The organism is Falsiroseomonas oryziterrae (assembly GCF_021864505.1).
GTDB lineage: Bacteria > Pseudomonadota > Alphaproteobacteria > Acetobacterales > Acetobacteraceae > Falsiroseomonas > Falsiroseomonas oryziterrae.
Genome location: NZ_JAKJIB010000004.1, coordinates 1 through 46,876 on the forward strand (window position 1 = coordinate 1; position 46,876 = coordinate 46,876).

General features: G+C 67.7%; 40 protein-coding genes, 1 tRNA gene and 1 pseudogene. 21 read left to right on the top strand and 21 right to left on the bottom strand.

Annotated elements, in window-relative coordinates; genetic code table 11:
• The 5 genes from L2I40_RS00970 to L2I40_RS00995 all read left to right on the top strand — a co-directional run.
• The coding region (locus tag L2I40_RS00970; protein WP_237212982.1) for a flagellin at positions 1 to 527 on the top strand (527 nt) is incomplete at its 5' end.
• 191 nt (positions 528 to 718) lie between these two features.
• A complete protein-coding gene (locus tag L2I40_RS00975; RefSeq protein ID WP_237212983.1) occupies positions 719 to 1,189 on the top strand; it encodes a flagellar biosynthesis repressor FlbT in 471 nt (156 codons plus the stop codon).
• A 153-nt stretch (positions 1,190 to 1,342) separates the two neighbouring features.
• Entirely contained in the window at positions 1,343 to 2,680 is a 1,338-nt protein-coding gene (locus L2I40_RS24430; RefSeq protein WP_272910917.1) for a flagellin, read from the top strand.
• 59 nt (positions 2,681 to 2,739) lie between these two features.
• Positions 2,740 to 3,126: a flagellar biosynthesis regulator FlaF gene (locus L2I40_RS00990; protein WP_237212984.1), complete on the top strand. Its 387-nt coding sequence runs from the start codon at positions 2,740 to 2,742 to the stop codon at positions 3,124 to 3,126.
• Position 3,127: 1 nt separating this feature from the next.
• Positions 3,128 to 3,889 carry a DUF1217 domain-containing protein gene (locus L2I40_RS00995; protein ID WP_237212985.1) on the top strand — a complete coding sequence of 254 codons (762 nt, stop codon included), beginning with the start codon at positions 3,128 to 3,130 and terminating at the stop codon, positions 3,887 to 3,889.
• Here the strand turns inward: L2I40_RS00995 and L2I40_RS01000 are convergent.
• The gene (locus tag L2I40_RS01000; protein WP_237212986.1) at positions 3,879 to 4,151 is read right to left on the bottom strand and encodes a hypothetical protein; all 273 of its coding nucleotides are present in this window, start codon (positions 4,149 to 4,151) and stop codon (positions 3,879 to 3,881) included. The genes L2I40_RS00995 and L2I40_RS01000 overlap by 11 nt on opposite strands.
• Before the next feature lie 331 nt (positions 4,152 to 4,482).
• On the opposite strand from L2I40_RS01000, the gene ppsA reads away from it, so the two are divergent.
• On the top strand, positions 4,483 to 6,879 hold the full coding sequence (ppsA, locus tag L2I40_RS01005; RefSeq protein ID WP_237212987.1) for a phosphoenolpyruvate synthase: 2,397 nt from the start codon (positions 4,483 to 4,485) through the stop codon (positions 6,877 to 6,879).
• Positions 6,880 to 6,892: 13 nt separating this feature from the next.
• A complete protein-coding gene (locus L2I40_RS01010) occupies positions 6,893 to 7,183 on the top strand; it encodes a hypothetical protein (protein ID WP_237212988.1) in 291 nt (96 codons plus the stop codon).
• 71 nt (positions 7,184 to 7,254) lie between these two features.
• Here the strand turns inward: L2I40_RS01010 and L2I40_RS01015 are convergent, their stop codons facing one another.
• Positions 7,255 to 7,581, bottom strand: a complete 327-nt coding sequence (locus L2I40_RS01015; RefSeq protein WP_237212989.1) for a hypothetical protein — start codon at positions 7,579 to 7,581, stop codon at positions 7,255 to 7,257.
• A 342-nt stretch (positions 7,582 to 7,923) separates the two neighbouring features.
• Between L2I40_RS01015 and L2I40_RS01020 the strand changes: the two genes are divergently transcribed.
• From L2I40_RS01020 to L2I40_RS01045, 6 genes are all read left to right on the top strand, one after another.
• Entirely contained in the window at positions 7,924 to 9,312 is a 1,389-nt protein-coding gene (locus L2I40_RS01020) for a tyrosine-type recombinase/integrase (RefSeq protein ID WP_237212990.1), read from the top strand.
• A gap of 570 nt (positions 9,313 to 9,882) precedes the next feature.
• Positions 9,883 to 10,818, top strand: a complete 936-nt coding sequence (locus L2I40_RS01025) for a hypothetical protein (RefSeq protein ID WP_237212991.1) — start codon at positions 9,883 to 9,885, stop codon at positions 10,816 to 10,818.
• Positions 10,819 to 10,893: 75 nt separating this feature from the next.
• The gene (locus L2I40_RS01030; RefSeq protein WP_237212992.1) at positions 10,894 to 11,259 is read left to right on the top strand and encodes a hypothetical protein; all 366 of its coding nucleotides are present in this window, start codon (positions 10,894 to 10,896) and stop codon (positions 11,257 to 11,259) included.
• 429 nt (positions 11,260 to 11,688) lie between these two features.
• Positions 11,689 to 12,117, top strand: a complete 429-nt coding sequence (locus L2I40_RS01035; protein WP_237212993.1) for a hypothetical protein — start codon at positions 11,689 to 11,691, stop codon at positions 12,115 to 12,117.
• A 231-nt stretch (positions 12,118 to 12,348) separates the two neighbouring features.
• Positions 12,349 to 13,785, top strand: coding sequence for a YcjX family protein (locus L2I40_RS01040; RefSeq protein ID WP_237212994.1), 1,437 nt, complete (start codon positions 12,349 to 12,351; stop codon positions 13,783 to 13,785).
• Positions 13,782 to 14,969 carry a DUF697 domain-containing protein gene (locus L2I40_RS01045; protein WP_237212995.1) on the top strand — a complete coding sequence of 396 codons (1,188 nt, stop codon included), beginning with the start codon at positions 13,782 to 13,784 and terminating at the stop codon, positions 14,967 to 14,969. The genes L2I40_RS01040 and L2I40_RS01045 overlap by 4 nt, the downstream gene beginning before the upstream one ends.
• A 58-nt stretch (positions 14,970 to 15,027) precedes the next feature.
• Here L2I40_RS01045 and L2I40_RS01050 read toward each other — a convergent pair whose 3' ends face one another.
• Both L2I40_RS01050 and maoP read right to left on the bottom strand, forming a co-directional pair.
• Positions 15,028 to 15,570 (bottom strand): hypothetical protein, encoded by a 543-nt coding sequence (locus L2I40_RS01050; protein WP_237212996.1) that lies wholly within the window; start codon positions 15,568 to 15,570, stop codon positions 15,028 to 15,030.
• An 80-nt stretch (positions 15,571 to 15,650) separates the two neighbouring features.
• Entirely contained in the window at positions 15,651 to 16,001 is a 351-nt protein-coding gene (gene maoP / locus L2I40_RS01055; RefSeq protein ID WP_237212997.1) for a DUF413 domain-containing protein, read from the bottom strand.
• A gap of 291 nt (positions 16,002 to 16,292) precedes the next feature.
• Here maoP and L2I40_RS01060 point away from each other — a divergent pair, with 291 nt between their 5' ends.
• The 3 genes from L2I40_RS01060 (at position 16,293) to L2I40_RS01070 (ending at position 18,350) form a co-directional block, all read left to right on the top strand.
• The gene (locus tag L2I40_RS01060; protein WP_237212998.1) at positions 16,293 to 16,469 is read left to right on the top strand and encodes a hypothetical protein; all 177 of its coding nucleotides are present in this window, start codon (positions 16,293 to 16,295) and stop codon (positions 16,467 to 16,469) included.
• A 252-nt stretch (positions 16,470 to 16,721) separates the two neighbouring features.
• A complete protein-coding gene (locus L2I40_RS01065; protein WP_237212999.1) occupies positions 16,722 to 17,528 on the top strand; it encodes a hypothetical protein in 807 nt (268 codons plus the stop codon).
• 219 nt (positions 17,529 to 17,747) lie between these two features.
• Positions 17,748 to 18,350: a recombinase family protein gene (locus L2I40_RS01070; RefSeq protein ID WP_237213000.1), complete on the top strand. Its 603-nt coding sequence runs from the start codon at positions 17,748 to 17,750 to the stop codon at positions 18,348 to 18,350.
• A gap of 293 nt (positions 18,351 to 18,643) precedes the next feature.
• On the opposite strand, the gene L2I40_RS01075 is transcribed toward L2I40_RS01070, so the two are convergent.
• The 9 genes from L2I40_RS01075 to L2I40_RS01115 form a co-directional block, all read right to left on the bottom strand.
• Positions 18,644 to 19,084: a hypothetical protein gene (locus L2I40_RS01075; RefSeq protein WP_237213001.1), complete on the bottom strand. Its 441-nt coding sequence runs from the start codon at positions 19,082 to 19,084 to the stop codon at positions 18,644 to 18,646.
• Between the two features lie 586 nt (positions 19,085 to 19,670).
• On the bottom strand, positions 19,671 to 20,132 hold the full coding sequence (locus L2I40_RS01080; RefSeq protein ID WP_237213002.1) for a hypothetical protein: 462 nt from the start codon (positions 20,130 to 20,132) through the stop codon (positions 19,671 to 19,673).
• A 151-nt stretch (positions 20,133 to 20,283) separates the two neighbouring features.
• Positions 20,284 to 20,724: a hypothetical protein gene (locus L2I40_RS01085; protein ID WP_237213003.1), complete on the bottom strand. Its 441-nt coding sequence runs from the start codon at positions 20,722 to 20,724 to the stop codon at positions 20,284 to 20,286.
• A gap of 1,175 nt (positions 20,725 to 21,899) precedes the next feature.
• Positions 21,900 to 24,935, bottom strand: coding sequence for a type I restriction endonuclease subunit R (locus tag L2I40_RS01090; RefSeq protein ID WP_237213004.1), 3,036 nt, complete (start codon positions 24,933 to 24,935; stop codon positions 21,900 to 21,902).
• Between the two features lie 148 nt (positions 24,936 to 25,083).
• Complete coding sequence (locus tag L2I40_RS01095; RefSeq protein ID WP_237213005.1) at positions 25,084 to 26,547, bottom strand: ATP-binding protein; 1,464 nt, start codon at positions 26,545 to 26,547, stop codon at positions 25,084 to 25,086.
• Positions 26,547 to 27,860 carry a restriction endonuclease subunit S gene (locus tag L2I40_RS01100; RefSeq protein WP_237213006.1) on the bottom strand — a complete coding sequence of 438 codons (1,314 nt, stop codon included), beginning with the start codon at positions 27,858 to 27,860 and terminating at the stop codon, positions 26,547 to 26,549. Before L2I40_RS01100 ends, L2I40_RS01095 begins: the two co-directional genes overlap by 1 nt.
• Positions 27,857 to 29,767 carry a GmrSD restriction endonuclease domain-containing protein gene (locus L2I40_RS01105; protein WP_237213007.1) on the bottom strand — a complete coding sequence of 637 codons (1,911 nt, stop codon included), beginning with the start codon at positions 29,765 to 29,767 and terminating at the stop codon, positions 27,857 to 27,859. The genes L2I40_RS01100 and L2I40_RS01105 overlap by 4 nt, the downstream gene beginning before the upstream one ends.
• A complete protein-coding gene (locus tag L2I40_RS01110) occupies positions 29,764 to 30,132 on the bottom strand; it encodes a hypothetical protein (protein WP_237213008.1) in 369 nt (122 codons plus the stop codon). Before L2I40_RS01110 ends, L2I40_RS01105 begins: the two co-directional genes overlap by 4 nt.
• Positions 30,129 to 32,147 (bottom strand): type I restriction-modification system subunit M, encoded by a 2,019-nt coding sequence (locus L2I40_RS01115; protein WP_237213009.1) that lies wholly within the window; start codon positions 32,145 to 32,147, stop codon positions 30,129 to 30,131. The genes L2I40_RS01110 and L2I40_RS01115 overlap by 4 nt, the downstream gene beginning before the upstream one ends.
• Positions 32,148 to 32,419: 272 nt before the next feature.
• On the opposite strand from L2I40_RS01115, the gene L2I40_RS01120 reads away from it, so the two are divergent.
• Positions 32,420 to 32,974, top strand: coding sequence for a recombinase family protein (locus L2I40_RS01120; protein WP_237213010.1), 555 nt, complete (start codon positions 32,420 to 32,422; stop codon positions 32,972 to 32,974).
• A 77-nt stretch (positions 32,975 to 33,051) separates the two neighbouring features.
• Positions 33,052 to 34,089: a hypothetical protein gene (locus tag L2I40_RS01125; RefSeq protein WP_237213011.1), complete on the top strand. Its 1,038-nt coding sequence runs from the start codon at positions 33,052 to 33,054 to the stop codon at positions 34,087 to 34,089.
• Between the two features lie 22 nt (positions 34,090 to 34,111).
• Here the strand turns inward: L2I40_RS01125 and L2I40_RS01130 are convergent, their stop codons facing one another.
• The 6 genes from L2I40_RS01130 to L2I40_RS01155 form a co-directional block, all read right to left on the bottom strand.
• Positions 34,112 to 34,852, bottom strand: a complete 741-nt coding sequence (locus L2I40_RS01130; RefSeq protein WP_237213012.1) for a DNA methyltransferase — start codon at positions 34,850 to 34,852, stop codon at positions 34,112 to 34,114.
• Positions 34,849 to 35,988, bottom strand: a complete 1,140-nt coding sequence (locus L2I40_RS01135; RefSeq protein ID WP_237213013.1) for a hypothetical protein — start codon at positions 35,986 to 35,988, stop codon at positions 34,849 to 34,851. The genes L2I40_RS01130 and L2I40_RS01135 overlap by 4 nt, the downstream gene beginning before the upstream one ends.
• Positions 35,985 to 37,277 (bottom strand): DUF5131 family protein, encoded by a 1,293-nt coding sequence (locus tag L2I40_RS01140; protein WP_237213014.1) that lies wholly within the window; start codon positions 37,275 to 37,277, stop codon positions 35,985 to 35,987. The genes L2I40_RS01135 and L2I40_RS01140 overlap by 4 nt, the downstream gene beginning before the upstream one ends.
• A 107-nt stretch (positions 37,278 to 37,384) precedes the next feature.
• Positions 37,385 to 37,630, bottom strand: a complete 246-nt coding sequence (locus tag L2I40_RS01145; RefSeq protein ID WP_237213015.1) for a hypothetical protein — start codon at positions 37,628 to 37,630, stop codon at positions 37,385 to 37,387.
• 366 nt (positions 37,631 to 37,996) lie between these two features.
• Entirely contained in the window at positions 37,997 to 38,593 is a 597-nt protein-coding gene (locus tag L2I40_RS01150) for a helix-turn-helix domain-containing protein (RefSeq protein WP_237213016.1), read from the bottom strand.
• A 1,324-nt stretch (positions 38,594 to 39,917) separates the two neighbouring features.
• A tRNA-Gly gene (locus L2I40_RS01155) sits at positions 39,918 to 39,992 on the bottom strand.
• Positions 39,993 to 40,242: 250 nt separating this feature from the next.
• On the opposite strand from L2I40_RS01155, the pseudogene metZ reads away from it, so the two are divergent.
• From metZ to L2I40_RS01170, 3 genes and pseudogenes are all read left to right on the top strand, one after another.
• A pseudogene (gene metZ / locus L2I40_RS01160) lies at positions 40,243 to 41,433 on the top strand (O-succinylhomoserine sulfhydrylase); the annotation flags it as partial.
• Between the two features lie 241 nt (positions 41,434 to 41,674).
• The gene (locus L2I40_RS01165) at positions 41,675 to 42,724 is read left to right on the top strand and encodes a LacI family DNA-binding transcriptional regulator (protein ID WP_237213017.1); all 1,050 of its coding nucleotides are present in this window, start codon (positions 41,675 to 41,677) and stop codon (positions 42,722 to 42,724) included.
• A 59-nt stretch (positions 42,725 to 42,783) separates the two neighbouring features.
• Positions 42,784 to 43,839 (top strand): AbrB family transcriptional regulator, encoded by a 1,056-nt coding sequence (locus L2I40_RS01170; RefSeq protein WP_237213018.1) that lies wholly within the window; start codon positions 42,784 to 42,786, stop codon positions 43,837 to 43,839.
• 13 nt (positions 43,840 to 43,852) lie between these two features.
• Here L2I40_RS01170 and L2I40_RS01175 read toward each other — a convergent pair whose 3' ends face one another.
• A complete protein-coding gene (locus tag L2I40_RS01175; RefSeq protein WP_237213019.1) occupies positions 43,853 to 44,845 on the bottom strand; it encodes a hypothetical protein in 993 nt (330 codons plus the stop codon).
• A gap of 87 nt (positions 44,846 to 44,932) precedes the next feature.
• Positions 44,933 to 46,876, bottom strand: a 1,944-nt coding sequence (locus L2I40_RS01180) for an ATP-binding protein (protein WP_237213020.1), incomplete at its 5' end; no start/stop codon positions are given.

Here is a 46,876-nt window from a genome sequence, read left to right on the forward strand (position 1 = left end):
GGGCCGCGACGGCGACTGCGGCCACCGATCCGGCCACGGCGCCCTTCAGCGCCCACCTCGCCGGGCCTGCCCTGACCGAGCCGCGGCGTGCCGTGCAGGTGGCGGATGGCGAGCGCGTCGGCTGGGGGGTGCTGGCGAGCCAGGACGCCGATGGCGAGGTGGCGCTCGCCTGGGGGCGGGAAGTGCTGCGCGGGCTCGCGACGCTCGCGGCACTGACCCCGGCCGCGGCAGCGCAGGACCCGGGATATGGCGAGCTGCTCGGTGCGGTGGCGGGCGACCTGTCGGCGGCGGGGCGGAGCCTCGCGCGGGAGCGCGGCGTGCTCGGCGCGGCGGAGAAGCGGGTCGAGGCGGCGCGCGATCGGCACCGGGACGTGCTGGTGACGCTGCGTGCGCAGGTGGTGTCGCTCGAAGGCGTGGACCTCGCCGGGGTCTCGGCGACGCTCCGCGCGACCCAGATCCGGCTCGAAGCGTCCTATGCCACCACGGCGCGGATCGCCGGGCTTTCCTTGGCGAGCCTGCTGCGATGACGCGTCGCCTTCAGCGCCGGTTAAGCACCCTCGGGCAGTATCGGGCGGCGCAATCCCGCTGCCTGGTCCCGCAGCGGGGCGCATCCCCGAGGATCGGGCGCGCGGCGGGCCGCGTGGCAGCGAAGATCGCGCGATCGCCGGCAAAGGCTGGCTGCCGGTGCAGTGTCCTGCATCGACAAGGGGGGTGTGGCATGTCCACGTTGGTGCTCGAGATGCGTGCCGGCGATCTCATGGTGGTGAACGGCGCGTCGCTGCGCTTCCGCAGCCGCACGCGTGTCGAGTTGGTGGCGCGGGCGCGGTTCCTGTTCGGCAAGCAGGTGATGACGCCGGAGGGTGCGAGCACGCCGGCGCGGCGGATCTACTTCGCGCTGCAATGCGCCTATGTGGGGCCGGAGGAGGAGCGCGAGGCGGCTATGGCCGATGCGCACCGGCTTGTCGCGGAGTTCCAGGAAGCGACCACGTCGAACATGGCGCGCCAGCTGCTGGAACGCGCGCTGGCGCTGGCCGAGCAGGATGAGTGGTACCAGTCGCTGCGGCTGGTGCGGCACGTGATGCGGCACGAGGCGGCCGTGCTGGGACTGGATCCTGCGAGCGGCGCGAAGCTGCCGCCGGGCGCGGTTGCGGCGCTGCGCGAGGCAGCGCGTCCTTCGGCGCTCGACTGAGGATGCTTCACGCGATCTTCACCCTCTCATGAGAGGGTGACGGAGGCCTGGGCCCAGAAATGGGTCGGGTCCCCTGCGTGCCAGCACGCAGGTCACGTCGCAGGCGGCAAGAAGCCGAGCCCGTGACGGAGCTATGGATGAGGAGCGGGGACGATGTCCTCCATCAACACCAATGTCTCGGCGATGGCTGCGGTGCGGTCGCTCTCGAGCATCTCGAATGCGATGACCAACACGCAGGCGCGGATCGAGAGTGGGCTCAGGATCAGCCAGGCCAACCACGATCCGGCGGTCTTCGCGATTTCCCAGACCATGCGTGGCGACATCAAGGGCCTGGAGGCGGTGCGCGACGGTCTGGCGTTCGGCAAGGCGACGCTGACGGTGGCGCGCGACGCGGCGACGAAGATCAGCAACGAGCTGAACGAGCTGAAGCGGACCGTGACTCAGGGCCAGCAGCAGGGGCTGGACATCGCGACGATGAACGCGCAGGTCGCGAGCCTGACGAGCAACATGCGGAGCTTCGCCCAGACGGCGACCTTCAACGGCGTGAACCTGCTGGACGACAGCTCCACGGGCGACCGGGCGCTGAACGTTCTGCGCGACATCAGCGGCAACACGATCGGCGTCGCGAACCAGGCGCTGATCAGCCAGACGGGCCAGCTGCTGAACCTCGAGGGGCTGAACGTGGCCCAGGGCGCCGTGCGGATCTCGCCGCCCGCGAACATCGAGATCGCGGACGGCAACTTCATCGCCGTGCAGCTGAACGCCGGCACCCCGCAGGCGCGGGAGATCGTCTTCGAGTTCAACGCCGATTCCGATACGGGTGCGAACACCCTCGCGCAGGTCTCGAACGCCTCGCGACGCGTCGTCGAGGTCAAGATCGGCGACGGGACCAACCTGACGCCGCAAGCCGAGCTCGGGCGCCTGGTGGATGCGATGAAGTCGGCCGGGATCGGCGCGCGCATCAACCAGGATGGCACGCTGGACATCATGGCGGCGAACGTGACGGGTGTGGCCTATCAGCTCACCGCGGGCGGCGCGGCGATCGACGGCAGCGTGAGCCGGGCCGATGTCTCCGCCACGAACTGGACCACGAGCGCCGCCGCCTACACCGCACCGACCGGCGCGACGGGCGTGGGCACTTTCGGTGCAACCGGCGCGAACACTGCGATCACGGTGGTGGGCGGTACGGCGGATGGTGCAGGGAACATCACCAACGCCTCCTCGGCCATCGCGGTCGTGGATGCGGCGATCAGCACCGTGAACACCGCGCTGTCGACCATCGGCTCGCGGCTGTCGCAGGTCGAGGGACAGCAGGAGTTCACCAAGCAGCTGACGGACTCGATCCGCGAGGGGCTCGGTGCGCTGGTGGATGCCGACCTCGCCGAGGAATCGGCCCGGCTGACCAGCCTGCAGACCCGCCAGCAGCTGGCGACCCAGTCGCTGTCGATCGCGAACCAGCAGAGCCAGTCGCTGCTGAGCCTGTTCCGCTGACCCGTGCGGCCGGGGCGCCATGAGCGTCCCGGCCGGCTTCCCAGGATGCACACCGCGCCATGCTCGCCCGCTATTCCATCCAGCAGAACGCTGCCGCCTCGCCGCGCGAGGTGGAGGTGCGGGCCTTCCGCTACGTCAACGGCCTGCTCGGCGCCGCGGTCGACGTCCCGGCGCGCGTGAAGGCGCTGCACAAGACGCATCTGCTCTGGTCGCTTCTCATGGCCGATCTGGCGATGCCGGGAAACGCGCTGCCGGCCGATCTCAAGGGCCGCCTCGTCTCCCTCGGCCTCTGGGCGCAGCGGGAGGCGATGGCGCGCATGGAAGACACCGCAAGCCTCTCGCCCTTGATCGAGTTGCATCGTGACATGATCGCCGGGCTGGAAGCCCAGCTGCCGATGCCGCCGCCGCCAGCGCAACAGCTTGCCTTCTCCGCCGGCTCGGCCTGACATGCTCGCCGGCCTCGGTGCATCGGCCGCCTTGGCCGTTGTCGAGCGCCAGGGAGCGGCGCTGCGGGAGCGCTTCGCCGGGCGTCGCGACGTTGCGGCCGACATGGATCGGTTCCGCGAGCGCGCTCCTCAGCTGGCGGACGTTGATGCGCTGCTGCGTGACCGCCGGGCACTCACCGTCGTGCTGGAGGCGTTCCAGCTCGAGAGTGAGATCGACAAGCGGGCGCTGCTGCGGCGGGTCATGACGGAAGACCCGAGCGCGAGCGGGAGTCTCGCCCAGCGCCTGAGCGATCCCCGTTGGCGGCAGATGGCGCAAGCTTTCAGCGGACGCAGCGGTCCACCGCTGGCCGATCCTGCGCTCATCGAGCGACTGGTTGCGCGTGCGGTCACCAACCGCTTCGAGAAGACGATGGGCGACGCGAACCCCGGCCTGCGCGAGGCTCTCTATTTCCGCCGGGTGGCGCCCGAGTTGCGCAGCGTGCCGCAGCTCATGGCGGACCGGGCGCTGACGGAAGTCGCGCGCGGCGCGCTGGGCCTGCCGCGGGAGTTTGCGCTGCTGTCCTTCGAGCAGCAGCGCGACACGCTCACTCGCCGTCTCGACATCGGGCAGCTGCAGGATCCCCGTTTCGCGGCGCGTCTCGTCCAGCGCTACCTCGCTGGACTGGAGCGAGCGGCTCCTGCCACGCCCGCGCTGCAGCTTCTGGGCGGCAATGGACCGGCCATCGCGGAGATCGCTGCGCTCCGGCTGTCGGTCAGCGCCTGACATCGAGGTCTCGCTGCGTCGGCGTCAGCGTCAGGTCGCGGCGATAGGCTGCGAGCTCGCGTGCAGAGGGAATGCTGGCGCGCACCTCGCCGCTGACCGTCCGGAATTCGAGCACCACCAGGTCGAGCTCCGGATCGTGCCGGAGCCTCGGGTTGAAGATCGGCGCGACGACGGGCATCCGTGCGGAGCCGTCGGGCGCCGGGCCTTCATGGACCGATCCGGGGCGCGGCGTCGGGTGCAGGCTGGTGATGTCGCGGATCATGACGCAGGACTCCAGCAGGGCCGTCCTGGCCGAGCGCGCGGCCCCTGAGGCGGCGGCCGATCAAGGTACCCGAACAGGTTAACAAAAGGCTGAAGGGCGGCGCGCGCACCGGGCCGCGGCCCCGAGGCCGGCCGCGAACGTGCCTGGGCGATGACCCGCGCGAGTTGGAGCCGCCGGCCCTGCCCGCTTCGGAAGCCTCTCGCTCCTGTGAGCGGAATCGCGGGCGTGGCGCGTCGCCGGATCGGGGGCGGCGGCCCTATGCTGAACGCGCACCGGTTGCGGCGGCGCGGGAGGATCTCCGCGTACGCCGCGAGCCCCGTGGGAGGAACCAATGCGGGAGGGTCTCGTCGCCTGGTTCGAACGTCTGGGCGTGACCGACGTGGCGACGGTGGGCGGCAAGAACGCCTCTCTCGGGGAGATGACACGGACGCTCGGCGCCGCCGGCATCCGGGTGCCGCCCGGTTTCGCCACCACCGCCGCAGCGTATCGCGCCTATCTGGCGGCCAATGGGATCGAGGCGCCGCTGCGCGAGCGGCTGGCCGCGCTGAGCGCGGGTCGCGCGGGATTGCAGGCGACCGGCGAGGCGATCCGCCGGCTGTTCCTGGAGGCCGAGATCCCGCCGGAACTCGAAGCCGCGGTCCGGGCCGCCTACCGCGAACTGGGCCGTCGCACGGGAACGGACGCGCCCGCGGTGGCGGTGCGCAGCAGCGCGACCGCCGAGGACCTGCCGACCGCCAGCTTCGCCGGGCAACAGGAGACATTCCTGAACGTGCGCGGCGAGGCCGCCCTGCTCGAGGCGTGCAGGCGCTGCTACGCCTCCCTCTTCACGGACCGGGCGATCAGTTATCGCGACGCACAAGGCTTCGATCATCTCGCCGTTGCCCTTTCGATCGGCATCCAGGCGATGGTGCGGTCCGACCTTGCCGGGTCGGGCGTGATCTTCACGCTCGACACCGAAACCGGCTTCCCGGGCGTCGTGACCGTCAGCGCCGCATGGGGGCTGGGCGAGACGGTCGTTCAGGGCCTGGTGGACACGGACAAGTTCCTTGTCTTTAAGCCGCTGCTCGAAGCGCCGGGCCGCTTCCCGGTCATCGAGCGGACGCTCGGCGCGAAGGAGCGCAAGCTGGTCTACGCGAGCGGCGGCAGCGCCCGCACGGCGCTGGTGGAGACGACGCGACGCGAGCGCGAGAGCTTCGTGCTCACCGATGCCGAGGTGCTGCTCCTTGCCCGCTGGGCGGTCGCGGTGGAGCGGCACTACGGGCGTCCCATGGACCTCGAATGGGCAAAGGACGGCGAGAGCGGCGAGCTCTTCATCGTCCAGGCCCGGCCGGAAACCGTGCAGGCCAGGCGCGCGGGGGCCGGTGCGCTTCGGAGCTGGCGCCTGAAGGACCGCCGCGCGCGGCCGATCCTCTCGGGCGCCGCGGTCGGCGACGCAATTGCGGCCGGCGAGGCCTGCGTGATCCGCGGCGTGGAGGACATCGAGCGGTTCCGCGACGGCGCCATCCTGGTGACGGAGGCGACCGATCCGGACTGGGTGCCGGTGATGCGGCGCGCGGCGGGCATCGTCACCGACCATGGCGGGCCCACCAGCCACGCCGCCATCGTCAGCCGCGAGCTTGGCGTGCCGGCCGTGATCGGCACCGGTCGCGCCACCGCGGCGCTGCGCGACGGACAGGCCATCACCCTCTCCTGCGCCGAGGGGGAGGAAGGGCGCGTCTATGACGGACGGCTCGACTTCGCCGTCACGGAACTCGACCTGACGGCGCTGCCGAAGACCCGGACGGCGATGATGCTGAACCTGGCGAACCCTGCCGCCGCCTTCCGCTGGTGGCGCCTCCCTGCGGGCGGTGTCGGGCTGGCGCGCATGGAGTTCATCGTCAACGACCACATCCGCATCCACCCGATGGCGCTGCTGCGCCCCGATGCGGTGACCGACGCGGAGGCGAAGCGACGGATCGAGGCGCTCACTCGCGGCTGGCCGGACAAGGCCGAGTATTTCGTGGACCGGCTGGCGCGCGGCATCGCGAAGCTCGCCGCGCCATTCCATCCCAGGCCTGTCATCCTGAGGCTCTCGGACTTCAAGAGCAACGAATACGCGCACCTCATCGGCGGCGCCGAATTCGAGCCCGTGGAGGAGAACCCGATGCTCGGGCTGCGCGGCGCTTCGCGCTACTACTCTGACCGGTACCGGGAGGGCTTCGCGTTGGAATGCCGTGCGATCCGGCGCGTGCGCGACGAGATCGGGCTGCGCAACGTCATCGTCATGGTCCCGTTCTGCCGCAGCCCGGCCGAGGCCGATCGCGTGCTGGAGGAGATGGCGCGGCATGGCCTGGTGCGAGGCCAGGACGGGCTGCAGGTCTATGTGATGTGCGAGATCCCCTCGAACGTCATCCTGGCCGAGGACTTCGCCGCACGCTTCGACGGCTTCTCCATCGGCTCGAACGACCTGACCCAGCTGGTGCTCGGCGTTGACCGCGACTCCGCCGAGCTCGCGACGCTGTTCGACGAGCGGGACGAGGCGGTGAAGCGGATGATCGCCGACGTCATCCGCCGGGCGCATGCCTGCGGCGCCAAGGTCGGCATCTGCGGCGAGGCGCCGAGCAATCATCCTGATTTCGCCGAGTTCCTGGTCGAGCAAGGGATCGACTCGATCTCGCTCAACCCGGACAGTTTCGCGACCACGCTGCGCCGCGTGGCCGCCGCGGAAGCGCGGCTCGGACGGGCCTGAGGAGAGAGAGGTCATGACGACGCAGAGCGTGCTGGCGGAGGTCGCGGCAGAGCGCACGCGACAGGACGCGCAATGGGGCGGTCCGCCCCGCGACGATGCGCTGCCGGTCCAGGCCTTTGTGCAGCTGATCGGGGACTATGCGGGCTGGGCGCGGGTGAAGGCGCGTGAAGGCTCGATGGTGGAGGCGCGGCAGCGTCTGGTTCAGGCCGCCGCCCTTGCGGTCGCTGCTGTCGAGAGCCTGGACCGGCGCGCGTCAGGTGCGACGGAGGCCGTGCCGTCCAGCCCCGGACTGAACTGGGAATAGCCGCGACCCTGGCGGGCGGTCGGCGGAGCGCGTGCGGACGCGCCGTGCGTCGCCGAGGCTGCAGCGAACGGCTAGGTCAGGCTCAGCAGCGTCATCCACACCACGGTCACGACGCGCGCCGCCTGCGCCCAGTGCGGTGGCCCGGCATAGCGCCCCGCCGCGCGCCAGACACCGACGGCGGCGACGATGTTGTAGGGCACGGAGAGCACGTAGCCGGCGATCAGGGCGGCGAGCGGCTGGTCACGGGCGATCAGGGCCAGGAACGCCAGGGTTGTCGTGACATTGACGACCAACCCGCCGGCGACGGCCACGCTCCAGAACGCGGTCGGCAACGGCATTTCGCCGCGCCACAGGCTGAGCAGGGCCGATATCGGGCCGCTGCGTGACGGATTTGCCATGGGACGCTCCGGGGTTGCGCCGATCCCCACGCGCCCGGCGACGACATGGCGGCAAGACACGTCCGCGGGGAACTGGGTGTCGGCTGAAGGTTGGAGCGGGCGATGGGAATCGAACCCACGACATTCAGCTTGGGAAATCAAGACAAACTCTTGATTTCATTCAGTTTTTAGCCGATTTCTCGGCCTGCGTCAATCATGTAGTAGTTGCACACGGTCGCATTGAGTCGCGGTCGGCCGCAAGGCGCCGCACGTCCTTTTGGCCCTATGCCGACCCTGCGCAGAAAGATTTCGACTCGCCGGGGACAGAAGAGCGACGACAGGGTCACCACGCGAGGAGACCCGATGAAGGCCACGCTCACCGACACCATGATCCGGTGCATCACGCCGAACGGCAAGGATCAAGATTTCTGGGACGAACGGCAACCCGGCCTCGTCCTGCGCTGCACGCCGTCAGGCAAGCTCTGCTGGTATGTCCGCGCTACCACCCTCGAAGGCAAGCGAACCCGCCCGAAGTTGGGCGAATGGCCAACCATCGGCCTGTCCCGCGCTCGCAAGGAGGCCATGCAGATGCTGGCCGACATCCAGCGCGGCGCTGATCCCGTGGCCACGAAGCGGAAAGCGCGTGCGGCGCGCGTCGAGGCGTTCACGGCGCGCACGGTCGAGCAGGCGCTCGCGGAATGGCAACGGGCGCGCGCGAATGATCCCGTGAAGCCGTGGTCGGACAGCTACCAGATCCGAATTCGAAGCGCGCTGAAGGTCCACTTTCCTCGCAAGCTGGCCCAGCGGCCGCTGCGCGATACCAAGCGCGAGGATTGGACCGATGTCGTCCTGCGGGCCAAGCGGACCGCCCCCGGCTCGGCCCCGTTCCTCTACACCATCATCTCCAGCTTCCTGTCGCACGCCGATGCGCACGGTTGGATCGTGGGCCACCCACTTCCGCGCAAGGGGAAGGCGCTGATCGCACCTTCTCACCCTCCCCGTGAGCGCTTCCTGAGCGATCAGGAGTGGCTGGCGGTTTGGCACGCAGCCGACTCGGAGAACCCGAAGCTGAGGGCATTCGTTCGACTCGTCATCCTGTCGGGAGGGCGCGTTGCGGAAATCGGGAAGCTGTCGATGGGCGAGATCAAGGGGGACGTCGCCTTCATCGCCCTTCCGGGTGAAAGGACGAAGAACCGCGAACCGCATGCGATCCCGTTGGGCCACTTGGCGCGGCGCGAGGTCGAGGCTGTATGGCCGCTTGATCCGGTGGACAAACGGCCCGACTACAAGCTGCTGGGCCGCACTGGACAGTCCGGCTTCTCGGGCATCGGGAATCTGCTAGATCGACTCAAGAAGCGCTCCGGCGTCACCGACTGGTCTTTCCACGACTTGCGCCGCACGGTGCGCACGACGCTTGCGCATCTCGGTGTTCGCGAGGCCGAAGCTGAGTCGGCACTCAACCATGTCACAGACGGACCGGGGTCGCGACGGAAGCTCGTGCGTATTTACGACAAGTCGAGCAAGATCCCGCTCGGGGTCCGCGCTCTCAGGGTCTGGCAGGACTACGTCGCGGACGTCGTGGAAGGCAGGCGCGCGCCGGGCGATGCTGAGCGCATCTTCCGGGATGGCATCCCTGATCTGGCTACGCTTTTCGACACGCCCACGGTGCTTGCCCGCCTCAGGATGAAGCCCGGCCCAAAACCGAAGGGATGGGTCCGCCCCTGCGACGAGGAGGATGAGGCTGCCGCATAAGCGGCCTCAGCCGCGCTGCCTGAGCATGAAGTCACGGCACGGCGTGCTTGCGGCAGGCCAGCGCGGGATGAAGAAGGAGGCGAGAACCGGCCGCCATGAAGTGGACGTCGCAATGACAAGAAGCCCCGGTGCGAGGCAACGCACCGGGGCCGTAGTATCGAGAGCAACGCGGCAAAGCCGCGATCCTGTTTAGCCAATCCGCCCTCGCATCCTGAGGCGGGCGAAGATACGAATGAATTCGGAGGAAGGCGCGAGGCCAAGCGTAAATACGCTCAGCGCCGGGCGGGCAAGCCGGGCGTGGTATTCGAGAGCAACATCATCATGACCTACGGACCGCCCATCGTGGGCGCACCATCAGACCGCGAGCCTTCCTATTCATCGTTCATTGAGCGCCTGCAAGCAGCGCGACGAAGCCGCGCACCATTCCCTGCAGACCGACCTTGGGGTGCTGCGCATCACCGACCCGTCCAGCCAGCGCTAGGGGACGACCGGCTCGGCACATCAATCAAAATCGAGTCGCGCGAGCCGGAGGAGCGAAGCCCCGGTTCCTTCCCAGAGCACGCCCCCGAGGTGAGTCCGCTCACGGACAAGGACCGCATGAAGGCACTTATTCGCGAGCACATCCGTCGCAGGGACGCGGCTTCCATGCCGGTCGCCTCTCCTATCGGCCCAGCGGAAATGCCCGTAACTTCCCAAACGAAGGTCCTAGACCACGTAGATACGTATAATACGGGCATTGCATGCTCCGAGGACGAGTCACGGGCGCGGCTGGCGCCGCGCCATCTCGTGGCCGGTCCCGAGGGATCGGCATCTCAAGCGGCTCGTCGCGACAACAAGGTGCTAAGCGCCGACCCGAACCTCGCATGCACCGCGCGCACCGATGAATCCGAACGGGTGAGTCGGCCCGTCATCACGGGCATTGACGCCGAAAGCACGGTCTCGGTCGGGATCGTGCTGCCCGGCCCGATCAGGTGGTGGCGGTTTCATATGTGGGATAATGGCTTGGCCCGTCCCCGCAACTCGCCTCGCTTCCGGGTGAAGCTCTGGGCGGACTCTCGCCGCGAGCCAAATACGCGCTCGCCCCAGAGCGAGTCGGCGGCTCATCCGCTGGACGTCTGGGGATTCCTGCGGTCGGTTTTGCGAGCCGAAGAACGCGGTGCCCTCTCGGCAGAACAGGCAACGTTTGCACGCGATTGTGCGGAAGCAGTGCGCGATCTACCGCGCGAGGAGGACTGGCCACAACCTCACCTTGGCTTCCTCTACCGCCGCGAACCGGGTGACGGGGTGATCTACAACTACGACCAGATCTGCATGGTGGTCTGGGAGGCACATGACGAGGGCGAGGTTGGCTATCGGCCCAAGATCCATCTCGTGGTTGATGGTGTCTCGACGAGCGCGGGGATAGTGCGAGAGCTTCACAACGCCCCGAAGAGCCCGCGTTGGGATGGCTACTACGATCCGAGGTTCGAGGAGCGCCGCGCAGCGAGGAAGAACGCGCGTCGGTGACCTTGCTCACCCGATCAGGAACGGCAGCGGCTCCTGATCAGGCACATCGAATAGCGGTTTAGCTTGGCGGGGCCGTTGCGGCATCACGACGATCCGCAATGGCTCTACACCACGCCGACGCTGCGCGAGGTGGACAGCCAGCATCTCGGGGAGGCTGAAGAGCGGCTGCACATTACCTGCGTCCATCAACGTCGACGCAGGCCATCGCCGCTTGAGGCGTGCGCCAACCACGGCGCGCGGCAGGGATGGGTGACGAACAATCACGAGGGCTCGCCCGTTCGCGTCTACCAGTCCAGCGAACGACACTGTCCGCCAGCGGATGTCCTCGCGTGCTGCACGGTCGCGGACGTCGCGCAGACCTCGACGAACGAGCGGCGCGGTTCGGACCGCAGCCTCAGAAGACGTGGCATCAGTCGTGAACAGCGAAACCGCATCACCTGAAGCAAGAGACCATTGCTCCATGCCGCGCCACCAGCGCGCGGCTATACGTGGACCGCACCATTGGCAGCCGGGTGAGCGGCAGGTCCATGGCCAACGGCTACGGCTTCGTTCGCGACGCATCGCCGCACATTGTTCGAGCCGCAAAGCGGTCGCTGGCGCAGACATCCGCAAAGCGGCGATGACATGCCCTTGCCGCTCTTCGCGTTCGTGCTGGTCGCTTCGCGCCATGATCATGCGTCCCCTAAAGTCCACTTATCGGGGGGACCGATCTGGCAGCCGTATGCGTGTCGCCCAAGAACTGTCCTGCAGGACAGTCGCCGAGCCAGAGCACGCCTCCGGCCGAGGCGCTGATGTCCGGACGTGTTGCGCAGATTCCTGAGCCTGTCGCTCTTCTGACGACTAAGTCGTCGGACAGGGAGCAGACCAGCAATGACGACCGATTGGTTCAGAGTGACGATTCATACCTTGGCCGAGAACGCGGAGACACTCGATGAGGTGCTGGAGGGCGTGGGGTATCTCCGGCTCATCTACGGCGGAGAGGCTGCCTACGTCCTCTGCGGCACGCGTAATGAGCTCTTTGCCGCGCGACTTGCACTGGAGGGATTCGTCGAGGAGGTCTGCGAAGAGGATCTCGCCCTGTTGCTTCGAGAGCCAGCCGATGCAGACCGCGTGGGAGAGGTCCTGCGCGATACGCCCACCTTGAACGGGGCGCCGCAGGTCACGCGTCAGCTATGGATCGACGTCCGTGACGACGCGACGCTGGTCGCCATCCGGGCAGCCATTGCGGGCCGCCTCATCGCCGACAGCACGTCCATCGAGGTGCTTCAGGGCGACGAACCGGGCATGATCGCTCGGTGATGGCGCGGTGATCTCGCGTCCTATTGTCATCCCTGCACTGTTGCTGGCGGCCTGCACCCCAGACCGACCTAACCCAATGGCTTCGGCACCATCAGCCACGGTCCCAGAGTGGGTCCGCTGGCACGGCCAGCGCATCGCGGGTGGGGCGGGCTCTGTCATCCTCAAAAGACCGTTACTTTCTCAGTCCGGCTTCGATACTCTGAAGACCTAGCAAGCCGGGGAGAACACCGCGTGGGCGCCATCAGAAGGCTGGGGAGCGAGATCACCGCGTGGCGGCGGAGCACCACAATAACCGTCGCCGTGGCAGGCCTGTCGCGCTCAGGCAAGACCGCCTTCATCACTAGCGTCGTCGCCAACCTGCAGGCCGCCGCGCGCAACTCCCGTGCGGCCGAGTGGCTAAAGGGGCTCGACGCGGTCGCCACGGGGCGCCTTCGCTCGGCCGACCGACCACAAAACTACCGCCCCCGCCACGGCCGCATGCTGCCCTATGGCGACATGCTGTCCGCTCTCACGGCCGACGCGCCAAGTTGGCCCTCCCGGACAGCCGACGTCTACGAGACGGCGCTCGACATACACTTCTGGCCCGGTGCGGCGCCCGTCGCGGGGAGCAGCGCGGACAAGGCTGCAGCCCGGCTCCGGCTCGTGATCGTGGACTACCCCGGCGAATGGCTCGTGGACGTGCCAATGATGGGCCAGCCCTACGCGGATTGGTCGGCCGCAGCCCTAAACCGCCTTCGCAGCGCACCTTGGAGTGAGGTGTCGGACGGCTTCCGGACCCTCCTCGCCGAGACCGATTGGACAGGTCCCGACAGTAACGACGCCGCTGAGCGGGCTGCGCGGGAGTGGCAGCGGGTGCTGGTCGCGGCCCGCGAGCGCGGCCTGAAATGGCTCCAGCCCGGCCATTTCGTCCGGGCGCGCGGTCAGGATGAGGAGGGCGCTGTCCCACGGTTGGACGAGGAGCGGCTCTGGTTCTGCCCGCTTCCGGACGCGGCGATCTCGGCCGCGAAGGGCGGCTCGCTGGCGCGCGCCATGTCCGACCGCTACGCGCGCTACCAGAAGGAGACGGGCAAGTTCTTTGGGGACACCCTGAAGGACGCCACGCACCACGTCCTGCTCGTGGACGTTCTGGAGGCGCTGGCCGAGGGCGAGCGCGCGTTCAACGAGTCGGCGGAAGTGCTGGCGGAGGTCTACCGCGTGTTCGCGGCCGAGACCTCGACATTCAAGAGGCTTCTCGGTCTGGCCGGGCTCAAGCGCGTCATGTTGGTCGCCACAAAGGCCGACACCGTCCCGCCGAACCAGCGGGCAGCGATGCAGAGCCTCCTGACCGACATGTGCGGCGGGCGCTTCGCCGGTGCGGCAGGTGCCGCGCGGCCAGAGGCCGATTACCTCGCAGCCGTTCGCGCCACGCAGGACGTCGACGCGGTGGTGGACGGCGCGGAGCCGGTGCGCGTTGTGGAGGGGCTCTGCTCGGAGACTGGAAAGCGACGCCGCGTCACTATGATCGATGTCCCCGACCGTATGCCCTCGGCCGACTATTTCCGCCGCCGACAGGGCATCAGGCCGCCGCGCTTCGTGCCTCCGGCCGTGGATGGCCGTGGTGACTACGGCGTGCCCAACGTCCGGCTTGGACATGTCCTGCACAAATTGCTCGGGGAGGTCCTTCGATGAGCCGTGCCCCCGATAGTCCCCTGATCCGCGTCGAGGACGTGGACGAAGCCCCAGAAATCCCTGCGCGCGCTAATGCAACGGCAGCGCGGGCCGCGCTGCATCCATCGCCATTGATCATCGTCGAGACGCTCGACGCTGCTGAGCCAGTCCGGCCGGAGCCCGAGGCGGATGCATCGGCGGATCTTCCCGCCGAGGAGCCCGCCCCAAGCGGACGTGGCGGTTGGCTCGTCTGGTCCGTGGTGATCGGTGCCATGGCGCTTACGTTCGTCGGTATCGCGCAGTGGGTGCTTGGTCTTCTGGCCAGCATCCCGCTTCTTGGTGTTCCGGCGGCCTTGGCTGCAGCCGCGCTCGTATTGGGACTGCTGGGCCTCGGTTGGCGGGAGGTGGCGGCATTGCGGCGCCTGCGTGACGTGCGGCAGGTGCGGGCCGAGGTTGAGGGAGCGGATGGAGAGCGCCTGAGCCGTCTCCTTCTCCGCATCGGGACCGACGTTGGCGCCGCGCCGGTGGCCCAGCGCGCGGCGGCAGTGGTGGAGGATCAGGGACCGGCGGCGGCGAGGCTGATGCTTTCGCGGGAGGCGCTCGCGCCGCTCGACCGCCGCGCCGCCCTCGTGGTCGGCTCGGCCGCCAAACAGGGCTTTGTAATGGTAACTGCGAGCCCGTCGTCCGCCCTCGACTCCGCGCTCCTGATCCTCCGGGCGACGCGACTCGTCCGCGAGATCGCCACCATTTACGGCTACCGGCCGAGTGCCTTCGCGCTTCGGACTCTCGCACTTGCCGCGACCCGCGACGCAGGCGCCGTGGCCCTTGCCAACGCACTCGCTGAAGCGGCAGCCGAGGCTACATCGCGGTCGATGGCGAAGGCGGGAGACGCCATCGTCGGAGCAGGTGTGGCCACCGCCGCCAGCGGGGCGGGGCTGGTCATCGGTCTGCCAATGATGGCGGTGGGCACCGCGTTGTCGCTGACCGGGCGCACGGTGGGAACCGCCGGAGGCGCCGTTGGCGGTGGCGCGACGGCAGCGTGGCGGCTCTACAGGTTCGGACTAATGGTGCTGGTGGCAGCGCGACCGTTGCCGTTCGACCGAGGTGAGTTGAACGAGTTGCGAGGCGCAGCCCGCCGCGAACTGTCGCGGCTGTCGCTCGGGCGGGCCAGCGATGGGACCGGCGGCGTGAGCAGGCCTGCCTGAACGTGCACGGCTACCCGCTGTCACGCACGCCATTTGACGCCCTACCGTCGTCTGTGAGTCACCGCTGCGCCATCGCGGCGAGCAACACCCCCGCGAGCGCCCGCTCGTCCTCCGTGGGGCGGCGTGGCGCGAGGAGATCGGTCATCCAGCCATCCACGCCGTTGAGGGTGGAGGCAGGTCCGGAGCCCGACAGGTTCCGCAGCGCGGCCGGGCGGCCGTCCTCACCTCGGACAATTTCCCGCAGGCTCAGCCGCCGTTCTACGCCTTTCCCAATGCGTGCTGCGGCGGTCACCGCGACTGCTTCCACGCGCCGGTCTGACGACGCGGGTGTCACACCCTCCGCGAGTTCATCAGCGACCACCATCCAGACCTCACACCGGCAGATGACGAGGTGCGCATCGGCCGAGACGGCCAGCAGGCGAGCGGCGTTGACACTCCGCGTGCGGGCCGCCTCGTCCCGCAGGTCCATCGGCATAAGGTGCGTCACGCCGTCGCACCCAATCACGACGACCAGCGGGGCGAGGAAGCCGTCCTGCACAAGGGTGCGCTCAGCGTGCGCGAGGTCGCGCTTCCAGCGGCGTCCGAACTCGGTTTTGGTCATGGCGGTGACCAACAGTGCTCGGCGTGCGTCCGACAGCAAGCCCTGAAGCAAACCGGCGGACAGGTCGGAGGCTGGGCCGCCTAGATCCGGAAGCCGTTCTTGGAGGCCCACTCGGCAGCGTCGTCCAGCGTGCCGTCCATCCGCGAGGGGTAGGACCGTTGGCCCGGCGCATCCTCGATCATGGTGGCCCGCGCCTCGGCCTCGGCTTTCCTGCGCTCGTATTCGGCCGCACGGCGCGCGCGTTCGAGCCGCACATATTTGGTGAACGCGATCTCGTGCTCAGTCACGGCATCGGCCTCGCCCCGGCACACCGCCACAAACCGAACCTGCTCTGGCGTGCTCGGCGTCCTCTTGCCCCCGTTTAGGGCGCGGTAGAAGTCTCCGTATCGTTCGATGAGCGCCTGCTCGCGCTCCGTCAGCGCGTCTTCCATGCCCCGCTCCGGCCGCTACGCCTGAACGCTACTGGACCGGCCTGCCGCGCCACAACAGCTTCATCGCTCAGTCGCCAGCGTCCTCTCAGCGCTCCGCCAAGGTGACGGCCCGTATGTGCGCTGCGCACGATAAATGGCGCGAAAAAAAGTTCCGACGCTTCAGCTGCCGAACCAGTGGCTCTTCATGGCCCGTTTGGCCCTCGCCGCGAGGTGGTCGTCCCTGACCTCGCCTCTTGCCTGCGGTGCTCAGACGCCTTTCATCTCGGGCGTCACTTACAAAACGGAGCCCTCATGGACCCCTACGAGAACCTGCGTATCGACCTTCAAGCCGCGCTCCGGAGCGTCAAGGGCAAGATCGCGGCCGCCGGTCGTCACGGCAATAGCGATGCCGATGTCCGGCTGAAGCGCCAGCGCCTGCTCGACGCGTGGAACATCCTGTTCCCCGGTGAGGCGCGTCACCTCCCCTAGCAGCAGCGCACCAACGTGCTTCAGACTTGCGAGGCGCGAACGCGTTCTGTAGCGGCGGAAGCGGGGCATGAAAGGCGTCGCGCGCGCCCTGACGAAGGTCAGGCATGGGCGGCGCATGCCACGCTTGAATCCACGTCAGCTTTGTAGCCGGCATCAGGCGGTAGAAGGAGAGGAAAGCTACGCGTGCAACACTTTGGCAGAGTGGACGCAATCAGCCATCGTCCGCTGGTCGGCATGTGAGGGGCGGCATCGGTGGCGCGTCGGAAGGCCGTCTTTGGCGAATGCCACCTGTGCGGCACGCACGGGAAACTATCGTTTGAGCACGTTCCTCCTGAAGCCGCATTCAACGACCGCAAGGTTCTCCTGCACTCCATCGAGAAGCTCATCAGCGCTGACGATATCGCTGCAGCGATGGAGGACACTTCTGGGACTCAGATCAAGCAGCGTGGGATGGGCGCCTACACGCTTTGTGAGCGCTGCAACAACACGACGGGAAGCTGGTATGGCTCGGCCTACGTCGAACTGGCACACGCGGCGATGCCGCTGGCATTTGACCCTCGCTCGCGAGGCGGCGTCTTCGTAGTCGCTTCGATCCGTCCGCTCAACGTGCTGAAGCAGATCCTCACCATGTTCTGCAGCGCCAACGCACCCCGCTTCGCGGCCACGCGCGACGGCCTACGCCGCTTCCTGCTGAACCGAGAAGCACGCGCCGTGCCCGGCGGCGTGCGCGTGTATCTGGGCCTCGTAGACGGAGAAAACTCGCGTGTCCTCCGCCAAGCCGGTCTGACGGGCCGTTTGACGCTCGGCGCAGCCAATCCGATTCTGCTCGTGTCGGAGATCGTCTTCCCGCCTTTTGCGTTGATTATGACCGTTGACTCTGAGTTTGACGATCCGCGCCTTGTAGAAATCAGCGTGCCGTTCGGGCGCTTCGACTACGACCAGAAGGCGGAGGTGCCGCTGCTGCTGCACGCGGTGCCGAGCACCACCTATTTTCCCGGTGATTATCGGACCACAGACGAGGTGCGTCGGGATCGTGCAGCAAATGACGCACAGGGATGAGGGTCACTCACGCACGCTATCCGGCCAGCAAGGCCTTCTTTGTCGGCTGCCAGTGCCGAGCCGCCCCCCTATGCAGAAAACTGTCTTCCGAGACGGCCCCTAATCCCTTGTAGATCCGCGCTTCGGAGTCCCAGCCGCGTGCCATGCAGAAACCGGTTGTCTTCTGCATAGACCGGAGCGAATGCGGCGTCATCGCTCACCGCCAGCCCGGACCGTGCCATGCCGAGCCCCGCCACGCGCGCCGCGCTCTACCTGCGCGTCTCCACCGATACGCAGACCGTGGAGAATCAGCGGGTGGCGCTCCGTGCGGAGGCTGATCGGCGCGGCTGTCGGATCGTCCGTGAGTATGAAGACGCGGGGGTCTCGGGCGCAAAGGGCCGAGACAAGCGCCTCGGCTTTGATGCGCTGCTGAAGGACGCGGCACGGCGCCGGTTCGACGTGGTGCTGGTGTGGTCCATGGACCGACTGGGCCGCTCCGTTTTGCATGTCGCGCTGGCGACGGCGGAACTCGATGCTGCTGGGGTGGCGCTGGTCTCGCTCCAGCAGGGCGTGGACGGCACAACGCCATATGGGCGCGCCATGATGCAGATGGCTTCAGTCTTCGCGGAATTGGAGCGTTCGGCGATCAAGGCCCGTGTGGCGGCCGGACTGGAGCGCGCGCGGCAGCAGGGTGTTCGGCTCGGTCGCCCGCGCGTGGACGACGCCAAGGAAGCGGAGGTGCGTCGGCACCTAGCAATGGGAATGGGTGTCCTGCGGGCCGCGAAACTGGCGGGGGTAGGCTCAGGAACTGCTCAGCGCATCCGGCGAGAGATGCGCGCCTGACGCGCTGGCCATCGTACGCCTCGGTATGTTGCAAACGCGGAAAGGATGGCGGCAAGCCCACCACGGCGATGATGCCCGCGATGACGTAGATCGGCGTCCAGTCTCGCTCACCCGTCTGGGACCGCGTCATCTTTCCGATGTCGCACTAAAGTGCCATTGGTGCGATGACGACGCCGGAAATGAAGCGCCTCAACTCCGTAGAAGTGCGGCCCGATGATGCCGTGCGCCGCGTGCGGATCAGCCGCACCAGCATCCATCTGATGCCCGCCGCTGCTTAGGCAGCCTCGACTAGTCTAGCTGTCGGGCATTGCCGGATCAGATGGGGGAAGGCGTCCTTCCCACCAGTCGATGGTGCTGAAGGGCCTGCCTGCACAGCGGTCGAATTCCGAAACAAAGCGTTGGACCACGCCGCGCGCCCAGTCCAGCACGCGGAGGTCGCCCATGTAGCTTACCCAACTCGCGTTCAGCTTTGGCAGGTTCAGGCGATCGATGAGCGCGATGACCTCAACCGGATAGAGGTTCGTCTCTACCGGCTCGGGCTGATAATGGTAGGTGCGGTTGCGGATGTTGGTGAACAGACGGACTTCATCCAGCACCTCGACGCTGAAGGCGTCGTAGAAGCCGAAGAGTCGCAGGACTGGCTCTAGCTTCGCGCCGAAGGTCGCCCCCTGCAAATCGAGTAGCTGCTGGTTGATCGAATGATCGACACCGGGCCGCATCATCGGGAATGCCATCTCCTCGTTGATCCAGCATTCTATCGTTGCGTGATAGAGGCTCAGACACGGTAGAGCATGCAGAGAATGCAAGATGTTGGATGGATGCGCGCGCGCAGCGACTTCTGCGCTGCACCGATTGTGGATGTCTGATGCAGTGCGCCAGAACGAAGGCGCGACCGAGGAGAAACCTACCATGATCTCTCCGTAGGGACCGAACGCCGCTCGCTTCACACGCCTAGCCATGCGCGCCTCCCCTTCTCCGACGCTCAATCCCACAGAAAGATAAGGATCACGAAGAGCGCGCGCTTAAGGCCCGCTAGACCGCCGCCTCCTGCACCAGCAGCGCGTCCACCTGCAAGTCGTGGGTCTGCGAGGCGTCGCTCACACTGGCGTAGCCGTATCGCGCCATGCCGTCCTCCGAGAACCCATCTCTTCGCCGCGTCCTGCGGCTCGGATTTCCGGATAGGGTTGTCGGACTGCCTGTCAGTGGTGCTCCTTTGCCACGCCGCGACTCAATGGCGAGAGGTAATCGCGTCACCCGAATACGACCGTTTATGGGACGCGCGAGAAGCGCGACGGCAGCGGCAGAAGGTAAACGGGTGCACTAGACGTGATCGCGTGACACACTGAACTTCGCGGCGCTATCTCCGATGAGCATCTGCGCCCCCTCGAACCAGTCCATGGGCTCGTCGCGAACGCTACCGCGCCAACCGACGAAGCCCAAGCTGCGGCTGCAGTTATCGGACCCGACGCCACGCTCGTAGTAGGTCTCCGTTACGTCAAACTCGATGCCCTCGTCGGACACCCGCAAGGTGTAGAGCGCGCCACTTTGGACACAGTCGTCGCTGACCCGAAAGCCAATGGTGAGCCCGACGATGATGGCGATTTCGTGCTCGCGCACGGCCTCATCATCGTCCTCGCGCTCGTCCTCCAGACGGGCAAAGGCGGTCAGCGTGTCGATGACCTCGCCGAGCCCGATCAGATCCGATCCAGTCTCCGCCATCGGCACCAAACGCCAGACGAACTCCTCTAACTTCTCCCTGTATTCGGTCGCTGAGTACCTCATCCCGCCCGCCCCGACGCCTCCAGCACCAGCCGCTTTGCGTGGTCGTCGGCATAGCTCCGCGCCCTGCGGTTCCGCAGTGCCGTGAAGTTCTCCACGTCGCAGCGGTCGGGCGGAAAGCTATAAGGGGCGTGGGACGGTGTTCTGATCGCTGTCACCGGAGCCTCTGAACGCGAATGCGCCCGCCGACACCTTCCACCATCATGTCGTGGCCGCCCGCCACGGGGATGATCGTGACGCGCGGCGCATAGGCATAGTGGTAGCGGTATGCGTAGCTCGCTTGCTGCCAGATCTGTCCGTTCTGGAGACGAAATATGGTTTCGCCGTCCCAGCCTTGAAACTCACCGTCGATGCGCGACTCCAAAACACCGGAGCCGCCAGTGATTGGACCTCGGCTGGCTGATCTTGGTCCCGGTGAAATCGGGCTGACGTTCAGCGAAAATCCTCGGACCATCAGTCGCCTTGTTGCCGGGCAAATCACCACGTTCGGGAGATACTCGTAGAGGTAGCGATACTCAAATTGGACCTGCCAGAGTGAGCCGTCCGCGAGCCGGAAGACTTCGTCGTGAACCCCGAGGAAAGGTTGCGGCGACATTATCGTTGACTCGAAGCAAGCCGATGCAGGCGCTCGCTGCGCTATAGGGCTTGGTGTCGGGATCGAAGACCGTGGAGCAGCGACCTGCCCGACCGGCTTCGGAGCGGGCGATGGTGGGGGCGCAGCGCAACCTGTCACAGCGAGGCCGACCGACAGCACCAACGCTGCGCGATTGGTTCTGACAAACGCGATTGGTGTCATTCACGTGGCCTCCGAGTCGCTGCATCGTTCGGTGCGCTGTGATGGTGCGTCGCTCAGACCTTCATCGCTTGACTCGTCGATGAGGCACAGCAGCATGCCGGCCGGGATTTCGAGAGCGGTCATTGGGCGCCGTGTATGCGGGATCGCATCGGACTACCGCACTCTTCTCGCGGCTACGCTCTCTCGATCATCCACATTGATGATCTCGTCGTCGCAGACAATTACGTCGGTGACGGGAAGCCAAATCGAAGACACCACCGTGTCCACCGGGTCCACCCGCCACACCGATCCGTCGCTTAGCATCAGGATTGCACCGTTTGCCGCGACGCGGTCGATCCACAAGCCATCCTCGCAGCCTGATAACCTAGCCCGCCGTGGAGACGAGGTGGCGGGCGCTCTCTGCGTCGTAGCTAACGGCGGTGATACGCGCGGTGCGTTTGCCCCAGCACGGCGCTCGGCTTCCGCCACTCGCCGCTTTTCCTCTGCGCTCAGCAGGTTACGCTGGCACAGGCTTGGCGTCCGCCCATCGAGGCAAACTGTCAAATTGTGCTGTCGCTCCGCTGCATTCACAACGCGCTGCTGATCAGGCGTCAGGAGATGACGGCGGCACAAAGAGGGCGTCTGCCCGGTGCGGCAAACTTCGAAGTTAGCGCGACGCTCAGCCGCATCCACTCGACCACGCTCTTCAGGTGTAAGAAGCGCGTGTCGGCATAGTGAGGGATAACGACCGTCGAGACATGTGTTCAGGTTTGCCGCGCGCTCGGCGGTGTCCGCCTGCTGCCGCTGACTTGGCGTGAGCCGCGTGCGGTCACAGAGCGAAGGGTAACGCCCGTCCAAGCAAGTGCGGAGATTCTGCTCGGTGGTCACCTGTGCCACTGCGGACTGGAACCCCGCGAAAACGGGCACAGCAGAGACGAGGCATAAACCGGCGAAGGCCGGGATCAGGCCAGCCGCGCGCAGAAAGCCGCCCACCATCATGGCGGGCCGCCCTTCTGGGTCGGCGTTCCGTCGGGCCCGCGTCTCGCCCGCATCCACACCTCGCGCATCACCCCCTCCATGGCGGCGGCGCGGAAGTCGGCGTCTCCCATGAGCCGGTCAGAGATGGCGCCGTTGCGCTCCATCCGGGACACCAGCGCCGCCAGTGCGGCGGGCTCGAAGACGAGGCGGAAGTTCTCGATGGGATTAGTCCGCGCCTGTTCGGTGAGGCCGTCGTCGGCCGAGAGGTCGGTCGCCACCTGATCGAACAGCAGCCGGTCGGCTTCAGTGAAGTCGGTGCCGAACTTCGTGTTGAGCGTCTGGATGATGGTCGAGAGCGGCGAGAGGTCCTCGTCTCGCACCTTGCCGGTGCCGACCTCGGTCGGCCCCGTCAGCACCTGCTCTTCGCCCACCGACAGCGCGATGCTGCCCTCGCCGGTCTTGCTGAGGCGGTAGTAGGTGAGCGCCACCTCGTCATCGAGATCCACGCCGCCCGTGCCCGGCCGCTGCGGCAACTTCGGCCGGAGGTGCCGGGCGTAGGCGTAGAACTTCTCCAACTCGGCGTCGGTCCACGGCATCACCTGCGAGACGAAGCCATAGAGCCTCACAAACTGCCCGAGGCCGGCCCGGAACGCCTCCTGCCGCTCCTCATCCGGCTCTGCCGCGAAGCGGCCCACGGCGGGATCGAGCGCCGCGTGCAGCAGGCCCTGATCGGCGGGCCTCTGCTTCTCGTTCGGCTTGAAGAAGACCTTGGCGAAGTCCCCCACCTCCTGCTTCCAGACGTAGCCGAACGCCTCGATGCCGGTCTTCAGGGTGTAGAGTTGGTTCGGGTCGGTCGGCTCATCGATGGCGGGCACCTCGTAGTAGGGCGCGAACGCCTCCTTGATCTCCTCGGCCTCGTTCTCGAAGTCGAGGACGAAGGTGTCCTCCTTCCCCCCCGCTGTGCGGTTCAGCCGCGACAGCGTCTGCACCGCCTTCAGGCCCTTCAGTTTGCGGTCCACGAACATGGTGTGCAGCAGCGGCTGGTCGAAGCCGGTCTGGTATTTCTCGGCCACGATGAGGACATGGTAGTCCTCCGTGTCGAACTTCTCCGGCAGTTCCTTCTCCCCGAAGCCGTTCATGCCCGTCTCGGTGAACTCGTCGCCGTCCGAGACCACGGTGCCGGAGAAGGCCACTAGCACGCCGACGTCGTCGTAGCCCTTCTTGGCGAGGTAGTCCGCGAATGCCTGCCGGTAGCGCACAGCGTGGAGGCGCGAGCGTGTCACTAGCATCGCTTTCGCTTTGCCGCCGATCTTCTGCCGGGTGTGCTGGCGGAAGTGCTCCACCATCACCTCAACCTTCTGGGCGAGGTTGTGCGGGTGGAGCGAGGCGAAGCGGGCGACGGCGCGCTTGGCCTTCGCCTCGTCCACCTCCGGGTCGTCGGTGATCGCCTTGGTGAAGCGGTAGTAGGCTTTGTAGGTCGTGTAGTTCTTCAGCACGTCGAGGATGAAGCCTTCCTCGATGGCCTGCCGCATCGGGTAGGTGTGGAAGGCGCGCGGCTTGCCGTCCGGCCCCGGCTGGCCGAACAGTTCGAGCGTCTTCTTCTTCGGCGTCGCGGTGAAGGCGAAGAAGGAGATGTTAGGCTGGCGCCCGCGCGCCGCCATCGCCTTCTCGACCTCCCCGGCGATCTCGCCCTCAGGATCGTCGTCAGGGTCCTCGGTCTCGGCCTTCTCCAACGTGGAGGCCAGCACGCGCTTCATAGAGGCGGCGCCCTCGCCCGTTTGGCTGCCATGCGCCTCGTCCACGATCACGGCGTAGCGGCGGTCGCCCTTCGCCGTGACCTTCTCCATGACGAAGGAAAACTTCTGCAGCGTGGTGATGACAATCTTGGTGCCCGCGTTGATCGCGGCGGCCAACTGCGCGCTGTCAGCGTCAACCTTCTGCACGACGCCCTGCGCGTGCTCGAACTGGTAGATGTTGTCCTGCAACTGCTTGTCGAGCACGCGCCGGTCGGTGATGACGATCACCGAGGTGAAGACCGGCTTGTCCGCCGCGTCGTGCAGCCCCGCGAGTTGATGCGCGAGCCACGCGATGCTGTTGGACTTCCCCGATCCGGCCGAGTGTTGGACGAGGTAGTTCTGGCCCGGCCCGTGGTGGCGCGCGTGCCCGAGCAGGCGCGTCACGGCGTCGAGTTGGTGGAAGCGCGGGAAGACGATCTCCTCCCGCGCCTTCCCCGTCTTCGGGTCCACCCGCTTCTCGAGATGCAGGAACCGCTGGAGCACGTCCATCCAGCGGTCGCGCGCCCAGACTGTCTCCCAGAGATAGGCTGTCTTGTAGCCGCCGGAATTGTCCGGGTTGCCCGCGCCTGTGCCACGGCCCCGATTGAAGGGCAGGAAGCGCGTGGTCGTCCCGGCGAGCCGGGTGGTCATGAAGGCGAGATCGGTGTCCACCGCGAAGTGGACGAGGGTGCGGTGCTTCCACCGCAGGAGCGGTTCGCGGGGATCGCGGTCCTGCTTGTATTGCCGGATCGCCTGCTCGGTCGTCTGGCCCTTCAGCGGCTCCTTTAACTCGGCGGTCGCCATGGGCAGGCCGTTCACCGCCAGCACGAGATCGATGGAGAGGGTAGGGTCCTTCGTCGCGTAGTGGACCTGCCGGGTGACGGTGAGGCGGTTGAGCGCATAGCGCGCCGCCGCCTCCGGGTTCAGGCCGGAGGCGGGGCGGAAGAAGGCGAGGCGGAGAGGAATGCCGCTGTCGGTCACACCGTGGCGAAGGACGTCGAGGGTGCCGCGCAGGTCGAGATCGGCCACCACGCGCTTGACCACCTTGGCCTCGGCCGAGGCCGGGCCGTGCAGTTTCTCCAACCGCGCCCATACTTCGGGCTGGCTCTCCCGTAGGAACGCCGTCAGCACGCCGGGCCAGAGGCCGAGGGCGGCGTCGTAGCCCTCCGGGTTGCTGGGGCCGTAGGCGGCGTTGCTGCCTTGGGCATAGCCGCCGTGGTCGAGGAGCCATGCCTCGATGCTGTCCTCGAAGCCCCTCTCGTTCGCCTTCATGTTCATGGGGGCGAGCGTCTCCGGGGAGCGCCCGCAGCCCCGCCCGTCAAGGCCCGATCAAGCGACCCGCCCCGGCTAACCCATTGAACCGTGAACATGTTCATCGCGCTTACCCCCCTCCCGGCCCCCTCCAGTCAAACACCGATCAAACGGGTCACGCCCAGAACGGGACATATGCCCCGGCCTTCGGCCGCTCTGGGTCGGCGGGACGGATCCGGGCTTCCGTGAGTGCGTCCTTGATGACCCGAGAGACCTGCGCCGCATTCCGTTCCTCGATCCCGAACCGCTCCCGGAGGCTGGCATTGGTCATGCGCCGCTCGGTCTGGAACATCAGCGCGGCATGCTGGTAGCAAGCCTCCACCCTCTCCATTCGGGTCAGGTCCGCGAAGCGCCGGGGCGAGAACAGCGTGATCGAGATGCTGCTATCGGCCGCTACGAAGCGGGGCGCGGGCAGCCGCCTTTCCTCCGTCGCCGCGATGATCTTCTCCAGCCCGGAACCTTGTTCCTCACAAATCCGCATCTTCCGCATCAAGGCCGCCAACCGCTCGTTGCGCGAGCGCGGCCGGGCCGCGAACAGCCGTGTGAGGAAGTCGGTAATTGGCTTGCCGGGGTTGCTGATCTCCAACCGGTCATCGAACACCTCGACCATCGGGCCGGTGCCGCCGATGGTCATGTCCTGATGGATGAGCGCGTTCGCCAGCAACTCGCGGAGGGCGATGGCCGGGTAGACCCGCTGCTCTTCCCGGAAGGTGGCAATCCGCTCCTCCGCCGGGAGGAGCGTGTCGAGGTGGCTGAGCGCGCCCTCGAAGCCCGAGGCGTAGCCGCGCGTGCCCGTGGATTGACGCTTCGTCTTCTGCCGCCCGAGCCCGTCATACTGGATGATGCGGAGAGCCTTGCGGCTGAGGGTTGGGAAGCGTTCCAGCTTCTTGGCGAGAAGGATCGCCCCGAGATTCAGGACGCTCCACCCGCCACGGCCGTCCGGGGCGATCAGGTGGTCCTCCGCCATACGGGCGAGCATGGCGGTGCGCGTCTCGGGCAAGGGCTGGCGCGTGAGGGTGAAATAGGCGTCGTGGTCCAGCAGGTCCAACACCGCCTCGGGCATCACGCCGGCAAGCGCGATGCCCTGCTCCCACGCGAAGGGCTGGAGCTTGGTGTTGAGCGCCGCCTCCCGGCCCGGATGGTCTGACAGCTTCGGCGTGGCACTGCCGATACGGATATAGGCGATGTCCTTGAACTTGGTGGAGACGCCATGCGCGGCGGGCACCTCCAGCAGGACGACGCGGCCTTGCGGGTGTCGCACCTCACGGAAACGCAGATGGATGTCGGGCTGCACCGCCTTCGAAAGCCAGAACTCCAGCGGCTCGTTGCCTTGTTTGACCGTGCTTGGATTGAACTCGGTGCCGACGACGTCGTGCGTGCTGTCTGCCACGCCCCAGACGATGTAGCCGCAGGGGCAATCGGCGAGGCGCGCGCCGTTCGACACGGCCGAGGCCAATTCCCCGATCTTCTTGGGATCATGGTTGCCGATCTTGAACTCGACCCACTCCGTCTCGGCAGGCAGCGCACGCAGCCGGTCCACGAGGGCCGTCGGATCGACATCGGACTGCTCGGGGCGCATCAAGCCGCTACTCTTGGGCCATGATCCGCGAGGGGGCGGGCGGCTACGATCCCGCCGGTGACGGCGGCCGTGATGAGGGCGGCGCGGTGTTCGCGCAGGCGCTCGATGATCTCGGCAGCGCGGACTTCAAGTATTCTCAACCTCGCCACGCTTGCATCGATGTGTGCTGCAATCCTCTCCTGTTCCTCGCGGGGTGGCACCGGCACGACAAAATTGACAATGGCCCCGATGTTGATGTGCGGTGAGGTTGCGCCGAAGACCTGCTGCTGCACTTGGTGCAGGGTCGGCGCACTGTTCAGGACCCACATGAGATACGCTGAACAATGCTCTTCCCGCGCCCTGAACATCATCATGCGCTGGCCAAGGCAGAGATCGATGCCGGGGGGAACAAGCGCAGCAATCCCGAAACGCTCGCCCTCCCGACTGTAGAGGATGTCGCCCTCGCGCGGACGAAGGCGGGCTATGCGCTCCTGATACACTTCCTCGCTGACCAACCGAGTCTGGCTCAGAAGGAGACGACCGGGCTCGATGTCCGCCGTTCGCACGCACGGGTAAAGCAAGTCACCGTTGTAATGTGGCGTCGTGTGGAGGCAGTCGACCACATTGGAGCAGAGATGCTTTACGCGGCTGATGCGCCAGTGCGAAGGGAGAGATGGCAGGGCATCTGTTCCAGTGCACTGCCAGCCTTCTGGCGCGTGCAAGCCTCTGGTGACGGCTTCGGTGATGAATGCGAGGCGATGTGAAACTAGCGCCGAGATGAATTCTTCCTGCTTCGCCACGAGCGCGTCAATGCGGGCCGTCTCGCGGTTGAGGAAGTCCGCGATGATGTGCTGTTCGGCAAGGGTCGGCAGCATCATGCGGTAGTCCTGCAAGAACTCTGTCGGCACCCGCTTCTGCCCGCCCGCACCAAACATGCTCGCCGTGCCCTGCTCCATGAAGGGCTGCGAGCGCGTGACGTAGAAGAGGAAACGCGGATCGAGCCCGGCTCGCGCGCGCAAGACGTGGAACTCCGTGGAGCCGAAGCCAAAACCGGAATGCAACCCGGCCACTAACGCCGCTTTCCCGTTCTCGAAGCACGGGGTGATCTTGGCGAGCAGGACGTCGCCGTCGCGGAAGAAGGTGTAGCCTCCCGCGACGTCCTCAACCGCACGGGTCTGGGACAGGTCGAAGGTGCCGTCCTCGCGCACAGCCTCCATCGGCAAGAACGAAACCTCAGTCCCCGCCGCCAGCGCACGGGCCTCGCTCTTGCTCGGGTTGAGCGTGGCGGCGTAGCGGAGGCGCGTTTCCCGCCAGCCAGAAGGCGCAGCCTTCACGCCGCGTCCTCCATCTCGTCCGCATCCGCTTCGGCAGCGCCAAGCCCGAACACCTCCGCCACCGGCGGGCCACCGACCTTCCGACCCGTAGCCTTCTGGATCTCGTCCACCAGCCGCGCCGCGCGCGCGACCATCATCCCTGCGATGTCGTTCGCGCGCAGCAGGTGCGGCTCGATCAGGTGGCTCCGCAGCAGGTCGTCCACCTTGGACGGCGAGAACCCCGTCTTCTCCTCTACCCGCTTCAGGTAGAGCGCGGGCGCATGGCCCTGCAGCATGCGGTTGGTGGTGGCCGTCAGGCCGGTCTTGTTGACGATGCTGTTGTAGGTGGTGGGCGGGATGCCCTGCTTCTTGCACCATGCCTCAGGGAAGACGTGGTGGATGTCCACGTCCTTCTGGAAGTAGGAGGCCTCGTCCATTGGGGTGCCTGCCAGCCAGTCGGCCGCGCCGCCGACCCGCATGATGAGCGCGTGCAGTCCCTTGTAGGCGGCGGACTGGCGGGAGCGGAGCGAGCGAAGCCGCTCCGTCACCGGGTTGCACTCCTCCACCGTCTGGGGCGTCGGCCCGACGCCGCGCGTCCACGCCACCACCTCCGGCAGGTCCCGGGCGAAGCGCGTCTCGATGGCGCTGCCGTAGAGTTCCCCGAACACGCCGCACCAGAACCAGTTGGCGACGCGCTCGCGAATGGCGCCGTTGTGCCAGTCGCCGTCGAGGGTGGCGATGATCGCGGCAAGCGGCACCAACTGCGTGCGGTAGGGCAGGTCGCCCGAGGAGTAGATGCGCTGGTTCCAGAGGAACTCTCGCGCCCGCTTGAACCCTACCTCGGCCCGCGCTGACCATGCCTCATAGGCGTCCAGCTTCATGTCGAGGATTGATTGCCGAGTGCAGGATATGGCGGGCGGCTGGCCCGCCTTGCCATCCGCGACGTGGCGCTGCCGGACATCCTGCGTATGAAGCAGGCTGACGCATTGCAGGAAGTCGTTGGGCTCCACCGCCGCCAGTAGAGCGTCGCGCTCCTTCTCAGCGTAGGTTGGCCCGGACGTGACGAGGCGCCGCCAGCGCCCCTTCCCGGCCTCCGGGCCGGACTTCGGCCCGAACCAGTCGGCGCGCAGGTCATAGCCGTCCGCCGCATAGGTGGCGGTGACCAACTCGAAGGCAGTAAGCGGCACGCCCCCGGTGTTCACCTTCTCGAACACCCGGCAGACTGCTTCCTTGCTCGCCTCCTTCGTCAACTGGATGACGGGCACGAGGAAGGTCTGAAAGACGGCGAGGAACTCCCGCCGGAAGGCGTTGAACTGCTGGATGCGGTCGGGCTGGTAGGACCAGTGTTCCATCCAGCCCTCGAACCATTTGTCCGGCGCGAACACCCGGTTCAGCGGAAAGCACGCCTTGGCGTATTCCTTCTCGGGCGTGGAGAGGTCGAGAAGGACGGTCTTGCCGAAGTCGCGGGTTATCCGGCGATCCTTCGGCACGCTGAACACCGCCTCCTCGCGCTCGGCAGGCGTGCCCAGCGCCTTGGCGATGTCCACGTAGTAGAACCTCTCCGACCGCTTGCCCTTGTCGTCCTTGGTGACGATGGCCTGCGGCAGGGTCAGCGCCTGAAACATGGAGGTGAGGCGCTGCTGGCCGTCGAGCAGCAGGCGCCCCGGCTGGATCGTCGGGAAGCCCTTGGCGTCGAGCGGCAGATTCGCCCCCTCGACGTAACGCGGGGCGAACTTCACCTCGCCGCCGGTCTCCAGCGTCATGATGGCGCCGATGGGGAAGGAGCGCGCGACCGAGGTGATGACCGCGATGATGTGGCTGTCGTCCCAGACCCAGCCGCGCTGGAATTCGGGCAACTGGATCTGGCCGTTGCCGACCTGCGCGATGAGATTGGCGAGCGTATCCTGCGTCGCGGCGAAGGTGCTCATTGCGCGCGTCCGCCCTCGTCTTGCTTCTTGCGGAAGTCCGACCGTTGATCGAGCCAGTGTGCGACCCGCCGATTGCCCGCCTCCACCTCGTCCGACACAAGCCGGAGGGCCGTCTCATTGACCGCGAGTGCGTCGTCGCCGTTGCCCGCGTAGCGATGGACTGCTGCGAGCAGGCCGAGGAAGTGAAACGCCGCTCGCGCGCCCACGTCGAAACGCAGGTCCATCGCAGCCCCGGTCCAGCCTTTGTCGTCTACGATGACGCGCCGGTGCAGAACCTCCAGCGTTGCGTTGATGACCCGTGCTGCCTCGGCCTCTGGCACCTTGGTAGCGTCGACGATGGTTCCAAGAAAATCCGTGTCGCTCACGCCGCGATCTCCTTCAGCATCTCGGTGATCTCGGCGGAGAGGCGGCGAAGGTCGGCGTCGATCTCGGCGAGCGGACGCGGCGGCTGGTAGCGGTAGAAAAGCCGGGTGAAGGGGATCTCGTAGCCCTTCCGGCGGTCAGACTCGTCCTCCCACGCATCGGGGGCATGCGGCAGGACCTCGCGCGCCATGTATGCCGCGATGTCCTCGGTGAGCGGCACGTTCTCGTAGTCGCGCAGGTCGGGGTCAGAGATCGCGTTGCCATCCGAGTCAATGATCGGTGCCCCCCGCTCATCGACAGAAGAGAATGCGGCGACCAAGGCATCAAACATGGGCTTTGGCATCTCAACGCCTGCGAGCACGGACTGCAGATGTTCTCGAAAGCTCGCTTGATCGAGCCAGCATCGCTCGCCAATTGCCGTGTGCAGCGCACGTTCGATCGCGCTACGACGCTCCAATGAGTAGACCTGCTCCTCGAACGCACCCGTTGCCTTCCACTTGCGCTTCTTGAGAGCGACCCACGCGGGGTGCGTCTGATACGTGGCGACGCGGTCGGCGTTGATGCGGAAGACTAACCGTAGCGGGCGCTCGACGCGGATGCGCGTGTAGCCGAGGTCCTCGTTGCGCAGGATCTTGCTGGTCTCACCCTCGACCATCTCCCCGAAGAGGCGGGTGATCTCGCGGGTGGCCACCTCGGGGATGAGGTTCCGCTTGTTGCCGAGCGACTTCCGCATCTTCTCGAAGGCGGCCGTCGCGTCGATCAACTGCACCTTGCCGCGCCGCTCGGGGCGCTTCTGGTTCGTGATGATCCAGACGTAGGTGCTGATACCCGTGTTGTAGAACAACTGGTCCGGCAGCCCGACGATGGCCTCCAGCCAGTCGTTCTCGATGATCCAGCGCCGGATCTCGCTCTCGCCCGATCCTGCAGCGCCAGTGAAGAGCGGCGAGCCGTTCAGCACGACGGCGAGCCGCGATGGGCGTCCGTCCTTGTGGAACTTCGAGATCATGTGCTGGACGAACAGCAACGAGCCGTCCGAGACGCGCGGGAGGCCCGCGCCAAAGCGCCCACCGTAGCCCCGCTTTTCGTGCTCGTCGCGGATGGTCTGCTCGACCTTCTTCCACTCCACCCCGAACGGCGGGTTGGAGATGCAGTAGTCCACGGTGCGACCCGCGTGGCCGTCCTCGGTGAAGGAGTTGCCGAAGGCGATGTTGCTGGCGTCGTGGCCTTTGATCAGGAGGTCGCTCTTGCAGACCGCGAAGGACTCCGGATTCAACTCCTGCCCAAAGGCCACCAGCCTTGCCTGCGGGTTCAACTCGCGCAGGTATTCCTCCGCCACCGACAACATGCCGCCGGTGCCGCACGCGGGATCGTAAAGGGAGCGGATGACGCCGGGCTGCGTGAGCGCCTCGGTGTCCTCCACGAGCAGGAGGTTCACCATAAGACGGATCACCTCGCGCGGTGTGAAGTGCTCACCGGCCGTCTCGTTGCTCTGCTCGGCGAAGCGCCGGATCAGTTCCTCGAAGACATAGCCCATGGCGAGGTTACTGACGCGGTCGGGGTGCAGATCCACCTCTGCGAAGCGGGAGACCACGAGGTAGAGCAAGTTGGCGCCATCGAGCCGGGCGATCTGGCTGCCGAACTCAAACCGGTTGATGAAGACGTCGCGGACGGCCGGGGAGAAGCCATTGACGTAGGCGCGAAGGTTGTCCGCGATGTTCGCCGGATCAGCCTTGAGCAGGGCGAAGGTGAACTTGGAGGCGTTGTGGAAGCCATGCCCGGCGGCCCGATTGAGGATGGCCTCCCGCATCGCCTCGTCGGCAGCGGCCGGAATGGCGACGGCGGCCTTCAGCACATCCGCCTTCTTGGGCTCCAAGAGGCAGTCGAGGCGCCGGAGGACCACGAAAGGGAGGACGACGCGGCCGTATTCTGACTGCTTGTAATCGCCGCGCAGGATCTCCGCGATGGACCAGATGAGGGCGGTCTGCTCCGAATGGCGAGCAAGGTCGGCGGCGATCATTAGGCGTCAGGTCCCCCAAAGTGCTGGGGTCCTCGACCGACCGACCGGCCCTCGCGGCGGCCTAGCTGACCGCCCTCTGCCCCTCGCTCCGCGTCCCGGATTACCCCGAAGCAATCTCGCCCGGCGGTGTGGGGTGCCGCAAGCCTTTGTTGTCCCGGCGCTACCGGGGCACCAGCAGCCCGGCGCCGCCGTTCCAAAAGTCCCAAACAGGGGCGGCAAGGGCCACGTTTGGGCTGGACTGGAGCGGCCCACCCACGGTTCTCCGGGTGGCCATGGCGAATGCCGCGATCCTTGTCCGGGCGATGCCGGACCTGCTCACCGAGGCCCAGCGCGAACTTGCGCGGGCCTGCGCAGCCCGGCACGGCCTGTCGGTGAGCCGAGTCTACACCGACGACGGCCGCCGCCCCCGGCATGCTCGGGAAGCAGCGCTGCGGGACGCCGGCGCTGTGTTTGACACGCTGGTCGTGCCGAACATTTCAGCGCTCGGGCAGAACCTGCGCGAGGTGGTGGCGATCATGGGCGCGCTCGCGAACCGGGCCGTTCGGGTCCTCGTCGCCGGTGCGGATGTGAGCGAGGCGGACGGCCTCCTCGCCGCCGCTCAACTGCTGGTCCGAACGCAAGCTGCGCTGGGCCGGGAGGCGGCTCAGAGGGGCCGGGAACGGGCGAAGGCAAAGGGCGTCCGGTTTGGCCGCCCCCCTGTCCCGGCCGCCCGGGTGGAACGGGCGCTCAATGCCCTGAACGCTGGTGCTGGAGTGCGCGCAGCGGCACGGATGGCGGGGATTTCTCCCGCCTCGGTAATCCGGGCCCGCGCCTCGCGGGCGCGCTGACGCGGATTCTGCCGTCCCGAAGACCGAGCGCGCGAGAAAAGACGTGACAGATCGCGACTTCGAGGTAGTCGCTGAACATGAAGCTCGTCGCTCGCGCGCAGAAAGCTCTGCCGCACACCGAGATTGCGCCGATGATGGCGTCGTGGGGGCGGTTAGCGCCGCTCATCGTCCGCGTGATCAACGCTTGCCCCTGCCTTGCCGCCCAGCTCGTAATGGCCCCTCCGCGCGTCATTCATGCGACCGCCGCGTTTCTGCAGGCGCGGATCGCAATGGGCAGGGACAACGATCCCGCCACGCTCGCGGCAGAGATTGCCAAGCGCGATCCGCGCGAACTGCTGGCCGAAGCCCTCGGCGGCGACCCTCGTCTGTTTCGCGCGCTCGACAGGTGCGGATCGACTGTGTGGCTGCTGCAGGAATATGAGGATCTCGCCGGGCTTCTGCGCGGGCCGCTGTCTGACAGCGTGCTCGGCCTGCAGCGATTTCATCATGCGACGTTGCGGCAACTCCGCGAGGCCGAGGAGGATGCGGTGCTCATCGCCGCCCGCCATGTGCTCGTGCACGACCCGGCCCTTGTCGGCGACCTAAGGGCAATGCTCGCGCTTCTCCGTGGTCTTGGGATCGCTCGCGATATTGAAGCCCTGCCGCATGGCGCTGGCCGACGTGCCATTCGTCGCCGTATCGAGGCCGACCTCGCCCGAGCGGCGCCACCTACACCGCCGTTCGCAGCCCCTTCAGGCTGGAGGCACTGCGAAAGCGTGCACGAGGTGCAGGCGGTTGGCGCCGCGCTGAAGAATTGCGTGGCGAGCGTGATGTTTGGCACGACCTACATTGGACCGTTCCTGATCGGCCGGATGAGACTTCTGCGGACCACGGATGAGCCGCTCGGCCTTGCGGCGGTTGAGGAGGTTGGCCCTCGTCTCTGGAGCATCGCCGAGACGCAGTTCCGTCACGATGTTGTGGTAGCACGCCATCGCCGAGCAGAGCGCTTGCGGAGTAGCCTCGCAGAGGTCCTTAACGAGTCTGGCCACGCGCTTCTTGACCAGCATCCTTTTGCCGCAATTCGGCATCTGCACGAAGAGCCGAGCCAACTCGGTCTTGCTGCTGCGGAGGATTGAGGAGGCGCTGACAGCGGGAGCGTCAACGCCTGACGAGCACGGCTCTGACACCAAGCGACGCTGCGGCGTGGCCGACCAAATCCGTTGCAGCGAAAGGGTCGAGGACAACTCCGCCCGGCGGGACGGCGAGGCGGAGCAGGTGCCGGGCTAGCGCCGTGGCAGGGCGATCAGCTACGCTGTCGGCTACAAGCGATGTGAAGAAGCGCGCCTTCGATGGCCCTCGCCGTCGTTCCCGCATCGCGTTCTCAACGGCCGGACTGCCATCATGGACGAGGTTCGTGGGCCAGCGACCTTCGGGCTCGGCAATGCCAAGGATCACCTCGTCGTCGGTTGGCAGGACGCGTGTCGCGGCGATGTTCAGCGCGCCTGCGCCGTGGTGGCGGATGTTCTCGATCAGGCTTTTCGTCGCGAGTTGGGTTCGGGCGAGTAGAACCGGAACGTGCACACTGGCGGTCTCGACAAGGATCGCGTCACGTATCTCGAACTTGGCAAGGCGCAGCGCCATACCAATCACGTCCATGTCGCCTGACGGCGTCGCAACCAGCGCGTGGCCACCCGGCTTCAGCACGCGGGCGCATGTGCGCCACGGTACTGGCGAGCGTGGCCCGGCAGAGGCGAGACGCTGATCCTCATTGAACAAGAGCCCGAGGTCTTGCTGACTAACTGGCGACACATCACGCGGAAGGATCGACACCATCGCGTCAATGCTCGCGTCCGGGAGATTCTCCAGCGCCGCGAGGCTGCAGAGCGCAGTGATATTCATGGTGCAGCCTTCTTGCTGCAGTCGCCGCGATGGCGCTCCAAAAAGGTCGTGAAAATGTCGCGGCGCCTGCCGGGTTCTTTCTCGCGCTGCGCCACCAGAGCGAGGGCTCCGTCCAAAGTAACCGAAGCTCGGCCGTGCAGCCCCCCGTCCTTGCTGGCGAGCGCGTGCTGAATCGCAGGCCAGACGCGATGGAGTCGGACAAGGCGGCTGGTGGCCTCGGTGTTCATCCCGAGGACGTGGCGAACCCAAGGGCCGCGCGAGGCAGCGTCGTAGTCAGAAAACGCTCGCTTGCCCTCGCGTTCGATGGCTGCGCCGAGAGCGCGCTGCTCTTCGAGGCGCTCGTCCGGCGTGGCTTTGTCGACCGCATCCTGCTTGGACCAGAGCGCGGCTTCGGCCTGCGTGAGCTGGGACATATCTTCCGCGTGCACAAGCAATGGTTCGCTGCGCAAATTTCGCTCCCACGCGTCTCGGATGTCGCCAAGCTCTTCCTCAAGGACTGAGACGGCGAGCCCAGCGCTGGTCAGCGCGTGCAATGCCTGTTCGGCGAGCGCCTCCAGCGCATTGGCCCGAACGGTCTCGTAGCGCCAGCGGCGCCTATAGACCGTTGCCGGCGAGTCCTGCGACTCATTCGCGCTGTCAGAGTCCCGGCGGGCACGCACCGCGAGCCACGCAGCGTAGCCGGGGACGTGTGCCGCATTGTAGTCGCGCAGGAGTTGGTCGGCCTCCTTCAGGCACGAGGGCGGGCGTGCGCCTTCCTCCTTCGCCCACACAATAGCCTCGGGCAGTTGGCGTTCCGCCGGGGGAAGGGGAAAGCCGCCGGGCGTCCGCTTCTTCACCGAGGTAGCGAGGCGCCGAGCGCGACTGATTTCGGTGGCCGACTTGGGGAACCGCCGCTGCAGTTCCTGCCCAAGGTTCAACCGCGCCACCTTGGGCCGCCCCTTGTTGAACGCCTTGATGCGGTCGGCCGCTTCGTTCGCCGCGCGCCCAACCTCGATCCAGACAGGAAATGCCTGCTCGAACGTGTCCGACAGACGGGTCAGCCTCTCTTCGACCACGCGAAAGGCTGCCTCGACACTGTCCTGCAGGACAGTTCCGGGCTTGGCTTGCTCGGGGGGCACACCGACGCCGTCCATCATTCAGCGTTCTCCGCGAGGCTGCTCGGCGCGGCCGCTGCCAAGATGAGCGTCGGCGCACCACGGGATGCTCGGTAGCCCGTGCGGAGCGGATGGGTCTTCGGGTCGCAAGGAGACGTTTCACCGTTGCGCCACTCGGGCACATCGCGCCAGAGGCGACCGTCGAGCATCGCCCCACCCTTCGCATTGTCGGGCGGATCAGCGATGCGGGCCTGCGCCACAGAGAAACCGCGCTCGGTGACGAGCGGGTTGTGCAAATAGGCGCCCCACTGCTTCAGAAAGAAGGGCACCTCGGCACCAAGGCAGCGGTCGCGGATATCGCGAACCCAGTCCGCCTTCACGGGCCGGATCGCATCGTGGCGGCCGGACTCGCCGCCAGCGATCACCCATCGGATGCCCGAGAGATCGAGTTCCAGAAGGTGTCCGATCAGCGGCTCCGCCGACAGGAAGCGCTGGTCGTTGGGAACCGGAATGCGCCGCAGCGTGTCAATGCGGCGCATGACGGGCCCGGCCTCGATGGAAGTGCCCAGCCAAGTGTTGGCGAAGAGGTGGTGCGGACGCGCCGTGTAATACGCGGCGGCACGCTCCGGTCGCTTTGTCAGGATCTGGTAGACGTGATGCGGCGTATGCCGAATCACGCTATGCAACTCGACGAGCCATTTATCCGGAACGGCTTCATGGAAGATGTCGCTCAGCGACGCAGTGAACCAGATGGTCGGCTTGCTGCGCCACACAGGCGCGTACTGCGCCTTTGGTGCGTTCAGCGCGATCTTCCCGTTCCACACTCGACGGCCGGAGGGCAGGGTGCGGCTGACAGCCTTATGGCTGTCATGCATGCCGCGCCCGGTGAAGAACGCCGCGTAGCAGTTGTTGCACCCCGCGCTCGCGACGGAGCAGCCGACCCACGGATTCCACGTCGCCTCGGTCCACTGGATAGCGGTTTGCTGAGTGCCGCGCACCCAAGCACCTGCAAGGTCCAGCACCAGCGACGCGCCCGCGAGTCGCGCAAGAATGGCGTTCTTCTCGGAACGCGGGCCGATGTTCAGGAAACCGGGGCTGGCGACCGGTGCACCTGTGGCAGTCGTTTGCTGCCAACGCTGCCCCGCCTCGTGGTCGTCGAAATAGACCGCGAGGATGTCGGCTCCCGGTGCGATGTGCGGCGACATCAGGGCGAGGATCTGCTGGATCAGCGGTCCTTTCCGCCTGTCCGGCACATCTTCGCCCCACCAGACCCGGCTGGTCCGCGCCTGCATGCCGTAGGGCATCATCGATGGTGAAGTGAGGGTGGTCACGCTCGGGCTCCAAGGACGAGCAATCCCGTTCCGCCTCAAGGGCGGCTTGAGAAGGCTCAGGTTGCGTTGAGGTTTTGGGGGAGGATTGGCGCGCGCAGCGCCTGCGGTTACTCGCGCAGGATGCGGATCAGCATGAGCGCTTCGGCCTCAGAAGGAAGGCTAACGAACACCGTGCGTGCATCGCGGGCGCGACCGCCCGAGGCGATGCGCTGGAGAAGGCGTTCGCCCTTGATGATCGCACGGGAGCCGTCGTCGCAGGTCGCGAGGACAATGTCGGCGCGGCGCATTTCATCGACGTCGACATGCGCCGGGAGGGCGTTCGGATTGCTCGAAGCTGCGTGTTCGTTGGCCATATCTGTTCTCCTAAGGGCAAATGCTCCCGTTCCGCCCTGCGAGGGCGGTTGAAGGGCGTCAGGTTGAAAGGCGTGCTGCTAAGGCGCGGTCAGCGCCAACGGGACAGGACGTCGCTGCGCGGGAGCGTCATCGCATCGCGAGCGTCGCGCATCCTGATCAGTCCGCTCAGGTCGTGTTCGGGATCGGGTAGGGTGAGATCGCGCGCACCTCGGAAGGTGTGCGTGCAGAGCGGACCGGATGTCCCGGCGTGGAGAGGCTGGGCTGGGGTGACATGTGCATCGGTTACCTTGGCTCGAAGAGAGAGCCCCGGTCTGATCAACCGGGGCCTGACGAGAAGATAGCCGAAATTGCGCCGGACGCAAGCGCTATTTGTCGTCCCACGATATGCCCTCGTCGGCAGCGGCTAGGACGGCTCTCGCCAGCGCCGCCCCCGCTGCCCCGGTCACCACGGCATCGACACGAATTTGGTAGCCCGCGCCGACGCGCGTGACAGCGAACACCGGTCCGCCGGGTGACGGCGTCCGAAGGCTTGGACTGGGCGGCTCGGATTCGGTTGGATTGAAGCCCAGCCGCTGCGCGAGGTCGGTAAGGTCGATGCCAAGCATGTCGGCAAGAGAGACCGCTCGTTCCAAGGTCAGGGCGGTCATGGATACGCTGCCGTCGAGCCATTTGGTGATGGTCGGCGGTGAGACACCCCAAGCGTGCGCCAGATCGGTCAGGGTTCGGCCTCGCGACTTCAGGGCCGTCTGCACCCATGCGCGCTCCGGAGGCCGGACCTCCGCCGGAGGGGCAGCGTAACGCTTGGAAAGAAGCGCTTCTCGGTCGGCTTTTTCCCGCGCGGCGCGCGCGTCGCGCTCAGCCCGAGCGGCCATCTTCTTCGCTTTCTGCTTGGCCCGGAATGCCGCCTGCTCGCCCGGCCCCCAGTTCAACTTCCCAGTCGTCGGGTCTCGGTCGTCCTTCATGCCGCATCGTAGCACCGCCTTTACCGCGCGGCGAAGTGCCGAGCCCGCCGGTGTTCGCTCAAAAAGTCGCCGGAGGCAAATTATGGTGTCGCCGGGAGATGTCCCAGCCATTGGCTGTTGGACATAGGTGACCACGAGCAAGACGTTACAGGGTGGCTGGCCGCTTCGGCGTGGCGGTCGAGCCCGGCCTTCTTCGCACGTCCGGCCACTGTCCTGCAGGACAGTTCTCGTCGTAGGCGCGGAGCCTGTTGAGGATAGCCCGCGCGGCGAAAGCCAGCTTCCAATGCCACACGCCAATTCTTCTTCTTCGGGTCAGCCCAGCATCGGCGCGCGGTCACTCGTCGCAAGCGCCAGCGTCACCCAAGCCCCCGCCGCCGCATTTCCATTGCTGCTCTGGGGCTCATGCGCCGCGCGCGGAAAGCCGCATCCACCTCGGCGGCGAACCAGCGCGGAGAGCGAGCCCCGATGTAGACCGGCGCCGGAAGGACCTCGCGCTCGACAAGCCTCCAGATGGTGGCACGGTGAACGCGATACCGACGCGCCAAATCGGCGACCGTCAGGCAGTCGTCAAGCGCGGCGGTGGGGAGAGTCGGGGCTGCTTCCATCGTGGTGCCTCATGATGTGGTGGCCGACCACACCACGCGGCCAGATGCGCCGTCCTTCGCCAAACGCACCCCGAAGCACGTTCATTCACCCAGAGCGGTCGCGGTCTCCCCGTGCACGTCGCAGGGCGACGGGTAGTTTCTGGAAAGCGATGCGGACCTGTGTTCGAGATGCGCGAAGCGATCTCATGCATTCTTGCTCGACGGCACGCATCTTGATTCGCGAACCGCGCGCCGCCGCGCTTTCAGCGGCTTTGAGAATCCATGCTGTCACGCGCTCCTGCTCAGGACGTCCCGAGCGACTGCGCAGCTGGCTTCGAGAACGTCCGCGCGGCCGGGTTGCAAAGCGGAACAGAGCAGACCCGCGCGACAACTTGGTCGCCGGAATCTCCGCGCCGATGGCGACGAATGCAGGCGTCGCTTCGGGCAGTCGCGGAAGGCCGGAGTCCCTGCGCAGAGCATCGCCAAGATCCCGAAGCAGGACGGCGAGTTCCTCGCGATGCTGATCGGAAAGCTCAGGCCCCACGCGGTCGGCGGATGCATGCGAGTTCGGCTCAAGGAACGGCAACAGACCCTGCCACAGCAAGTCGATGTAGGTTCGGTAGCCGGGACGTTTCCGGTAGACGCGTGCGCGAGGCAGGAGCGGCGTGACCCTGACTTGACCCTGACGAATTCCGTGACCCTGCGCGGCACCGGAAGGGGGTCGTAAGTGGTTCAAAATTTGGAGCGGGCGATGGGAATCGAACCCACGACATTCAGCTTGGGAAGCTGACGTTCTACCTCTGAACTACGCCCGCAGCCGGAGGCCGCTTCGGTATAGGGGCTGCCGGCCCGGAGAGGCAAGCGGCCTTGACCACCCCGGGCCGCCGGCCGTAACTGCACGCACCCTCGCGATTTGTCCGGCCTGATTGCGGCGAGGTCCCGGTGGCGGGCGGTGGGCAACCACCGAAAACAAGCGCGCTAAAGGGCCGCCGGGGGCGATTGCGCCGCCGCGTGCCCTGACCGGGCCGGACGCCGGAGCCGCTTGCGGCGCAGACAGGTGTTCCGATGGCGAAGTCCCTGCCCAACCGTCCCCTCCGTCCCGCGACGAAGCTCGTGCGCGGAGGCCAGATGCGCTCGGGCTTCGACGAGACGTCCGAGGCGCTCTTCCTGACGTCGGGCTTCGTCTACGACGACGCCGAGCAGGCCGAGGCGACCTTCCTCGGCACCGCGACGCATTACCAGTACTCGCGCTTCGGCAACCCGACGCTGTCCGTCCTCGAGGAGCGCCTCGCGCTGCTGGAGGGCGCGGAGGCCTGCCGGCTGACGGCGACGGGCATGGCTGCCGTGCATGCCGCGATGCTGTCGCACCTGAAGGCGGGCGATCGCGTCGTGGCGAGCCGCGCGCTGTTCGGATCGTGCCACTGGATCGTGTCCACCCTGCTGCCGCGCTACGGCATCCAGAGCGAGTTCGTGGATGGCGCCGATCTCGACCAGTGGAAGCGCGCGCTGGCCACGCCGGCGAGCCTCGTCCTGCTCGAGACGCCGTCGAACCCGATGCTGGAACTGGTGGACCTCGCGGCGGTGTGCGACCTGGCGCATGCCGCCGGGGCGATCGTCGTGGTGGACAATGTCTTCGCCACGCCGCTGCTGCAGAAGCCGCTGGAGTTCGGCGCCGACGTCGTCGTCTATTCCTGCACCAAGCACATGGACGGTCAGGGCCGCGTGCTCGGCGGCGCGATCCTGGGGCGGAAGAAGTGGGTGGACGAGGTGCTCCAGCCCTTCATCCGCAACACCGGCCCGGCCATGTCGCCCTTCAACGCCTGGGTGATCCTGAAGGGGCTCGAGACGTTGCACCTGCGTCTTCCGGCGATGTGCCGCTCCGCCGCGGCCATCGCCGACTTCCTGGCCGAGCGCGCCGAGGTCGCGCGTGTCTTCTACCCGTTCCGCGCCGACCATCCTCAGCAGGCGCTTGCGAAGGCGCAGATGGCGGCCGGCGGCAGCCTGGTGACCTTCGACCTGAAGGGCGGGAAGGAGGCGGCGTTCCGCTTCATGAACGCGCTTGGGATCGTCGACGTGTCCAACAACCTCGGCGATGCGAAGTCCCTGGTGACGCATCCTGCCACGACGACGCATATGCGCGTGGGGGCGGAGGAGCGTGCGCGCCTCGGCATCTCCGACGGCACGGTGCGGCTCTCGGTCGGGCTCGAGGACGTTGCCGATCTTGTCGCCGACCTGTCGGAAGCGCTCGACGCCATCGCGCCGGCGCCGGTGCCGCAGCGCCTCCCGCCCGTGGTTGCGCCGGTCGTGGAGGCGCCCGTGCTGAGCCCGCCTCCGTCGGACGCGAGCGGGGCGGAGGTGCCGAAGTCGAGGCGCGCCAGGGCGAAGCCGGAGCGCGGCGCCGCGCCGGCCTCGCTGTTCGAGCTGGCGGCCCCCCTGCCGGAGGCGCCTCGCCGCGGGGATTGAGCGGCCCCGGCGCCGGCATTGTAGACTTCCCGCGATGTCGTCCCGCCGGCGCTCCGCTGACCAGCCGTCCCGTGCCACCATCACCGACGTGGCGCGGGAAGCCGGCGTGCATGCCTCCACTGTCTCCCGTGCGCTGAATCCGGCCACCCGCGGCATGGTCACCGAGGCCGTGGCGGCGCGCGTGGCGGAGGTGGCGGAACGGCTGGGCTGGCGCCCCTCGACCTTGGCCGCGGGTCTGCGGACGCGGCGGTCGCGCAGCATCGGCATCCTCGTCCCCGACCTCGTGAACCCGGTCTTCCCGCCGATCGTGCGGGCGGCGGAGGAGCGCCTGGCCGAGGCCGGCTACGTGACCTTCGTCGCGAACACCGACACCGACCCGACGCGCGAGGCGATGATCGTCGAACGCATGGCGGCGCATCTGGTGGACGGGCTGATGCTGGCCTCCGCCACGGAGACCAGCCGGGCCCTGCAGATCTGCGAGCGCTTCGGGATCCCCACCGTGCTGGTCAACCGGCGCCAGCCGGGGTCGAGGCACGGCACGGTGGTGCATGACGACCTGCGCGGCATGGCGCTGGTGATCGCGCATCTGCATGGGTTGGGGCACCGTCGGATCGCGCATCTCGCCGGCCCGCCGGGTGTCTCGACCGCCAGCGACCGCCTGCGCGGCTTCCGTGCCGCGCTGACGGCGCATGGCCTTGATGCCGAGGCGGCGCCGGTCGTGATCGCCGCGGCCTATTCGCGCGAGGCCGGGCGCCGGGCGATGGAGGCGCTGCTGGAACGCGGCGGCTTCACCGCCGTCGCCTCCGCGAACGACATGCTCTGCCTCGGCATCTACGACGCCCTCGAGGCGGCAGGCTTGGCCGTCGGCCGCGACATATCGGTCACCGGTTTCAACGACATGCCCTTCGTCGACCGGATCCACCCGCCGCTGACCACGGTGCGGATCCAGCATGCCGAGATGGGGCGATGCGCGGCGGACCTCCTCCTCGCCGAACTGGTCTCCGGTGGCCAGGGCGAGCGCGAGATCGTCCTGCAGCCGGAGCTTGTCGTGCGGTCGAGCACGGCGCCGCCGGCGCGATCCTGATCCGCGCGGTTTGACGTCGCGTTGCGGCGGGCCGATGGTGCGGCGCGAAAGAATCCTCGGTGCCGCGTTTCCCCTCCCCAGCCCAGTTCAGGCCGCATCTGCTCACCGCGCTCGTCGCCACGACGGGCGGCGCGGTCTTCTGGTGGCTGCACATTCCGCTGCCGTGGATGCTGGGTGCGCTGGCCGCGACCGGGTTGCTGGCCTGGAACGGACATGCCGCGGTGGCATGGCCGATCCGGCCGATCGCGCTGATCCTCTTGGGCCTCGGCCTCGGGCAGACCTTCACGCCATCCGTGATGGCCGCGGTCGGTCTCGCGCTGCCATGGCTCGTGGTCGCGGCGGTGCTGTCCATCCTCGCCGGCGCGATGGTGGCGAAGCTCTTCGCGCGGCTGGCCGGCACGGACGCGCAGACGGGGTATTACGCCTCGGTGCCTGGCGGCGTGATCGTGATGGCGATCCTGGCGCAACGCGCCGGCGTGTCGGCGACGCCGGTCATCCTGTCGCAGACCATCCGCGTCATCCTGGTGGTGGCGATCGTGCCGGCAGCGGTGACGCTGCTGATCGGGCGCGGCGAGGGCGGGGCCTTCCTGACGGACCGGCCGGAGGTGCGCCTGGCCGGGCTCGCGGCGCTCGCGGTGGCAGGCCTGGGCGTGGCGTATCTCGGCCACCGGTTCGGGCTGGCCAACCCATGGATGCTCGGGCCCTGCGCCCTGGTGATCGCGCTGGCGGCATTTGATGCGCTGCCATCCGGCGTGCCGATGTGGATGCTGGATGCAGCGCAGGTCGGCCTCGGCATGGCGCTTGGCTTGCGACTGAACCGGGAGCGGCTGCTGTCGGCGCGGCGGCTCGTGGTTGCCGCCGCGGCGACGACCTTGCTGCTTGGCGTCGTGATGGTGGTGCTGGCGGTCGGACTGGCCTGGCTCGGGCGGCTGCCCGTCGGGGCCACCGTGCTCGGCATGGCTCCGGGCGGCATGCCCGAGATGGCCATCACTGCGAAGACGCTCGAGGTCGGCGTGCCGCTGGTGCTCGGCTTCCACCTGGTGCGCACCCTGCTGGCGAACCTGTTCGTCTCGTCGATCTGGCGGGTCGCCGTCCGCCTCGGCCTGGCGCGCTGAAGCCCCGCAGGCGTCAGCCGGTCTGGAACCCGAGCCGCCGCCTGAGCCAGTCGCGGTAGGCAAGGGCCACCTCGCTGGGCGGGCAGAGCGTGGCGAGCGCCGCTGCGGCGTCTTCTGCCGCGATCCGGCGCGTCTCGGCCTCGGCGCCCTCCAACTCCTCCTCTGCCCAGCGCCGCGCCGCGCCGCGCCACAGTGCAACCGTGTCGGACGACGTCAGCGCGGGCAGCACAAGCACGCCCTGCACGCGGAGGCTGGCCGCGGCGGCCCGTGCGGCGGCCAGCAGATCGGGGCGGGCGGGGTCGGGAAGCAATTCGCCGAGCGTCGGGACGCCCGGCAGCGCGGGCTCCCGGACCGCTGTCCCGCCGTCGAAGGTCAACCAAGGCTGCAGGCTCAGCGCGCTCGCGCGAGCCAGGAGATTCCTGCCGCTGAGCAGGACAGCATCCGCCGCCCCGGCCGCCACCGCGGCCTCTGGTGCGACGCCAGCCGCGACGAGGAGAGGTGTCGCCGGCCGGCCGAGCAGATCCAGCGCCAGCAGGCCCGCGGCCTCGGGCGCGGTGGGGGCCGGGAGGGCGATGCGGATCGGTTGCGTTTCGGACAAATCGCCGCGCCCGGCGAGGAGGACGGGGCCAAGGCTGGCGGTGACGGCCGGCCAGTGGCGCGGCTCGAAGCGGGCGCGGCCGTCGCCCAGCAGCAGGGCCTGCGCGGCCAGGCCGGGCAGAACGAGCAGGACACGGCCATCCGCCGGCGTCGAGGCCGCGAAGCGGTTCGCGGCCGTGATGCCGTCGGGCCCCCCGACGATGCTGACCCGTAGCGCCGAGGCCTGTACGAGACCGCGGGCGAGGCCGCGCGCCGCGCGTTCCGCGAACCCGGCTGCAGGCCCTTCCTCCGGCCCTGGGGCAAGGAGCGTCGCCGCCTCGGGCACGCTGGTGCCTGCCAGGGCGGGCCGCGCGGCGGGGAGGGCGGCCAGCGCCAGCAACCCCCGGCGGGTGGCGCAAAGTCGCAACATCGCTTCGCCCTCCCTCGACGTGGGCCGGCAGCTAAGCCGTCGGAATGGGGCGAAAAGGTGGCACGGGCATCACAGGGCTTCGAGGCCTCACGCCGCTCCGCCCGCCGTGACACCGCCGGCCCGGGCCAGGGCATGCAGCGTCCGCTCCACGAGGCGGGGCAGGTCGCCGACAACGGCGCCGACAGCCGAGGCATCGCCGGCCGCGGCCGCGCGTTCGAGCGCCGTCCCGGCTTCCCGGAGCGCGGCGGCCCCGAAGGTGCCGGCCGCCGACTGAAGGGCATGCGCCTCCGCCTCCACGGCCGAGAGCGACGGCTCCTCGGAGAGGCGGCGCACCCGCGCCAGCGTCTCGGCGGCGAACACGCCGATCAGGTCGGGCAGGCGGCCGGGCCCCACGGCGGCGCGCAACTCCTCCAGCGTCTCGCGCACCAGCAGGGCATGGGAGGGGCTCGGCTCGGCAGCCGGCGCGGGTGCGCGCGGGCGTGTCGGGACGGCGGCGAGAAGGGCGGCCACGGCGCCGAGCAGCCCGGCGCGGTCCACCGGCTTGGCGAGGTGGGCATCCATCCCGGCCGCCAGGCTGCGCTGCACGTCGCCCGGCATGGCCGAGGCGGTGAGTGCGAGGATGCGGACCCGCCCGGCGGGCCCGGCCAGCGCCCTGATGCGCCGCGTCGCCGCATACCCGTCGAGGCCGGGCATGCGGACGTCCATCAGGATGGCGTCGTAGGAGCCGGAGGTGGCGGCCGCGACCGCGCTTTCCCCGTCGCGCACCAGATCGACCTCGTAGCCCGCCTTCCGCAGGATGGCGGCCGCCACGAGCTGGCTGGCCTCGCTGTCCTCCGCCAGAAGGAGGCGCGCGAAGGGCGCATCGCCTGCGGCACGGCGCATCGGCGGCTCTGAAGCGGGGGCCGGCAGGCCGGGGGCGTTGTCTGCGGCCGGCCTGAGCGGGAGGTCGAAGCGGAAGACGCTGCCGGCGCCCGACTCGCTCTCCACCGCGATCTGCCCGCCCATCAGGCCGACCAGCCGGCGGCAGATCATCAGGCCGAGCCCGGATCCGCCGTGGCGCCGGGCCGTCCCGGCATCGGCCTGCTGGAAGCGGCGGAACAGCCGGCGCCGCAGCTCCGGGGGGATGCCCGAGCCGGTGTCGCGCACCTCCACCTGCATGCGGTCGTGCTGGCGCGCGAGCTTCACCTCCACCGTGCCTGCGGCGGTGAACTTGATCGCGTTGTCCACGAGGTTCATCACCACCTGGCGGAGGCGCCGCGGATCGCCGAGGATTCGCGGCGGCAGCCCGGCGTCGAGGCTCGCGGTCAGGCCCAGCCCCTTGTCGGCGGCCGCCGCGGCCTGCAGCGCGAGGACGTCGCGGATGGGCTGGGCGGGGTCGAAGGCGAGTTCCTCGAGCTCGAGCTTGCCGGCCTCGATGCGCGACAGGTCCAGCAGCTCGTTCACGGTCCAGAGCAGGGTCTCCCCCGATCTGCGCGCCGTCTCGGCATAGGCGCGCTGCTCCGCGTCGAGCGGCGTGTCGAGCAGCAGCGAGAGCGTGCCGAGCACGCCGTTCAGCGGCGTGCGCACCTCGTGGCTGACGAAGGCGAGGAAGTCGGACTTCTCGGCGGAGGCCCGCTCCGCGGCGCGGCGGGCCCGGCGCGCCGCGTCCTCGGCGCGCACCCGCTCGGTCACGTCGTGCTGGATTCCCAGGAAGTAGAGCAGGGCCCCCGCTTCGTCGTGGACCGGCGAGATGTGGAGTTCATTGACGAAGCGCTTGCCGTCGCGCCGGTAGTTGACCAGGCGGATGTCGATCGGGCGGGCGTCCGCCAGCGCCTGGCGGATCGCCTGCACGGCCGCTGGATCGGTGCCCGGCCCCTGCAGGAAGCGGCAGTTCCGCCCGATCACCTCCTCCGCCGAGTAGCCTGTGATGCGGTAGAAGGCCGGGTTGGCGAAGACGATCGGGCAATCGGGCTGGTTGGGGTCGCTGATCACCACCCCGGTCGGCGCCGCGGCGACCGAGGCGGCGAGCGCGCCGGCGAAGCGGGTGGCCTC

Bases quoted from the DNA above. Each gene is read 5' to 3' on its own strand.
- L2I40_RS00975 (WP_237212983.1), top strand. From the start codon at position 719: ATGTCCACGTTGGTGCTCGAGATGCGTGCCGGCGATCTCATGGTGGTG.
- L2I40_RS24430 (WP_272910917.1), top strand. From the start codon at position 1,343: ATGTCCTCCATCAACACCAATGTCTCGGCGATGGCTGCGGTGCGGTCG.
- L2I40_RS00990 (WP_237212984.1), top strand. From the start codon at position 2,740: ATGCTCGCCCGCTATTCCATCCAGCAGAACGCTGCCGCCTCGCCGCGC.
- L2I40_RS00995 (WP_237212985.1), top strand. From the start codon at position 3,128: ATGCTCGCCGGCCTCGGTGCATCGGCCGCCTTGGCCGTTGTCGAGCGC.
- L2I40_RS01000 (WP_237212986.1), bottom strand. From the start codon at position 4,151: ATGATCCGCGACATCACCAGCCTGCACCCGACGCCGCGCCCCGGATCG.
- ppsA (WP_237212987.1), top strand. From the start codon at position 4,483: ATGCGGGAGGGTCTCGTCGCCTGGTTCGAACGTCTGGGCGTGACCGAC.
- L2I40_RS01010 (WP_237212988.1), top strand. From the start codon at position 6,893: ATGACGACGCAGAGCGTGCTGGCGGAGGTCGCGGCAGAGCGCACGCGA.
- L2I40_RS01015 (WP_237212989.1), bottom strand. From the start codon at position 7,581: ATGGCAAATCCGTCACGCAGCGGCCCGATATCGGCCCTGCTCAGCCTG.
- L2I40_RS01020 (WP_237212990.1), top strand. From the start codon at position 7,924: ATGAAGGCCACGCTCACCGACACCATGATCCGGTGCATCACGCCGAAC.
- L2I40_RS01035 (WP_237212993.1), top strand. From the start codon at position 11,689: ATGACGACCGATTGGTTCAGAGTGACGATTCATACCTTGGCCGAGAAC.
- L2I40_RS01045 (WP_237212995.1), top strand. From the start codon at position 13,782: ATGAGCCGTGCCCCCGATAGTCCCCTGATCCGCGTCGAGGACGTGGAC.
- L2I40_RS01050 (WP_237212996.1), bottom strand. From the start codon at position 15,570: ATGACCAAAACCGAGTTCGGACGCCGCTGGAAGCGCGACCTCGCGCAC.
- maoP (WP_237212997.1), bottom strand. From the start codon at position 16,001: ATGGAAGACGCGCTGACGGAGCGCGAGCAGGCGCTCATCGAACGATAC.
- L2I40_RS01060 (WP_237212998.1), top strand. From the start codon at position 16,293: ATGGACCCCTACGAGAACCTGCGTATCGACCTTCAAGCCGCGCTCCGG.
- L2I40_RS01070 (WP_237213000.1), top strand. From the start codon at position 17,748: ATGCCGAGCCCCGCCACGCGCGCCGCGCTCTACCTGCGCGTCTCCACC.
- L2I40_RS01075 (WP_237213001.1), bottom strand. From the start codon at position 19,084: ATGGCATTCCCGATGATGCGGCCCGGTGTCGATCATTCGATCAACCAG.
- L2I40_RS01080 (WP_237213002.1), bottom strand. From the start codon at position 20,132: ATGAGGTACTCAGCGACCGAATACAGGGAGAAGTTAGAGGAGTTCGTC.
- L2I40_RS01085 (WP_237213003.1), bottom strand. From the start codon at position 20,724: ATGTCGCCGCAACCTTTCCTCGGGGTTCACGACGAAGTCTTCCGGCTC.
- L2I40_RS01090 (WP_237213004.1), bottom strand. From the start codon at position 24,935: ATGAACATGAAGGCGAACGAGAGGGGCTTCGAGGACAGCATCGAGGCA.
- L2I40_RS01095 (WP_237213005.1), bottom strand. From the start codon at position 26,547: ATGCGCCCCGAGCAGTCCGATGTCGATCCGACGGCCCTCGTGGACCGG.
- L2I40_RS01105 (WP_237213007.1), bottom strand. From the start codon at position 29,767: ATGAGCACCTTCGCCGCGACGCAGGATACGCTCGCCAATCTCATCGCG.
- L2I40_RS01115 (WP_237213009.1), bottom strand. From the start codon at position 32,147: ATGATCGCCGCCGACCTTGCTCGCCATTCGGAGCAGACCGCCCTCATC.
- L2I40_RS01120 (WP_237213010.1), top strand. From the start codon at position 32,420: ATGGCGAATGCCGCGATCCTTGTCCGGGCGATGCCGGACCTGCTCACC.
- L2I40_RS01125 (WP_237213011.1), top strand. From the start codon at position 33,052: ATGAAGCTCGTCGCTCGCGCGCAGAAAGCTCTGCCGCACACCGAGATT.
- L2I40_RS01130 (WP_237213012.1), bottom strand. From the start codon at position 34,852: ATGAATATCACTGCGCTCTGCAGCCTCGCGGCGCTGGAGAATCTCCCG.
- L2I40_RS01135 (WP_237213013.1), bottom strand. From the start codon at position 35,988: ATGATGGACGGCGTCGGTGTGCCCCCCGAGCAAGCCAAGCCCGGAACT.
- L2I40_RS01145 (WP_237213015.1), bottom strand. From the start codon at position 37,630: ATGGCCAACGAACACGCAGCTTCGAGCAATCCGAACGCCCTCCCGGCG.
- L2I40_RS01150 (WP_237213016.1), bottom strand. From the start codon at position 38,593: ATGAAGGACGACCGAGACCCGACGACTGGGAAGTTGAACTGGGGGCCG.
- L2I40_RS01165 (WP_237213017.1), top strand. From the start codon at position 41,675: ATGTCGTCCCGCCGGCGCTCCGCTGACCAGCCGTCCCGTGCCACCATC.
- L2I40_RS01175 (WP_237213019.1), bottom strand. From the start codon at position 44,845: ATGTTGCGACTTTGCGCCACCCGCCGGGGGTTGCTGGCGCTGGCCGCC.